We start from the raw sequence: 54,560 nt of genomic DNA on the forward strand, positions 1-54,560 counted from the left end.
TGCAGTTACACTGGAAGGATTTCTGATAAAACTAACTTTATTTGTCTTCGGGCTCCAATTAAACAAATCAATTAAATAGCAACTTGAATTAAATAAAACAATAAAGCATAACTTATTCATAAAAAGCGATTTAAAGATTATTATTATTAAAATTTGAAAAATTACTGAATTTATAATTCTAAGTTTGGAACACAAAATTATATTAAAAAAAACAGCAATGGAAAACCACTGCTGTATTAAAAAACTAATATTAAAACCCAACTATATCAATTTTATTAGCAGGCCTGTCTAGTTCAAGAGAACTTTGACAGATTTTTGGGCTCCTTCTCCCGATTTTACATTTACGATATACATTCCTTGATCCAAAGGAAAATCTATCTCTGATGTAGTTGTGAAAGATTTTATCAATTGTCCCGTAATATTGTAAACTTTTACTTCAGTTTCTGATTGTACATTTGAAACAAATACTTTTTTCCCATTTGAAAAAATATTAGTTGTTGCTTTTAATTGAAAATCATCAGTATTAAGTGTAGTGGTACCAACATTAGTACTTACTTGAATCTTCATGATATTACTTGCTTCATTTCCACCAATATATAAGTTTCCTGCTCCACCAGTATAATTTGCCGTTAAAATAAGTCTTTCACCAGAAGTTGACGATCCAATAGTTCCAACAACACTTGTTCCATCGGTTACATAAAGATTTCTATTTCCTCCACCACCAGTTCGAAACCATACTTTTACAGTACAAGCTCCAGTTACAGCAAAAAACAAGTACCGTTTTGTAGGCATTGAAAAATCTGTTGTACCGCTTTCATAGCTTGCACCGTTCAGCTTAAGTCTTTTAGTTCCTGAATAATCATCTGAAAACAAACCACTGTTGTTTGCCTCTATTGCACCAACATAATTTGTACTTGTACCGGTATTGGCAAAAAATCCCAAGTTATTTACAACTGTATTTTCAGCATATCCTGGTGATTCAGGCCATTCAGAACTATTTCCAAAATCCCAAACCGTTTGAGCATTAGCATTGGACACTGATAAGAATGTCGCAAAAATTAAAATAAGTAGTGTTTTTTTCATAATAAATAGATTAAATTATTGATTTAAAAAGTTATACAATCGATTACATAAAAGTAATTATATAATTTGAATATGCAAAAAAATAGTAGTTAATTTTTATTAAAAGTTGATTTTTAGGTATAAAAAATAATGTGATTGCTATATTTTAGGGATTTACTAGTGTGTTATCACTTTTACAGCCTTGTTTCCATCGGCAGATTGAACTGTTACAATCCAAATTCCATCAGCAATATCAATGTTGGTATCGTTTACAGTTTCGATTGATTTTATTAAAGCTCCATTAATTGCATATACGTTGATTTGAGTTTTACACAAGACATTTCGGATATAAATTGAATTTTCAACCGCAAAAACGTTCACTTCCGATACTGGATTATATACATCAACTCCCAAATCATTATTGATCAGTTCAGGAAACGGATCCCAATCGTCTGTTCCTTTCGTGAAATTAAATGGTGTAATCGATGTCCCATCATTTAAAACAGGATTTGTCAAACTTGTTGCCCAATTGGCACGAACCGCTGAATTATCAATTCCGGAGTTTTCGATTGTTCCGTATTCATACATTCCGCTTGAGGTTCCTCCCAAAGTATTTTGCCAGCCCAAAGGTAAAATCAATGAATTTCCATCATAACCCGGGAAATTTGAAGTTTCAATTGTAGTATTATAAAAAACAACTTCACTGGTGGTAGCCAACCAAGGACGACCAAAATATCCTGGTTTTGAACGGTATGCCGAAGCCGTTTCTACCAAAGGTTCGGCTGTTGTAACCGTGCATTCGTACATCAAATACCCCCTCCCCGATGCTTGTTGTGGAGCTGTTATATACGAAACGTCATTGGATTGATCGCTTGTGTTCATGCTTAATTCGGTCTTATAAAAAACGGCATTCATCCCTCCAAAAATATAATCGACAGCTCCCATGATATTTCCTTTATAAACGGCAACTCTAGCTCCAGTTCCTCCAAAAAAGGTATCTTGACGTCCTACAATTCTGCATTTATTCAGAACAACTTTTTGAACGTTATTGTTTACAGCCAAAGCCGAAGCCCTTTCTACAAATATCTTGTTTTGGACCTCTGTGTTTCCGCTATTTGTAGGCCTTGCTCCAGGACTTCCGGAAGACCAAGCCACGACAACATCCTGCGATTCTTTTGTTGAAATATATTGGTTGAATGAGTTTTCAAAAATGATATCGTCAGCTTCAAAACCATTCGCATTTACTACAACTGTGGCATTCCAAAATGATCCGTTCGTTGTTCCAGCTCCAGCATTTTGATAGGAGAAATTTCCGTTTTCAAGATTCACACTCAAGGTTTCCTGGTTCCATTTTTGGTTGGATGCCATACTGTAATAGTTGTAGCCGTGACCATAATAGGATGTCACTCTTACAGCTCCATCGGTTATAGATACACCGCTGTTTATCAAGTCAATATTTGGATTTGCAGATGCATTCTTCAAGGTTATATTAGGTTGAGTGATGACCAGCATTTCTTCGTAATTTCCTGAATCGATCATAACCGTTACCCTATCGGAACTGGTTCTTGTCATGTTTGAAATTGCCAAAAGTGCCTCGTTGATGGTTTGATATTGCTTATCAACCCCAACGGTAATTATTTCGCTGTATGCCACATTTGGAACGGTTTTTATTTCTGTAAAATAACTGGTCAGATTGGATGGACCCCCTACAGTAATTGTTACGTTTCCGGGTACAAATCCAGTATAAGCATATTCAATATTTTCTACGATTGAAGTGCTGTTGGATGCCGTAGTTATTGGCGTTCCTCCTTCTATCGAAAAATTCGCAGAATAGTAATAGGATACTACAACTTTATGATTTGGAAGTATCGGAACTTGTATTGTAGCTTCGGTTTTTGCAGTCAAATGTCCTGAACTTGTTACTGTTGAAACCTGACCTGTTAAAATCATTCCTTTGTAATAAGCCGTTGTGGTTGAACTGATTGCTTTATCATTAAACGACCAAACTGTTACTGGAATGAAGCTAATTATTTTTGAAACAGCCGAACCATTTACATTTGAATTTGAGGTCAATCCCAACTCAACAGCATGATTGTCCAATCCGCTGAAGGAAATTCCGTAAGTTCCGTTGCGTAATGCAATCGAATTCATATCCTCGAATGTATAGCTGTAGCCACTTTCGTTTAGATTTGTAAAAGTTAATTGCAAGTCGCTCAATTGATTTTCTGTGAGGCCTGTTGTTGTTATTGTTACAGGATAAACCGGTTTTGTGGTAAAGGCAATTTCGAAGGTAGTATTTTGATTGGTGACCGTTAAAGTATTTGCAATTACCTCGAAATCATTTACATTTTGAGCAGTTAGGGTATATTCTATATTCGGCTCTAATTGAACCGTATAGGTTGCATTTTCAAAATCAATAGCTGGAGATGGAGTATAAACCGAATTACTTTCTGGATCTGGAGTGAACATCAAACCAATATTTGAAATTGCAGTTCCCAAACCACTGATACTTCCCGAAACCGTAACTAAATTGACACCTGTAATTGCAATATTATGAGTAACCGAAGGCGTTGTAACTCCAGTTGTGTTGAATGCATCTCCAGTTGTGATGATGTATCCACTTGCATCTGTCAAACTTAAATTATAAGCATATCCAACCGGAACCGAAACAGTATATACACCCGAATTGATTTCTGCAGTCCAAGATTTTCCTGCTTCATTTGTAAAAATAACCGAATAACCATCAGGAATTCCGCCTGCTTGCGGAACATCAACATTTCCGGTTATTGAAGTATAAACGGCATCTTTCCTATAAACCCTATAAATACTGGCCTTGGCGGAAGCATCATAAAAAATATAGTTTCCAGCGTTTTTTGCCACGAAACTAGCTTCAGTCACACTTCCAGAAGTTGCCGTTATTGGAAAACTATCACTTTGAAGTTCCGGATTTGATTGGAAAACAAAACTCAACGATCCTGCTGTATCTCCTCTGGCAATTATTTTAACTTCATCATCTTCTTCCAAAGCCAAAGTAAAGTAGCGGGAAGTTGGCATTCCGTTTGAAAGTGGAGCAAAAGCATTGCAATATACCCTTCCGTTATGTGTAGCAACACTGGCAATATTGTTGTCATATCGTGTCAATGCTGTATTAGTTGTCCTCAATCGGTCACTTGCACCACCTGTCCACGACAATACTCCAGCCGTAAAACCTATTGGAAATGTATTGGTTGTACCGGCACTTCCTGGAGTTATGGCACTATCATACCAAGAATTAATAACGGTTTCATTCAATTGATTATTGAATAAAGTGTTGTCCAGTTGGGTTGCCCCAAAATCCCAAACATCAGTGACTTGCGATTGTACTGAAAATCCTGTCACGATAAAAAACAAAACGAGCAATTGAGTAATTTTTTGCATAATAATGTGTTTTTAAAAATTTAATAACTCCTGATTATTCTAAAGATTTTTTCCATTTGATGTATTTCTTCAAGACTTCTTTCGGCTCGTTGGTGTACCAGGCATAACCGTTTCTACGTTCGTAACCAATTTCAAACAAGGCATATTTTTTCACTCCATCCCTATCGCAAAAAAATGGTTTGTTGTCTTTCAGTTCCATAAATCTCGCCCACAAAGGCTCTGCATCCGGGCTTTCAACAACCACTCTGTCTTTTTTATCTCCTTTTCCAGTTGCTACAGATTCTATCTTAATTCCTGTAATTTTAGTAGCTTCGAACCAAGCCACAGCTCCTTCAACCGCATCAATTATTTCTTTGGATGGTTTTTCGATCGACATCAAAAGCAATACAATTTTTGAAGATTCTTTTCCACTTAAAGAAGGTAATTCATAAGCCCGAGCTTTTGCCGGTTGTAATGTTTCCTTGTCATGTTGAGCACACCAACCTGTGAGTTTTCCGTTTTGTTTGTATTGTGTTTTAATAATGCAATCGATTCCTTTATTGAAAGAAGTTTCAGCAATCTTGATGATTTCGTCCGAAACAGGAATTGAATAGTAGTCTGATTTGTTTTTTACCTCGTTGAGAATTTTCAGGACATTCACCATTGCATTGTCGTTGTAGGTAATATGAGTATAATACCCTTCCTTCAACGGATAATATTGAGGCCAACCCCCATTTTGGTATTGTGCCGTTATCAAATACATCAACCCTTTCAGAAAACCAATCTTGTATTTTTCATCAGGACTTGCCTTATATATTTTAGACAGAAAAAGCATTTCCTGACAAGTTGCTCCATTATCGATGGTACATCCTTTGGGATCCGATTTTAATTTGATGAGATTTTGTCTTTCTGATGCCGTTATTTTCTCCTGCATTTCAATATTTTTTGGCCATCCGCCAATTTCTCGCTGATACAAAAGCACATTTTCTGCATAATTTTTAGCCTCATCGGTTGCAAACCAGCTTTCATCTTCACTTTCTGTAATTTTTTTCCAAGTCATTTTCTTGTCTTGGGCAGATGAAGCAAAAGAAATTGCAATCAAAATAAGAATCAAAAAAGTCGTTATTTTTTTCATTTTTATTGTATTTTATTAAATCGAATCCAATCTATTTTTAGGTTTCCAGCATCATTGATAAAGCCTTCCCTTAATGCTACAAAGCCTAATTTTGCTCCAATCCATTTTCCTTCTTTCGCTGTAAAAGGTATTCCGATGTATTTGAAAATTTTTCCGTCTTCGCTGAAAGCAAAAGTGCAATTTCCATTTTCGGTTACTTTGACCTGAATGAAAATCACGTTGGCTTTCAGTTCCACACGTTCCATTTCCTTTTCCAACTCTTTTTTATTGGCGTTTTTACAAATCATTTGAGAAAGAAAAACTTTTCCGTTTGTTTTTTTTAGTTTCAGATAATTATAATCCAACCCCATGATGACGAATCCGGCTTCATCCCCATCAGAATAGGAATTGAATTGGAATTTCGTAGTAGCGGTAAAATTATCGTCGGGGAATTTTTGCAATAGTAAATTCGGAACATCAAATAAGTTCACAGCCTCTTTTGGTTTCGGAATACAATTGAGAGTATAAAATCCAAGTGTACTCGGAAAGCCCCAGTTCACTTTCGGATTCGCATGCCATTGCCATTGAAGCCCCAATTTTGGCTCATTAAATTCATCTGAATCGGGTGGCGAAACCATTGGAAAAGATTTACCTACATTCGGTTTTTTAAATTTTATTACAGGTTCTCCAATCCCGTCACCATTAGTATCCTTTCCCATAAAAGGCCAATCGTTTTCCCATTTCATCGGTTGCAAATGCACCACTCTTCCAAAAATGCCTTTGTCCTGAAAATGGATGAACCAATCTTCGCCATTTTGTGTTTGAACCCAAGCTCCTTGATGTGGACCGTTTATGGAAGTTTTTCCTTGATCCAATGCTTTTTTCTTTTCATAAGGACCATAAATATTTTTAGACCTCATGACAGTTTGCCAACCTGTGGCAACTCCGCCAGCTGGTGCAAAAATGTAGTAAAATCCGTTTCTCTTGTAGATTTTCGGACCTTCGATTGTTGGTTCTTCCTCATGACCGTCAATCAACAAAACATCGTCGTTGTTGGCGGATGTTCCATCTTCATTCATGGTGCAAATTGTCAATATGCTTTTAATTCCAGCACGACTTCCTGCAAAAGCATACACCAAATAAACCTTCCCGTCATCATCCCAAAGCGGTGTCGGATCTATTAGACCTTTACCTGATTTCACCATAATTGGTTCCGACCAAGGTCCTTCGGGTTTTTGAGCTTTTGTCATGTAAATTCCAAAATCGGGATCGGGAAAATAGATGTAAAATTCATTTTTATGGAACCGGATGCAGGGAGCCCAAACGCCGTTTCCGTGTTGAGCAAGATCGTAAGTTGCTTCGGGTTTTTGCTTGTTCAGGGCATATCCAATCAGTTTCCAATTTACCAAATCGTCCGATTCTAAAATGGGCAAACCGGGAATGCAATTGAAAGAAGAAGCAGTCATGTAGAATTTATTTCCAACTCGAATTGCATCAGGATCAGAATAATCGCTGTTGATGATTGGGTTGGTGTAGGTTCCATCTCCATTATCTGGATTTCGCATCCATTTATTTCCATTGCTACTTCCCTGTGCAAAAACAAAGGAAGACATCAATACAAAAATTAGATAAAAAGGGATGTTTTTCATGACTATCACTGTTCTGAATGCTATAAAAAGAAATAAAAAAAGGTTTGTCAGGGATTAATTGTTGAAGCGATCTTAAAATCTTACTTACCAATTCTTTGATTGTCGAACGACAATTAATCCCTAACAAACCCAACTAACTAATACAAACTATACTACACTGAATTAATAATTATAATCGTTAACCAATGTTCCGTTACTTCCATCTAAAAACACTTGCCAAATTGGCCAAAACTGTCTATTATCTGGATTTACACCAACCCTGTAGATTGAATTTATTTTAGAATCCGAAAGTGTTGTCCAATCATAAGATGTATAATCGGCACCTGGACTATTATGTTCTCCCCTATTCAATCCGTAGATGATTAATGATTCGTTATTTGAAGCATATTTAAAATACAAAGAAGTTGGAACATCTTCATATTCGCCAGAACGGGCTTTTAAATTGAACATTTTTTCCTTGGCAAGATCCAAATTGGTTCCCAAAAGGTTCCATCTGATTAAGGCTTGCTTACGTTCCATTTCACCTGTAAATTCAAATTTATGTTCATCGACAATAGCATTAAACATAGCAATTTTACTGGTCAAGGCATTCACATAATTATCTACTTTTTGAAGATGGTCTTCTGGTTTGAAGGCCCTCATCCTCAATTCTTTCAAATAAACAGCTGCCGCTGCCGGACCTTCTAGTTCATTTGCTGCTTCGGCCGCCATCAACAAAACTTCGGCATAACGCATGTAGATTTTATTGATACCGTCATCATTTGTAGAAGTTACAAATCGGGTCATCCATTCGTAGCGGTATTTTCCAAAATACCATCTGTTTAATGCACCCAATTGTTGTTTCGCAAAACCATTTACTGGATTTCCGTATCGGTAAGGCACACAGGTTACATCTCTTCTGGTATCTGATTTATCATAATCATAGAAAACAGTTGGCAAAGGTCCTGCCACACCTCCTCTATTGCTTCCATTATTGTGGTACTGGTCGTTACTTGCGTGGTTTACAGCAAAGGTAAACAGCATCCTTCCCCTACCTGCCGCAAAAGGAATTTCCCAAAGTGATTCTCCTCCAGCATTAATTACCTCTTGGTTGTATTTTTTCCAAAAAGTCTCAAATGAAGGCTCAAGATGAGCTTTTCCGCTCTCGATTACATCCTTGCATTCGTTTAATGCGATTGTGTACATTGCATTTACTGAAAGTTCAGGATCGTTGCTTCTTCTCACACCATCAGGATATTGCTGATAGCCACTTGCTACAAGGGCAAGACGTGCTCTGAAACCCTTAACAAAAGCCTTGTTGATTCTTTCGACACTTGAAGTTGCTGGAGTTTCATTTGGCCATGGAACTAAAGTCGCAGCTTCTTCTAAATCTTTTATAAGTCTTTTGTAAATTGTATCCCTGCTTGATTTTGGGATGTAGATTGTTTCGGATGTAATTGGTTCAAATCGGGCAGGAACATCACCCCAGGCTTTTACCAAATCTGCATAATAAATGGCCCTCAAGGTTAGTGCTTCGCCAAGAAGATACCCTAATTGAGAATCTGGAACAGGGTTGCCGTATGTTCTTAATCCTCTGATACAAAGGTTTGCACGTTCGATACCAGAAAACATCATTGCCCAAGCGTTATTGGTTGAATTCATTTCGCTGTTAGTTGGTTTGGCATCATAAACCGCTAAATCGGGCTTGTCGCTTGACGTACTTTCTGATGCGTTATACCATTCTGTATCGGTATTGAAACCATACCAAGGAAGGAAACGGCCTCTGTAGGAATTCGTTTCGCCAAATGGAATCTTGATACCGTTTACAGCACTTTCGGCCAAATCCGGTGTAGAGAAAATCACAGATTCGTCTAGGGTTGATTCGCTCTTAACATCTAAATAATCTTCTGCAAAATCATCGCAAGAAAACAACGATAGTGCAAAGATGATTAGTCCTGAAATTACTATTTTATTTTTCATTTTTTAAAGTATTTTTTTATTAAAAGTTTAAGTTCAGACCGAAAACAACTTGTCTGTTTCTTGGGTAAGGAGAATAATCTACCCCTGGTGTATAAGGTGTTGCTCTTCTGGTTGAAACTTCTGGATCCAAGCCTGAATAATTGGTCCAAACAAATACGTTTGTCATGGTTCCATACAATCTGAATCTTGAGATTCCAAGTGGTTTTAGGACTGATTCTGGCAGGCTGTATCCAAGAGTCAATGTGTTTAATCGTAAGAATGATCCGTCTTCGATGGCCCAATCGCTCATCACAAATCGTTGCATGTTTGGCGACCACATCGTTGTATTTGCGTTCAATGCTGTTAATTCTGCAGGATCTGTCACCAATTCTCCTGCCGCATTGATATTTGTCCATCTTGCACCATCTTCCATTACAGTGGTAAGGTTTCTGTATTGACCGTTTGGTGAAGATACTGTTGATGTTGTATGCTCAATTTTACTTGCGTTATACACATCGTTCCCATAGCTCCAGTTGAATGCTGCTGAAAAGTCGAAATTGTGTATTCTTCCATTTAGGGTTAGACCCCCAGTGTTTTTAGGGTTAGAATTACCGATGATAGTTCTATCATCTCCATCTACAACACCATCTCCATTACGATCTATAAGTTTCATAGATCCAGGAACAACCATACCTACAACTGATGATGCATCCGCCACGCCTTCTTTTAGTGTATAAACTCCATCTGCAAAATCAAAATCTGAAACTTCATAACGACCAGCATTTTGGTAACCGAACATCATACCTATTGGTTGACCTTGGTATACCGCAAAATCAGGACCAATAGCTGTAGAAGCCCAAGTTGAAGAAGCTTCAAAGTTGTCCATAACTCCTAAAGAATTGATTCTATTTTCATTAAATGATATATTAAATGAAACGCTCAATCCATAATTTTCCTTTCTAATTACTTCATAGTTTATGCTGGTTTCAATTCCTTTATTTTGGATTTCACCCATATTTCTGTATTGAAAATCATATCCTGAACCTGCTACAGGAAAGCGAAGTAACAAATCGTCTGTGATGTTTTTATAGAAATCAATTGAACCACTCAAACGACCTTTTGAAAAGGCATAATCCAAACCTATATTTTGTGTAGTGGTAGTTTCCCATTTCAAATCTGGGTTAGGCATTACATTGATTGGTGCTAAGTAGTTAGGCACTCCATTTATCCAACCATTGATAATTGATTGGTAAGACTGAACAGCTTGACCATCAGGAATATTATTGTTACCAACTTTACCATAACTCAATCTCATTTTAACCAGATCAATCCAGGTAGCATCTTTAAGGAAACTCTCCTCGGAAATTTTCCAAGCTGCAGCGGCTGAAGGGAAATAACCCCAACTGTTGTTGCCTAAAAACTTGCTTGAACCATCTGCACGGTAAGTTGCCGTAAAAATATATCGGTTCTTATAATCATAATTAAATCTACCGAAGAATGATAACAATTTATCATCTGGAAAGTTAAAATTATCAACAGATTGTGGTGTCCCTCGAGAAGTAAGATTTAGAGCAGTATCAAAATCGAAAAATTTAGGAAAAGCGTGAATCACATTTGTCAGCATATTGGTTTTTGAAATAATCATCTCTTCTCCTAAAAGCAATTTAATACTGTGGTCTTCGCCTAAAATTTTCTTGAAATCATAGTTAAGAGTATTGGCATTTCTAAAACGAGATTCTTCACGTTTACTAAAAATTAACGCTGGCAAGCCTTGATTTTCTGCACTTGGGATGTTGCCTACATAATAGGTAGAGCGTCCATAAAAGCGAGAATCGTCATATTGATAAGAATCTAAACCTAAATCACTTCGGAAGTGAAGATCATCCGTAATCTTCCAGTTTAAACCTCCCAACATGTTGTAATTGGTTCTTTCTTGAAGTCTGTCATTATCGGCGACGGCCACAAAGGGATTTACAAGATTTCCTGCAACCGCTTCATCAGTATCATCTGTAACCAGACCTGGAATATCGATTGGCGAATAACCAATAACATGCTTCAAACGTGAATCTGTCGAAGAAATCTCTCTTTGTTCATTTGCACCACCACCATTAATTTTAGTTTTCGAGTACCGGACTGTAAAAGATAAATCAATCTTGTCACTGGCTTTGTTTTTCAAATTTAACGAAAGGTTGTCTCTTTTAAAACTAGATCCCAACATGATCGCATCTTCATCATATCTTACATAGTTGAAATTGTAGCTGAATTTCTCCGAACCGCCACGGATTCCAAGGTTATGGTTCTGAACCATTCCTGTTCGTCCGTAAATTTCGCGCTGCCAATTGGTGTTTTGCACATTATCATACTGTCCGATTTCGCTGTAAGGTCCGAAAAATGTTTCATAAGATTCCAAGTCATCTTTAAGTAACGCAAATTCGTATTGCCACTTGGCATAATCGGCAGGATTTAAAACATCTACTGTATTGGCAATTTTTTTGAATCCTGTGAAAGTATCAAACGAAACATTTACTTTTTCACCATTTTTTCCACTTTTCGTGGTAACCAATACAACTCCATTTGCACCTCTAGAACCGTAGATTGCCGTTGAAGAAGCATCTTTCAAAACGGTAATATTTTCTATATCCGAAGGAGAAATATCATTAATATTATTCACTGGAAAACCATCAACTATATACAATGGTGATGCATCTTGCGACAACGAAGCGCCACCTCTAATCCGGATGATGATTTCAGAATCTGGAGAACCTTCAGATGAAGTTACTCGAACCCCTGCAATACGTCCTGTTAAGGCTTCGGCAACACTAGAAATTGGCTGTCGTTTTATTTCATCTCCTGAAAGCGTACCAACTGCTCCCGTAAGATCCGATTTTCTAGAAGTTCCGTAACCAATAACCACTACTTCTTCAAGGGATTGTTCGTCTTGAGCCAAGTTTACTTGTACGGTTGTCCTTCCTTGCAACGGAATTTCCTGAGGCTTATATCCCATGAAGCTGATCACAATTGTAGCATTGCTGGAGCTAACATTAATGGTATAATTTCCGTCAAAATCACTAGAAACGCCATTGGTTGTCCCTTTCTCCACAATATTAACACCCGGCAACGGAAGCCCATCTGAAGTATCTACAATGGTTCCCGATACTGCAACCGTATTTTGTGCCTGTGTTTTTTGCACTGCCAATACGGACAAAAACAAGAATAGCGTTAAAATGAATTTAAATCTATTCAAAACTAAAAAATTGAATTTCATAATGAGTTTGGTTAATTAAATGGTTGGTTATCTAGTTTGCTTTATCTATTTTTTTATTGTTGATGTAAGTGTCAATTATTTGTATGTTAGAAACATGCTTCAAGGAGAAATTTTCTTCCACCTTGTCTATCTTTACATTTTTGAATGTGACATTCTCAATAGGAGAACTCTCAATGCCATCGGCTAAAATGGCGAACTTTCCACCGTCTTTCACAGTGATATTTTCTAGAATCACATTTTTTACTTTTGGTATAAAAGTTCCCGTTTGATCGCCATAAATCGCATAGTGCAAATTGATTTTCAAAACCGCTTCCTTCACTTTTCCAACGGTTAGGTTTCGAACATAAACTCCATCTACCACACCACCTCTTCTGGAATTTGTTTTGATTCTTATGGCCCTATCCAAATTTGGACTGTCCATCGTACAATTCTCAACATAAACATTTTTCACACCAGCCGACATTTCACTTCCGATAACTACACCTCCGTGACCGTCGATCATTTTGCAATCTCTTACAATGATATTTTCGCTCATGATGGCCACTTTTCTGCCTTCATTATCTCTACCCGCCTTTATCGCAATGCAATCATCACCAGTATTGAAAGTGCAATTTTTGATGAGTACGTTTTTAGAATATTCAGGATCACAGCCGTCGTTGTTTGGACCATGGCTTTCGATATTTACACCATCGACAATTACATTCGTACATTTAATAGGATGTAAAATCCAAAAAGGAGCATTGATGATCTTCACGTCTTTAATCAGCACATTTGTGCAACCGAAAGGCTCCACAAAATTTGGTCGTAGATAATGTCCTTTGCCAAAAATCCTTTTCTCGACAGGAACGTCCGTCTGTGCCATATCCATCAAAACAGGAAGGTTCAATTTGTCTTTTTGAGAAGGCATTCCGTCCCTGTATCCATAATCATGACCTTCGGAAGTACTTCCTTTCCAAGGCCACCAATTGGTTTGATTCGCCTGACCGTTCAAGATTCCTTTTCCAGTTATTGCAATGTTTTTTTTATTGAAAGCATATATTAAAGGAGAATAGTTCATCAATTCCATTCCTTCGAAAGAAGTGTGAACCATCGGATAGTCTTCTGGATTCGTGCTGAAAAGAATTTCGGCTCCTTCTTCCAAATGTAGATTTACATTGTCTTCCAAATGGATAGCTCCTGTTAAATATTTCCCTTTTGGAACCACAACTCTTCCGCCACCGTCTTTCGAGCAAGCCAAAATGGCTTTTTTAAAACTTTCCGTGCAAAACGTTTTTCCATCCGAAACGGCTCCATAAGCTATAACGTTATAGTTTGCCGTTCTAAAAAAAGGCTCTTTTATAGCCTGTTCAATTTGTTTTAAGTTTTTCCAAGGATCCTGTTTTTGCAGGGCTTCACCGTGGTTACTCTTGGTTTTACAAGAACTTAAAAAAAGAATTCCTAACAATAGTATCGCCTTTAATTTCAATTTAATTGTAGTATATTTTTGCATTGAGGGTAAATATTTTTATGTAATCGATTACCAAAAATAATTAATCCTTTAATAATAACAAAGTTTTTTTTTATAAACTTTAAAAAAAACTTAAAAAAAATATTCATATCCCATAAACAGCCTAAAATTGGGATAAAATTGGGATAAAAAAAAGGCAATAATATTAAGGTATAATTCTATACATTTGTAAAATAAATGAAGTTATAGTAACTTGAAACTATTTGATGAAAAAGAAATTTACCATTTATGACATTGCTAACGCTCTAAACATTACTGCGGCAACGGTGTCCAGAGCTTTAAATGACAATCCCAATATTAGTAAAGCTACTAAAGAATTAGTGTTAAAAACAGCCGAGAAAATGGGCTATGAACAAAACAAACTTGCTTTAGCTCTAAAAAGCGGAAAGAGCAATAATGTTGGGGTCATTGTTCCAAGAATTGACAGTAATTTTTTCGGTTCAGTAATCAGGGGGATTGAGGAAGAGTTGAACCCGTTTGGATATCATGTCATCATCTGTCAGACCAATGGAGATGAGGCCAAAGAAATTGCAAATATTGATGCTCTTTTGAACTCTCAAGTCGATGGTATTTTCATCTCTACATCCAGTAAGGACGTGGCTTCGTTTGAAAGAATTCTTCGAAAAGATGTTCCCTTAATTTTCTTTGACAGAAAGAAAACGATGAACAATGTCAGCTCGGTTACCATCAATGATTTTGATGGAGGCTACAAGGCAACACAGCATTTAATTGATAATGGTTGTAAGCAAATTGCACATTTTTCGGGCGACTTGAACATTGAGATTTTCAATGATCGTTTTGCTGGTTATAAGCAAGCTTTGACTGATAATGGAATCGATTACATTGAAGAATATGTCGTAAAGACAAGAAGTAATGTCGAAGATGGAAAAAAAGCAGTAAAAAAACTCCTGAAACTTAAAAATCCACCCGATGCAATTTTTTCTTCGAGTGATTGGGATGCTTTGGGAGCCATTCAAGAATTGCGAACAAAAAACTATAAGATTCCAGAAGATATATCCGTAATAGGGTTTAGTAATGAGCCTTTTACCAAATTTATGGAACTATCAATCAGCACGGTAGATCAGTTTCCTTTAGAAATGGGAAAAATTACCGCCAAAGTATTTCTGGAACAAGTCAATAACTCCGAGAAAGTGAAAATTGAGAAAAAAGTAGTACTGGAACCCGAATTGATCATTAGGAAATCGACCAAAAAGACAGCCGTGAAGAAATAAAAAAAATCCGTTTAGAAGTTCTAAACGGATTTTTGCTTTTATAAAGAAACGCCTCTTTTCCAAGGAATAAAATCATCCTGCTGAAGCAAATCGGCTTTTGTAGTGGTTCGTCCGCTTGCCACTTCTATAATGTAATCGATGATGTTTTCACCAACTTCAGCAATAGTTTTGGTTCCGCTGATGACATCTCCGGCATCAACATCAATGATATCGCTCATTTTTTGCGCTAAATGGGTGTTGGAGGAAATTTTCACAACTGGTGCGATCGGATTTCCCATCGGAGTACCCAAACCTGTAGTGAACAAAACCACGGTTGCTCCAGAACCAACCAATCCTGTGGTACATTCTGCATCATTTCCTGGCGTATTCAACAAATTCAAACCCGGTTTAGAAGCATATTCTGCATAATCCAAAACATCAGAAATTGGTGCCGCACCGCCTTTTTTGGAAGCTCCAGCCGATTTCATAGCATCAGTTATCAATCCGTCCTTAATATTTCCTGGCGAAGGATTCATATCAAATCCTGAACCTGCATCCACAACCGATTTTTCAAAAGCCTTCATCAACGAAAGAAATTTGTTCGCTTTTTCTTCATCGACACAACGGTTCATCAACTCCTGCTCTACTCCGCAAAGTTCAGGAAATTCGGCTAAAATTGTCTTTCCGCCCAAAGCCACCATAATGTCTGAAACCACGCCAAGTGCTGGATTTGCAGAAATTCCTGAAAAACCATCAGAACCACCACATTCCAAACCAACAACCAATTTCGACAATGGAGCCGGTTTTCTTTCGATGGCATTTGCCTTTAAAATCGCACTGTATGAATCTTTGATGATCGTACGTAGCATGTGATCGACCGTTCCCATTTGCTGTTGTTCATAAATCAGAATCTCCTTGTTGAAATTCGGATTTATATCTTTCAAAACCTTTTTGAAAATATCAATCTGCAGATTCTGGCAACCCAAACTCAAAACCGTAGCTCCCGCCACATTCGGATTGTTTACATATCCGGCCAAAAGCTTTGCCAACACTTCTGAATCTTGACGAATGCCACCACAACCGCCAGCGTGTGTAATGAATTTTACTTCAATATTGTTTAATTCTGGTCTTCCGTCTGTTGGTTTTGGAGCTTCAACTTCGTCATTTCCCATCAACGATCTCAAAAGCATTTGATAATCGTCTTGTTTTTTTGGAAGCAATTCGTTCTCAAAAACTTCTTTCAGCTTTTCAATGTTTTTGTTTTCACAAAAAACCAGTGGAAAAAACAGCCAAACATTCGCCGTTCCAACTTGTCCGTCTTCCCTATGATAGCCCATAAAAGTTTTATCTTCCCATTTGGAAATATTCGGAGCTGTCCAAGGTAAAGTTCCTGTTTTATGCGTTACTTTTTCGCTTTGATGTCTTACGTTTAAAGTCGTCAAAACTTCGCCTTTTTGGATGAATTGAGTCGCTTTTCCAACCAAAACGCCATACATAAAAATGCTGTCGCCAATGTTCAAATCATGTTCTGAAATTTTATGTTTTGCCTTGACATCTGTGGCAAGAATCACTGTATTCCCTTCGAATTCCACTCTATCGCCTTGCACCAAATCGGTCAAAGCGACAATCACATTATCGGCTGGATTTACTTTAATTAATTTTTTCATAATCAATTTTATTAAAATTGTCTTTTAAAATTCTCGAAACCTTTTTCAATTCCATTTGCTTCAATTTCATTCAAGCCAAGAATTACGGCTTCAGTCAAGCCTTTTACCTGATTTAAATCTTGGTCCCAAAATTCGGTATTGGCTAAAATTTCCTTCGTTACTTTTTCAGCATCATTTGAACTCCAAGCTTCTTTGAAAGCATCTACAATTTCTTGGTTGTCTTTTATTGGCAATGCTTTTCCGTTCCATTCGCCTTGATAAAAACGAATCGTACAAGCCAAAGAAAATGTCAAATAAACCGGAAGTTTTTGATTCAATTCTACATATTTCAACAAACTTGGCAAGACACGAACTTTGAACTTGGAAATCGAATTCAAAGCAATGTCCGACAGCTGGTGTTTTATAAACGGATTTCTAAAACGGTCTAAAACTTCTTCGGCAAATTGCTGTAATTCAGATTCATCCATATCCAAAGTCGGATTGATTTCATCAAAAATTACCTTGTTTACAAAATCTCCAGTAAATTCATTGTCAACACTTTGCTTCACGGTTTCATTTCCATATAAAATTGAAAACGGTACCAAAGCCGTGTGAGCTCCATTTAAAATTCGCACTTTTCTAGTACGATACGGTTGCATATCCGAAACGATTTTTACATCTAAATTGGTCTTATCAAAAGGCAATTTTGCTTTCAATTTATCATCACCTTCAATTACCCAAAGGAAAAATGGTTCGGCCGTCACAATCAGATTGTCTTCATAATCGATTTTGCTGTTGTATTCCTCAATTTCATTTCTCGGATAACCCGGAACGATTCTGTCCACCAACGTGTTATGAAACGTACAGGCGTTTTCCAACCAATTTTTGAAACCTTCTTCCAAATTCCAAAGATTGGCATATTGCAACAAAATTGCTTTTAAAGTATCGGCATTATGGTTGATTAATTCACATGGAATTATGGTCAAACCTTTAGCATTATCTCCATTAAAATAACGGAAACGTTCGTATAATAAAACCGCCAATCTTGCTGGAAAAGCCTTTGGTGGCGTCATATCCATCGTATCCGAATCGATGAATTCAATTCCGGCTTCGGTCGTGTTAGAAATTATAAATTCCAGCTCTTCTTCTTTGGCCAAAGCCAAAAACTGATCAAATTCAGTATAAGGGTTGATTCCTTTTACGATGTTTTTAATGACTTCAATCTCTTGAATTTGCTCTCCTTTTTTTATACCGTTTAAAAATAAGGTATATAATCCATCTTGGTCGTTCAACATGTGAACCAATCCGTTTTCAAGCGGTTGCACAACGGCAATTCCAGCATTAAAATCTACTTTTTTGTTTAAAACTTGAAAGGCATAATCAACAAAGGCCCTTAAAAAATTCCCTTCACCAAATTGCACTACTTTTACAGGAAGTTTTACTTCTTTACCTAAATTTTCTCTGTTTAATTTTTGTTTTATATCTGTTTTCATTTCTTAATTTTTGATGATTTTATAATTTGGAACCAATGATTTCATTACTACCCAAGCGATGAGATAAGCAACAGCACATACAGAAAAAATAATCATATAGCCTTTATTGATTCCATCGACCACAACTGCTCCAGATTTTTCAAGTTCTGCAAAGAAATTTTCAGGAAGACGTTCGTTCACAAATTGAGGAAACTTCTCTAAAAACGGAACTCCATCCACAGTTGACCATGTTTTATGGGAATAATCAAACAAAACCCCTGAACTTTTATTGATCAAAAATGAACCTATTCCACCTGCCATGCCGCCAATTCCTGTGATGGTTGCAATGGCTCTTTTTGGGAACATATCGCCAACTGTCGAGAAAATATTAGCCGACCAAGCCTGATGTGCCGCTCCAGCAACTCCAATGATCAAAATAGGAATCCAATAGCTAATTTCGCCTCCAGGTTGTGCCAACAAAGCCAGCAACGGAAAAAAGGCAAAAATCAGCATCGCTCTCATTCGTCCTGCATACGGATTCATTCCTTTTTTATCTACAAAATATCTAGGCAACCAACCGCCGATAATCGCTAAAAGTGTAATCATGTATAAAACAACAAGTGGAATCGCACTTTCTGTACTGTCCATTCCATAAACCGAACTCAAGTAGGCAGGTGTCCAAAACAGATAAAACCACCAAACACCATCGGTCATGAATTTTCCGAAGATAAAAGCCCACGTTTGACGGTATTTAAAGCATTGTTTCAAGGTGAATTTCGTATCAATGCCTGTTTCTGCATTTACTACGGAATCCTCGATATCTTGTTGGATATATTCCAATTCCTCAGCATTTACTTTAGGATGCACTTCAGGTTTCTTATAGTAGAAAATCCATAGTCCCATCCAAACAAAACCTAGACCTCCAATGATGATGAAGGCCATTTCCCAACCCATTGCTTTTGCAATAAACGGAATGGTAAGCGGTGCCGCCAAAGCTCCAACTGTAGCTCCAGCATTGAAAATACTTGTGGACAATGCCCTGTCTTTTTTCGGGAAATATTCGGCAGTTGCTTTTATAGAAGCGGGGAAATTTGCAGATTCTCCAACTGCCAGAACAAATCTGGCAAAAATGAAAAGCGTCACACTCGTACTGATTACCAAGGAAGTATCGCTTATAGTACTGATAATTTCCTTTGATTCTGCAAAACCTATGAACCAATTTCCGGTCAAATAACCTGCTGTTGCAATACCGCAAAAGGCATGTAAAACAGCTCCAATCGACCAAATGAAAATGGCCCAAAGAAATCCTTTTTTGGTATCCATCCAATCCACAAATTTTCCTGCGAAAAGCATACTTACTGCGTAAAAAATTGAAAATAAAGCAGTTATATTTCCATAATCGTTATTGTTCCAATGAAATTCGGGCTGGATGTAATCTTTCCAAGTAAGCGAAAGCACTTGCCTGTCCAGATAATTTATCGTGGTGGCAATGAAGAGCAATCCACAGATGCTCCACCTGAAATTGGTTGCCTTATTGGTTGGTTGTTCCTTCATAATTTGGTTGGTTTCTTGGTTGTTTTTTGTTAACTGGGTTTATTATTTTCTAATAGATTTTATAATGTTTAAAGCATTTTGAGTTTCTGCAGTTAATTGGGCAAAATCTTGACCTGCAATTATTCTTTCACTGATGAGCTTGCTTCCCATTCCAACACAAACAACACCGGAATCAAACCATTGTTTCAAGCTTTCCTCTGTTGGTGAAACACCTCCTGTTGGCATGATTGAAGTCCAAGGTTGTGGTGCCAAAACACCTTTCACGAACTGTAGTCCATAGACATCTCCCGGAAATAATTTTACCACTTCACAACCCAATTCTTCCGCTTTTGCAATTTCGGTCAACGAACCGCAACCTGGCGACCACAGCACTTTTCGTCGATTGCAAACGATTGCGATGTCTTCCCTGAAAACAGGCGTGACGATGAAATTGGCTCCCATCTGCATATAAAATGAAGCTGCAACGGCATCTGTTACAGAACCAACTCCAAGAATCATTTCGGGCATTTCTTTGATGGAAAATTTCATCAGTTCACTAAAAACTTCGTGGGCGAAATCGCCTCTTGCTGTAAATTCAAAAAGTCGGGCACCTCCATCATAGCAAGCTTTTACAACATTTTTGCACAATTCAACATCCTGATTGTAAAACAACGGAACCAAGCCGGTTTCCTTCATTTTTTGAACTACTTCTATTCTTGTAAATTGTGCCATTCTTAATTGATTTGGTTTAATAAGTTTCCAAAAATTGTCATGCAATCTGCTTTCAAAACATCTAAATTTTGACCTTTTGTAATCTGTACAGATGCTATCGGAATCGTATTTATTTTTTTATAATTTGCTTTAAATTCATTTTTGTTTGTAGAAAGCACGAGGGCTCCATCAACACTGCCGTCATTGATCTCATCGAGATAGGTTACCTCTTTTGCCGTATTTTCAAACGATTGAAAAAACATAATTCGGTAGCCTAATTTAGAAGCCATTTTTTGGATATTGCACAACGTTTCGCTATAAAATGCATCGTTCACTTGTGGTAAAATAACTGCGATTATAAACGATTTGCTTCTTCGCAACGAGATGGCATTTTTGTTCGGAACATAATTGCTTTGGAAGGCAAATTCCTGAATGATCTTTTTGGTTTTCACATTGATGTCTTGCTTGTCGTTCAAGGCTTTGGAAACCGTTGAAACCGAAAAACCTGTCTGATGCGATATTTTCTTTAATGTTATCATACTTCTAAAAATCAATACATTATCTCGAAACTTTTCCTGAAGAATCTCCGTTTACTATATTTTCAATTTCCTGCAATGTTGCCAAATTGTAGTCGCCAACAATTGTATGCTTCAAACAACAAGCGGCAACTGCAAAATCAATGTTTCGCTGTAAATTTTCTGGTGTTGAAATAAGGCTGTAAACCAGACCTCCCATGAAGGCATCACCCGTTCCTACTCTATCCACAACTGGCGTAACCTCTTTTACAACAGCTTCATAAATAGATTTACCATCGTATAAAATCCCTCCAATTCGCTGATGCGAAGCACTTACTGAATAACGCAATGTGGTTGCGGCAATTTTTAGATTTGGACACTTTTCAAATAACTTTGAATAAAATCCTTTTAAGGCAATTTCATCTGTATAATCGGGATCCACTTTTTCCATTCCCAACATGAAATTTGCTGTATCAATATCGCCTAAAATCACGTTGCAATAGCTCAACATTTCTGGCATAACTTCACTCGGTTGCTTGCCATATTTCCATAATTTAGAACGATAATTTAAGTCGCAAGAAATTGTCAAGCCTAGTTTATGTGCCGTTTTTATGGCCATCAAACATTCTTCGGCCGCATTTTCTGAAATGGCTGCCGTGATACCGCTAAAGTGAAACCAAGTTTTTCCTTCGAAGATTTTTTCCCAGTCGAAAGTTCCTCTTTCAATGGATGCAATTGCACTATTGGCACGGTCATAAACCACATTGCTGCCGCGATTTCCAGAACCTGTTTCCAAGAAATAAATACCCAATCGGTCGCCACCAAAAATTACATTTTGAGTATTGACTTTCATTTTTCGCATTTCTTTCAAAGCACATTCTCCGATTTCATTTTCGGGCAAACGCGTTACAAACTCAGCATCAATGCCATAATTTGCAAGAGAAACCGCAACGTTGAATTCGCCACCACCATAAGTGGCAGAAAAATTCTTCGATTGCGAGAAACGCAGGTATTTTTCCGTCGAAAGACGAAGCATTATTTCTCCGAAAGTAACTACTTTACTCATTTATTTTTATGCTGTATTATTTTATAAAATCTTCTCGCATCGGACTAAAAACATCAATCAGCAACCCATCTTCCAGACAAACTACGCCATGTTCTACATTCGAAGGCACAAAAAATGAATCTCCTTTTTTTAAGATTTTCTTATCATTGCCTATAGAAACTTCAAATTTCCCTTCGGCAATATGGGTAACCTGAATGTGAACGTGATAGTGCAAATAGCCAATTCCTCCTTTTTTAAATCGGACGTTGACCATCATTACCGAATCATCAAAGCCCACAATTTGTCGGTCGATGAAATCATCTATCTTTTCCCATCCGATGGCATCATTTTCAAAGAAAATTGTTGGTTTAATTTGTATGTTTTCCATCAGAAATTAAAATTTGAAATATTCTTTTGCATTGTTATAGCTGATGTCTGCCACCATTTTTCCAATCCATTCCATATCATTCGGCAATTCGCCACGTTTGATTTCATCTCCCAAAAGATTGCACAAAACGCGTCTGAAATATTCGTGTCTTGGAAACGACAAGAAGCTTCTCGAATCCGTCAGCATTCCGATAAAACAGCTGATCAATCCCATATTCGACAAGGCATTCATTTGTTTTGTCATTCCGTCTTTTTGGTCTAAAAACCACCAACCCGAACCAAATTGTACTTTTCCTTTGATACTTCCATCATTGAAATTTCCAATCATAGTTGCCATTACCTCATTATCTGCCGGATTTAGGTTGTAAATGATCGTTTTAGTCAGTTTATCTTTTGTATCCAAAGCATTTAAAAAAGCTGATAAATTCTTGGCTTGAGAGAAATCTCCAATAGAATCCCAACCTGTATCGGGACCTAAAATACTGTTCATTCTTGCATTATTATTACGCAAAGCTCCCAAGTGAAATTGCTGTATCCAACCATATTGATAATAGGTTTCAGACAAAAACAACAAAATAGCACTTTGAAATTTTAAGGCTTCTGTTGTTGTAAGAGGTTGATTATTTCGCTTCTTTTGAAAGATGGATTTCACTTCTGTAAGTGTAAAATCTTCAAAATAAATCTGATCCAAACCGTGATCCGAAAGTTTGCAACCATTTTCGTTGAAATATTCAATTCTCTTTGAAAGTGCTTGAAGCAAATCATTATATGTATTTATTTCAATTTCAGCTACTTTTCCTAATGAATCTATATAATCATTGTATGTTTCGCTTGAAATCAAAATCGCTTTATCAGGACGGAAAGCCGTACTCACTTTTACCGAAAAATCGCTTTTTTTAAGCGCTTGATGGTATTCCAAATTATCTGTTGGATCTTCTGTCGTGCAAACCAATTCTGCATTGGCTTTTTTTAATAAATTCTGACAAGAAAACTCCGGAGTGGTTAATTTTTGAGAAGTTTCTTCGTAAATCGCTTCTGCAGATTTTTCATTTAACAGCTCATAAATATCAAAATAACGCGCCAATTCCAAGTGTGTCCAATGGTATAAGGGATTTCGCATCGTGTGTGGAACCGTTTTCCCCCATTGCAGGAATTTATCCTTGTCGGAAGCATTTCCTGTGATGAATTTTTCGTTTACACCCAAGGTTCTCATCGCTCTCCATTTGTAATGATCGCCGTTGATCCAAACATCGGTAATGTTTTTAAAGCTATAATTTTCGGCAATTAATTTCGGCGATAAATGATTGTGGTAATCTATAATTGGCTGATTTTTAGAATAGTTATGATACAGTTCTTCAGCATATTTATTTTCTAATAAAAAATTGTCGTGAATAAAAGTCGTACTCATTTTTATAGTTTTTATTCTTCGTTTGAAGGTTTTCCGATGGTGGCCAAGATTCCTCCATCTACATAAATTATTTGTCCGTTTACAAAATCGCTTGCTTTTGAAGCCAAGAAAACTGCGGTTCCAGCCAAATCTTCAGGATCGCCCCAACGTGCCGCCGGAGTTCTGCTGATGATAAATTCATTGAAAGGATGTCCGTCAACTCTGATTGGTTCTGTTTGAGAAGTTGCAAAATATCCCGGACCGATTCCGTTGACTTGAATGTTGTGCTTCGCCCATTCTGTAGCCAGATTTTTTGTGAGCATTTTCAAGCCGCCTTTTGCTGCAGCATAGGCCGAAACACTGCTTCTGCCTAGTTCGCTCATCATTGAACAAATGTTGATGATTTTGCCTTCTCTTCGTTCAATCATTTGTTTTGCAACCAATTGCGACATGATAAAGGGTCCAACTAGATCGACATCGATTACTTTTCTGAAATCTGAAACCGGCATTGTGATGGCCAATTCCCTTTTGATGATTCCAGCGTTATTGACCAAAATATGAATCTCGCCAACTTCATTGACGATTTTCTCAACGTTTTCTGCAGCCGCTTTTTCATCGGTTACGTCAAAAAGATAACCTTTAGCCTGATACCCCTTTGAAGTGTAATATGAAATTGCTTCCTCCATTTTTACAGGTGTTGTCCCTGTAATGATTAATTGTGCTCCTGCAATTGCCAAACCTTCTGCGATTGCCATTCCCAAGCCGTGGGTTCCACCAGTTATGAGGGCGTTTTTATTTTTTAAATTGAATAAATTCATAATTATCTTAGTTCATTTGGAGGACAAATGTCCATATCGCTGTAATCTAAATTTTCACCTGCCATTCCCCAAATAAAGGAATAATTTGACGTTCCCGCTCCTGAATGGATCGACCATTCTGGCGACAAAACGGCTTGGTGATTCTGCATAAAAATGTGTCTTGTATTTTGTGGTTCGCCCATGAAATGACAGATGGTTTGTCCTTCTTCCAAATCAAAATAGAAATAGGCTTCCATTCTTCTGTTATGAGTATGGGCTGGCATCGTGTTCCAGATATTTCCCGGTAAAAGTTCTGTCAGTCCCATTTGCAATTGGCACGTTGGGACAACACTGTTCACAATTAACTTGTTGATGATTCTTTTGTTGGCATATTTATCTTCACCCAAATGCACAATTTCAGCATTTTCCTTCGTTACTTTTTTGTTTGGAAAATGTGAATGTGCTGGAGCCGAATTGATGTAAAATAAAGCGGGATTCTCTTCAGAACTTGAAAAAATTACTTCTTTCGCACCACTTCCAACATACAAAGCCTCTTTCTTGCTCAATTCAAAAACTTCTCCGTCAACGCTAACAGTTCCTTTTCCTCCAACATTTATAATTCCTAATTCTCTCCTATCTAAAAAGTTTTCAGATTTTAGGTAAGGAATTGTTTCCAGTTTTAAATTCTCTTTAACTGGCATAATCCCACCAACGATGTAGCGATCATACATTGAATATATCAAGTTGATGTCTTCTGGAGTAAATAATTTTTCTATTAAAAAATTCGCTCTAATTTTCTGTGTATCGTATCCAACCACATCCGAAGGATTTGTTGCATAACGGAAACTAAAATGTATCATGATCTAAATTTATTGTAATCGATTACACAAATGTAATAATTATTTTTTACTAAACTATATTATGTATAATTTTTATAGCAAAAAAATAAAGAATCTGAAAAAAAGTAGGGAATTAAATCAATTTAAGAGAAGTAAACTAGAGTATATGCAAATCAAGCAGAGGTTACTTTACAATTCTTCATATACAAGCTAAAAAAAATCCCAAGTTAGAACTCAGGATTTATTAGTTATTCTTTATTCAGCAAATGCCTAATGACCGTTTCGGCTGCATAGAGACCAAAAAGTCCCGGCATATAGCTGTTGGTTCCGTAAAATGATTTCTTGAAATTCTTTCCATCTGTAGTTTTAAGGCTGGTTTCATCTTGGATTTCGGTTGAATAGACCACTTTCACCCCTTTATCAATTTTTACTTCCTTTAAGCGTTTTCTGATGACCCTCGCCAAGAAACAGCTTTTGGTATTGCTGATGTCGTCAACCTTTACTTTTGAGGCTTCCATCTTTCCTCCGGCTCCCATGCAACTGATGATTTTTACCTTCTTGCGTTTTGCACCAACAATAAGATTGAACTTTGGTGTAACGCTATCGATGCAGTCCATAACATAATCAAATTCATCCGAAACAATCTCGAAGGCTCTTTCTGGAGATAGAAATTCCTTTATTCTGGTAAGTTTCAATTCAGGATTGATGTCCATTAATCGGTCGCCAACTACATCAATTTTAGGCATTCCAACCGTTGAATGCAAGGCTGGTAACTGACGGTTGATGTTGGTTATATCTACCACATCACCATCCACAATGGTCATTTTTCCGACACCGGCTCGTGTAATGAATTCGGCTGCAAAAGAGCCTACTCCGCCAAGTCCGACGATTAATACATTTGCATTTTTCAATTTATCCAAACCTTCTTTCTTAAATAAAAGTTCGGCTCTTTCAGTCCATTCTGCCATTTTTAAAAACGATATTAAAATTTTGTATGATTGTATTTTTTAATTCTTCTGAATTTAGATTTTTATATTTTCCTGCCAATTCATAAACCTCCTTGATGCTTTCATTGATGGTATCGGTTTCAAGAAAAAAACGATCGTTTGGGACACTTTTAAAAACTTCTTCCAATTCAGTATTTTGAATCAGGTATTTTCCAAACGAAATATAAAATCCGTTCTCCAAAAGCTGTTTTGCCAATTGTTGGTTCTTCGAAAATCCGTGGATGACCATCGGAACTTTTATTTTTAATTTCTTTTTTATGGCAATCAATTCCTGAAACGATGCCACACAATGCAAAACAACTGGAAGCTTATATTTTTCGGCCAAAGCCAATTGCTTTTCGAAAACCTCAACTTGTAAATCAAACGGCACCTCGATTCTTTTATCCAAACCGCATTCGCCAAGTGCCAAACAATTTTCGCGTTGAATTTTATCTTCTATGATCCTTAATTCTTCGGCTACATCTTCTTCCTTTATATACCAAGGATGTATTCCTATAGAGAAATAAGGAATTGATGCATCAAACGATTTTGGATATTGATTGACCAATTCCAATACCTCATCGTCGTTCGTAAATTGATGTGTATGAAGATTGAAATACTGCATCAATCGTGGAATTTTTTCACACCCGCTTTTATCTCCACCATCAAATCGTTTTGAAGCGGTACTAACGGACAAGAATATTTTGGATTATAAGCACAATACGGATTATAGGCCTGATTGAAATCAATTAGGACGTTTTTTCCTTTTGGGACTTTCATATCAATATATCTTCCTCCGATGTAGCTTTCATTTCCAGATGTAAGATCGGAAAAAGGAAGAAACAAATAGTCCTTGAAGCCTTTCTTTTTCATCAAATCCAGGTTTTGGAACACATCTAATTTGAAATCCTTTCCGTCCAACTTAAAATGCAATTCTCCATATTTTCTATACATCGGTGTTCTATCGGTGGTGGTTTTCATCTCGAATGATTTCTCGCCTTTTGATTTTACAAAGGTTGCCACGACAGCAAATTTTTCATCAATCGGAAAAAAATCCAAACCCTTGAAGTGTTTTCTATCTTCTTCGGTCAAGGGTGATTTATCGGCTTCGAAAAATTCCTTGTCCAGGTTATTCTGAAAAGCTTCGGTGGCAGATTTATCAAATTTATCTTGAGAAAAAGCATTCGATATAATAAAAAGGAAAACAAAATGGAGCAGGATTTTCATTGAAATAATTTTTGTAAAAATAATAAAATTATAATGGATGAATTGCCGTTCAAAAAGAGATTTTTAAGAACTTTGCAACCACTTCTTTAAGATTCTTATACCAAAACAAAAATGCTTCAAGCTGGTTTTAACCGTTACATCAATAATTTTCGAGGTTTTTCGAGAGAAATCTGGATTCTGGCCATCATCACCTTTATCAACCGAGCGGGAACAATGGTTTTGCCGTTTCTGTCCAAATATTTAAAGGAGGATTTAAATTTTACCTACAGCCAAGTGGGTTGGATCATGGTTTGTTTCGGATTGGGTTCTATGCTGGGTTCTTGGCTTGGCGGAAAACTATCCGACAAGATTGGTTTCTATAAGATAATGATATTCAGTCTGTTTACCAGTGGTTTACTGTTCTTTACGATTCAATTTGTTACCTCCTATATTGGATTGTGCATTGCCATGTTTTCTATAATGACCATTGCCGATATGTTTCGTCCAGCAATGTTTGTTTCATTAGGAACGTATGCGAAGCCAGAAAACAGGGCCCGAGCCTTTACGTTAGTAAGATTGGCTGTAAATCTTGGTTTTGCGGCAGGTCCGGCTCTTGGGGGGCTTGATCATCATGGGAATTGGATACCAAGGATTGTTTTGGGTTGATGGCTCTTCGTGCATTATTTCGATTTTAATATTTGCAATGTTGGTGAAAGAGAAGAAAAAACCAATATTACAAGGAAGCGAACACCAAGAGCAAGCTGTAGTTACTTCTGTTTTTAAGGACAGCATCTTTTGGATTTTTCTCTTTGTAAGTTTTGCCACGGCGATGATTTTCTTCCAAATATTTACCACCCTTCCACTCTATCATAAAGAAATGTATGGCTTAACGGAGTTTCAAACCGGATTGCTGATGACCATGAACGGCTTGATTATCTTTTTCTTGGAAATGCCTCTCGTGAGTATCTTCGAACGAAACAGTGTCGATAAAATGAAACTTATCTTTTGGGGTTCGCTGATGATGACTTTTAGTTTTGTGGTGCTTTTGATGAATGCCTGGGTGGGCGTTTTAGTCATCAGTATGCTATTGATGACCTTCGGAGAGATCTTTATCTTTCCATTTTCCAATTCATTTGCCTTGAGTCGTGCTCCAAAAGGACATGAAGGACGTTATATGGGATTCTTTACGATGAGCTTCAGCCTGGCACATATAGGTAGTTCGAAAATTGGCATGGAAATGATTTCTAGCTTCGGCTACCAGAATAATTGGATCTTTATGGGAGGCCTCGGGGCTTTGGCAGTACTCTCCTGTGTGTATCTTCACAAACTATTAAGCAAAGAACGCCTAAAAGCAAAGTAGAACATTTAGATTAGTCTATCTAATAAATAGTAACGAGAATTTTTCGGCACGAATTGCACAAATTTTTACGAACTTATTTTGTGTGAACTCTTGTGATTATTGGCTTTTTGGAGAAATAGAATCTTCTTCAAAAAAGATAAAAACTATTTTTTTCGTTAATTAACTAGTTTTATAGTTGTGTAACTAAAAAAACAGTTGTATGTTTGTTTCAAATTAAAAACACATGCAAAAGTTAACCAATAAGGAAGAAGAGATCATGCACATTTTATGGAAGCTCGAAAAAGCATTTGTAAAAGAAGTGATGGCTGAGATTACCGAAGAGCAACCCCATTATAATACACTCTCCACCACTATTAGGAATCTGGAAGAGAAAGGTTTTGTTTCCCACAATGCTTTTGGGAACACCCACCAATACTTTCCTATTGTTAAGAAGGAAGACTACAGGAAAAAATTTATGAATACGGCAATTGATAATTATTTCAATAGCTCCTATAAGAACATGGTATCCTTTTTTGCAAAGGAAGAAAAAATTTCTGCCGATGAGCTGAGGGAAATTCTGGATATGATCGAAAAAAATAAATAACACGCTATGGAACCAATCCTTTTATACTTCATCAAATCGGGGGCATTGATCGTATTGTTCTTGTCGGCTTATTATTTTTTCTTGAGAAAAGAGACTTTTTTTAAAAGTAACCGATGGTTTTTACTATTTGGGTTAGTTATTTCAGTTGTTTTGCCTGTGGTTACTTTTAAGAAAACGATTTGGGTAGAGCCAGCACCTGTTGTAGGCTATGTTCCAGCAACTGCATCGGTTCCGCGAGTTGACTATAATTGGAATGGCCCTGCCGAAGCCGTTGTGACAGTGGTGCCGGAAAAGACTTTCGAAATAAATTGGCTATGGGTGGCAATAGGAGTTTATGCACTTGGTATTTTAGCCCTGCTGGTGAAATTTGCACTGGATTATTATGCCTTGAAGAAAGTTTTAAAAGGAAAAAAAGTCTATCAGCAGGAAGATTATAAGTTTGTGAATGTAGAGGAAAACATTGCTCCTTTCTCCTACTTTAATTATATCGTTTACAATCCGGGATTGTATAGCGAGGTGGAGATGCAAAACATCCTGGAACACGAGAAGGTGCATTGTTCCCAGAATCATACGATTGACGTATTAATCGCACGTATCTTTTGTATCGCATTTTGGTGGAATCCTTTTGTGTGGTTCTACAAAAAGGCCATCATGCAGAACCTGGAGTTTATTGCCGACAGTGATGCCTTTAAGAATATATCCGATAAGAAGGCGTATCAGTTTACGCTCTTGAAAATAACAACACACGAGAGTTGTGTTGCCATCAGTAATCATTTTTTTCAATCATTAATCAAAAAACGAATCGTTATGTTAAACAAAAATCAATCAAAGCGATGGAACTCCTGGAAGTATGCCATCATTGTTCCTGCATTGGCCGTATTCATGTGGCAGTTTCAGGTGAAAGTTGTGGCACAGGAAAAGGAAACAGAAGTATTTGCTACCTCTAATGAGGAAACCCTTTCATCTGACACGATGGCCATTATCAAAATGAGGTGGAAGAAGGACACGCCAGACGAAGAATTCGAAAGCGATGCAAAACTCTTGAAGGAACAAGGCGTTATCATGAAATTCTCTAAAATCAAAAGGAACAAAAAGGGTGAAATTATTGCCATTAAGATATCCTATAAAGACAATCTTGGCAACGAACAAGTAAAACAAGTATCAGGCAACAACCCTATTGAACCCATAGTATTTATTAGGGAAATTGATTCAAATGGTAAGGGAAGAGTTGGTTTTCAAGAAAACATAGCTACTGTTAAAATTGTGGGTGATGACGAAGAAGTTAACGAAGTGGCTTATGCTACAGCTTATAGTTACAGCAATATCACGCCACCTACCCCACCAATGCCTCCAATGCCACCGGCTGTACCTAATTATCCTTTGCCTCCAACGCCGCCAAATTTCCCTACTCCGCCAACGCCTCCAACACCTCCAACCACTCCTCAAACTGAAAGCAACAAAAAGGCATGGGACAAATTTGAAGAGGATATGAAAAAGTTTGAAGCCAAGATGAATTCTACTGAAATGAAGAAGTGGGAAAAGGAAATGGAAGAATACGCCAAGAAGATGGATGCCATGAATCCTAATACGGAAGCATTTGACAAAGATATGCAACAGTTTGAAAAAGAAATGAAAGTGTTTGAGGCAGAAATGAAGGCATTTGAAAAAAAGATGCAGGAGTTTAGCCTTCAGATAGAAAAAGAAGTTCAAACAGAAATGCACAACGGTCGCGAACTGTCAAGAGAAGAACGTGAAGAGGCAAGAAAAATAAGAGAAGAAAACAGAGCTCAAGCTCAAAAGGATAGAGAACAAGCACAAAAGGACAGAGCACAAGCCCAAAAAGATAGAGAACAAGCACAAAAGGACAGAGCACAAGCCCAAAAAGATAGAGAACAAGCCATAAAAGACCGAGCACAGGCTAAAAAAGATAGAGAAAAAAGCTTAAAAGAGAAAAAATAAATAGGAGGAACCGGTTTAATCAGCCGGTTTTTTTATCTTCGAAAACTCATAACCAAACAAGTTGAATGCAAAAAAACAATTCTATAAAACTTTAAATAATAAAGAAACCCGAAACTTTTACGTTCCGGGTTTCTTGGTTTATACTGCAATTTAAGCCTATTATCGGTTGATGTAAACCCAGCCCGTAACGCTTTCTCCTGTGTTTTTCTTGATCACATAAAAATAAGTTGCTGTTGGCAATTCATCTCCTTTATCGGTTTGGCCTTTCCACTGGTTGGTGTAATTTCTTTGATGGAATACCTCTGTTCCGTATCGGTTGTAAATCTTTATATCATCCACTCCCAAACCAGTCAGGTCAAATGAATCATTACTGTTGTCGTTGTTGGGAGAAATTCCTTTTGGTATAGTACAAAAAGCTCCATAAATGATTACATTTTCAGTTGTTGAGCAACCTGCTGTATTGGATACTGTTACCGTGTATGTTGCAGGGAATGTTATAGTGGTAACGTTCATTAAATCGGTAATATTTAAGGTCTCTTCGTTTGTTCCAACCGTAATACCTTGGCTATTTTTCCAAAGATAATTTGCTGTATTTGGATCAAAAGAATCGTTAAGCGGAAGTGCCGTAACTATAAATTCTCCCTCCACACACTTCTGATCGAAATCAATTTCAAAGGTACTAAGCATGACTTGCAATGTCAATGAAATGGCACATTGTCCTGCATTTGGAGTAAACACATAGGTCCCGTTTGCTGTGTTATCTATTGATGACGGACTCCAACTACCCGTAATTCCATTTGGAGAAGTTGTAGCTAAAGCTGGAACTGTTTGTCCGTTGCAAATTGTAAGCGTTGTTGCAAAATCTGGGGTCTCCGTTGGTGTAACCGTTACATTTAAAGTGAAATTTTCTCCACATTGTCCTGCATTTGGAGTAAATAGATAAGCTCCGCTGGTAGTATTGCTGATTACAGATGGCGACCAAGTTCCTATGATTCCGTTATTCGAAGTCGCTGGTAAAACTGGTGCCGTAGTTCCGTTGCAAAAAGTATCCGTAATTGTAAATGTCGGCGAAATTGAATTCGTAACTGTTACATTCAACGTGAAGGATGAACTACATTGTCCTGCATTTGGTGTAAACACATAGCTTCCATCGGTGGTATTACTGATTATCGCTGGCGACCAAGTTCCCGTAATTCCATTTGCAGAAGTAGCTGGCAAAAGAGGAGCCGTAGTGCCACTGCAAAGCGTATTTGAAATATTAAAAGTTGGAGTTGCGATAGGACTTACCGTTACATTCAACGTAAAAGTAGAAGCACATTGTCCTGTCGTTGGTGTAAAAATATAATTTCCGTTTGTAGTATTATTGATGGCTGTTGGCGACCAAGTTCCTGTGATTCCATTATTGGAGGTTGTTGGTAGAACTGGAACCACACTTCCGTTACAGAAATTATTAGAGATTGCAAATGTTGGAGCAACCGTAGTTGTTACTGTAACGTTCAAGGTAAAAGGAACTCCACATTGTCCTGCCGTTGGTGTAAAAACATAAGCTCCATTTGCAGTATTACTGATTACAGCTGGCGACCAAGTTCCTGTGAGTCCGTTGTTTGAAGTTGTTGGCAAAGATGGTGCAGTCGAACCGCTACATATGGTATTGGCAATTGTAAATATTGGTGTAATGCTGTTGCTGATTACTACATTTAAGGTAAAAGGAACACTGCATTGTCCTGCAGTTGGCGTAAAAGTATAGCTTCCGTTGGTTGTATTGTTAATAACGGCTGGCGACCAAGTTCCTGTAATTCCATTTGTTGAAGTGGTTGGTAAAGCGGGAGCTGTTGTTCCAGAACAAATTGCTGTTGGCAAATTGAATGTTGGTGTTGTGGTAGTTCCCACTATCACACTTAATGTGAAAGCAGTTGCACATTGTCCTGTTGCAGGTGTAAACACATAGGTTCCGTTTGCCGTATTGCTGATTGCTGTTGGCGACCACGTTCCTGTGATTCCGTTTGTAGAAGTAGGTGGCAAAGCTGGAGCTGTGGCACCATTACAAAGCGTTGTCGGCAAATTGAACGTTGGTGTGACGCTGTTTCCAACCGTTAATGTGATCGTATCGGTTATAGTCGCACCACATGTGTTGGTTGCAGTTAAGGTTAAAGTAATAACCTGTCCGGCAGCATTGGCAGGAACAGTATAAGTGCTTGACAAATTAGTGCTATTTGAAAAAGTGCCACTTGCCGCAGTCCAACTCACAGATTGCTGTCCTTGAGCGGTTCCTGCTAAATTGATTGTTGTTCCTGCACAAGGAGCAAGCGTTGCAGGTCCTGCATCTACGGAAAAAGGCTGTGTTGGAGCAGAACAACCATAATTGACATAAGTAGGTACTCCTGCAGTTGTGAACAAAACAGTATCTCCCATGGCATTTGATAGAGATGCTCTTTGATAAGTAACTGTATCATTACAACCTCCTCCAAAAGACATAATTAGAGTTCTTAAAGCAGGTGTAGCATTATAGTTACCAAAATGGCCATCTGTTTCATCAGGGTTATTCTGGAAAATGATATAAGTATTTTCATTTAATGCTCCAAATGAATTTGAAGTAGTATTCATTAAATAACTAGTTACTAGAATAACTGAAGCGTTAGCTGGAAGAACACCATTTGTAGGCTCTATCAAATTGCCACAACCTCCTGCTAAATCAATTGCCGCATTAAGTGTAGCAACTTTTGCTTGAGTTGTACTATTTTGGATAAGACCTTGCCAAGCATTAGCCACTGTTGCCCAAGTAACATTTATAGCACTTACATTTATAGCATTGGATCCAACCCTAAAGCGTACCATTTCATTATAGCCCTCGGTATTTGTGGTAGGGCTACAAGCCGCAACCAAAATACTTTCAACTTGTGGACACTGTGGAGATTGCGAAAAGGATTTTTGACAAGAAAAAAACACTAAAAAAAGTAGTACTACAATCGGGTTAATTGTAAATTTTGATTTCATTTTTTTTAATTTAAAAAGCCACGCAAGGTAGAAATTTTAATTGATTGAAATTTTTTTTTAGCATAAAAACGTTAAGTATTTGCGAAGTTATGCACTAATAGTAGGTTGAAAGTGTTATGAAAGTAACAAAATAAGCTTGTCAGAAAGTCTTAAAACCTCTTTTCATATAGCTTATAATAGAAAACTTGTAAGATATTTTTAAATTTTTGTAGTAGAATAAGCAAAAATGTATCGTGCAAAAACTTTACTCTTAGTTGAAGTTGACGCTCAATAATATGTCGGACATCCTAGACAATTACCATCAATATCAAACTGATAGATAATGGAAATTTCATAAACTCCGCCAGTCCTTCCAATCGAGGAGACATTGAAATCATAGGAATATCCAAATTTGAAATGGTCCCAATACAACCCACCATAGGCATTTACGGAAGAAACCAGATGGCCATTTGGCGTATTTTTTAATGGATTTGTGGCGGCTGTGACCCCGAAGAAAAGCCTGTTGAAGACCAATCCTCCACCAATGTCCAGTCGGTTGTATTCGCCTTGCTTCATATAATTGGCGGTAAGCAAAACCTTTGTATCAACTGGAAAAATCATAACATCCAGATAGTCGGCAAGTCGAAATTCGTGTCCAGCATTGGCCGAAAAGAACATATCTAATGGAACATTTCCGTTCTCGGTGAAGGAGATATTTGGGCTATTGAGATGCTTCAATGAGGCCCCAAACCAGCTGTTTTCGTTGTTAACAAGCATCCCGGCAGAGACATCAAAGAAATTCACCTTGCTGTTGAGCCGTATAGGATCGATGCTTATCGGATTTATCGTTCCAGCACCTATATTGATCTGATCCTCCAAGATAACATTCTGAAAGCCATAACTCTTGTTTCCAAATCCGATTTCTATTGCGGGACGAAAATACCAGCTGTCTGAAATCTGGACACGGTAGGCATAACTGAGGTTCGCCTGTGTAAAATTATAGCTGGTGTTTTTTTCGCGATGGTTCATTACACTTACCCCTATCCCACTGTTCATTTCTTCAAGCCAAGTATTTACAAAACCATAATCGGTATCTACCCTAAAATTAAGATCGGGCCATTGGGTCCTGTGCAGGACACCAATCTTTGTAGTTTCCAGAAAACCTGTAAATCCCGGATTTAAGGTTTCCGGAACCATAAAATATTGGGTAAAAATAGGGTCTTGGGCTTTTACCTTGACAGCAAAACCTAGAATGAATAGCAATGAGAGGATTCTTAGTTTCATCTGTCAAGTTTATTTTATTAATGTGAGCGTTCCGTCCTGCTTTACCTCACCTCCATAGAAGGTTGTGGCATTGACTTTGAAGAAATAGTTTCCGTTTTCGGCGGCACTCCCTTTTATGGTTCCGTCCCATCCTCGGATGCTTTCGCCTTTTTCAAAATAAATCATCTCGCCCCAGGTATCATAAACGCTCATTTCGATGCTTGTCATTCCTGTAAATACAGGTGTAAAAGTATCGTTAATGTTATCGGCATTAGGCGTGAAGCCTGTTGGCATCATAAGTTTATAACCTTGATCAATCAGCAGGGTTACGGTATAGACATAGGTGCAACCGAAAGGATAAACTGCTGTAAGCTTCACCTCATAGGTTCCTTCCCTTGTGTAGATGTGGATTGGATTTTCTTCTGAAGAAACAATACCGTCGCCAAAATCCCACACAAGCGATTCATAATCACCGGTTGAAGTATTGGTAAACTGTATCGGATCGTTGATGGAATAGCTTCCGAAAGCATTAAAGGCGAAGGAAGTCTGGGTGAAGGAAGTACTTCCAATATTTGGCACCTCAACGCTAAAGCTATACGTCGCGGTACAGCCCAAAACATCGGTTACTGAAAGGATTACCGTACCACTTTGGCTGGTTTCCATCAATTCGTTGTTGGCACCACTCACCGTCCCGCTAGACCAGTTGAGCTGATATGGTGGCACTCCTCCTGAAACCTGCGCTTCGAATAGCTGATTGATTGTTTCTGCTTCACAATCGGCAATTGTTTCGGTATCTACAGCAATTACAAGAGGGGCTTGTCGGTTCACTACATACAAGGCGTTTTGGGAACATCCCCTTGCATCGGTTACCGTTATCTGATAATTGCCTGCCGGAATATTGACCAGGTCTTCAATGGTAACACCGTTGGACCAAGTGTATGTAAAAGGTGCGGTACCACCCGAAACCAAAAGGTTAATGGCGCCGCTGTTGGCGTTATTACAATCGAAGGCATCGGTAACATTAGCGGACAAAACCAATGCTTGTGGCTCAACGATAATAAAGGTTTCGGTAATGACACACGGCTTGCTGTCGGTAATGGTTACGGTATAGGTTCCTGCCGAGAGGTTGTTTCTGACTGTTCCTGCATTGGAACCATCGCTCCAAACCAAGGTAACGGGAGCCAATCCCCCTACGAGGTTCAGGTTAATGCTTCCGTCGTTTGCACCAAAACATGAAATATTGGTTGCTACTGGATTGATGTCAAAAAGAGGAGCCTCAGGGATATTGACGGTTATTGATTTTACGCAATTGGAAGCATCCGTAATGGTAATGGTATAATCGCCAGAGGAAAGATTGTCCTGAAAAAATCCTGTTCCGAGATTGCTCCATGCAATTTGATACGGAGCATTTCCTCCCGTAACAGTCACGCTGATCGAGGCATTATTGGATCCAAAACACGCAATTTCTGTTTTTGTTGCGGTAATTATTATTTCGGTTGGCTGGTTTATCGTCACGGTCAAATTTTGATTACATCCTGAAGCATCCATCAATGTAAGATTATAAACACCGGCTGGGATGTTGTTTAAATTTTGAGTGTTACTTATAAAGCCATTAGGTCCAGTCCAGGTAAACGTATAAGCTGGAGTTCCTCCTGCAACATTCACTGAAATCGATCCAGTTGCAGCACCAAAACAAATTACGTCAACCTGATTGGCCAGTGCCAGTGTTAAAACTGGTGGCTCGGTTATGGTAAAACTAGCCGTTTTCGGACCGCAACCATTGGCATCCGATACCGAAACCTCATATACTCCAGGTCCCAAATTACTCAAGTCTTCGGTTGTCGCAAAGGGTGCTGTATCTTTTGTCCAATTGTAAGTATAGGCTCCGGTACCGCCAGAAACCGAAATAGAAATTGCCCCGTTGGCATCTCCAAAACAGGTTATATCTGTTTCGCTATCGGTTGTAATGACAATATCGGCAGGTTCAGTAATGGTAAAGCTCCCTGAAAACGGACAACCTCCCTGATCTGTTACTGAAAGTTGATAAACACCCGCTGCCAGATTGGAAATGTTTGGTGCCGATGATGTAAAACCATTTGGCCCCGACCACAAAATAACATAAGGATCTCCCGTAGGAAAAGGAACACCACCTGTGATGTTGGTTTGGATGGCGCCGCTGTTGACTCCAAAACAAGTATTGACCACCACTACCGCATTTGGATTTACCGATGGATTTACGGTTACAGTGACTGTGAAGACCGCTCCAGGACAGATTCCTGAAATTGGCGTAACGGTGTAAGTGACCGTTGCGGGTGAATTGGTGGTATTGATTAAATTTTGACTGATCGTACTCTGAGGAGTTGTTGACGCAGCGGCTCCTGTAATGGTTCCGGCGGGACTTACTACTGGTGTTGACCAAGTGTACATTGTTCCTGTTGGGACGATATCTCCAGGTGTATTTGGAACAAACGTAAACGTATTTCCACTGCAGATGACGATTGTTCCACTACTGATTTCTGGTCGTTCGTTGATAGAAACTGCGGCAATATCCGACGTTGCTTCTGTACATCCTCCATCCGAAAAAGTGATTACTACAAAATAGTACAATATTCCAACGGATGAAAAAGGAGGTGCATAACTGTCCGTATTAGCGCCTGAAATTGGTATTGCCCCAACTGTACTTTCTACTGTATTGGAATACCATTGAAAAGTAGGTGTTCCTACCCCGTTTGCATACGAAACGGATAAAAGTGTAGGTACTTGTCCCAAGCAAATAGTACTGGATGCAGGTTGTGCAACAATAGATGGTGCTGGATTCACAATTACCGCCGCCGTTGCAGAGGTTACATTACACCCTATTCCCGTCTGGGTAATGACTGCATAATAATAAGTGGTTCCTGCAGTTGCCGTAGGTGGCGTATAGTTAGGAGTTGTGGCTCCAGCAATTAGTGTTCCTGAGGTAGTGTTGTTTGCTATATTTCTGAACCACTGATAGGTAAAAATACCAATTCCTCCTGATACAGCTACACTCAAGTCTGTTGGCTGTACTCCTGCACATAGAATTTGAGAAGCCAACGGCTGGCTCGTAATTACTGGATCATTGACTACAATAATTTCCGCCACATCACTCGTTGCAGGTCCACAACCACTTCCTGAGAGGGTAACCACTACATAGTAATAAAATGTTCCAGACGTAGTAAAAACCGGTGGTGTATAAGCAGCACTGGTAGCTCCCGCAATCAAAGTTCCTCCTGTGTTGGCATTTGTTGTATTGGAATACCATTGAAAGGAAGGTGTTCCTGCTCCACCCGAATAGGCTACTGTTAAGGGATTTTCAATTGTCGCTCCTACACATAAATTTTGAGTTGAAGTTGGTTGTGTAGTGATTATGGTTCCAGGTGTAACCTCAATACTTGCAATATCCGAAGTAATGCTCGAGCATCCTCCTCCTGATGGAAAAGTGAGGGCTACAAAATAATAGGTTACACCCACCGTTACGGATGGTGGCGTAAATACTGCATTGGTTTCACCCGGAATCAATGTGGCTCCAATGGTAGAATTTACCGTATTTGAATACCATTGATAGGCAGGTACTCCTCCATTTATATAGGCAACGGATAAGTCTGGCAACGTTCCGCCTTCACAGATTGAATTAGAAATAGGCTGTGAAGTAATAACCGGTGCCGGATCTACAGTAATGGTATAATTTACAACAGCTCCAACACATCCGTCCAAGCTTGGGGTTATACTATAAGTAACCGTTCCAGAAGCTGGATTGGTCGTCACAATGGTTTGGACAGGAATAACACTGGTCGATCCTGAAGGTATAAATCCAGAAATACCTGCTGTTGCTGTTGCCGTCCAAGAAAAAGTTGTTCCAGGAACATCCGAAGTCAGGGTTATTGCAGTGGTTGGAGAGCCAGAACAAATGGTTTGTGTCAAATCGGTATTCATAATCACAGGAACTGCTTTCACCGTAAAGGTTTCTGTTGCTACAACCGAGGCCCCACAGCCGTTCGAAACCGTAAAGGAAATGGTATAATCGCCAGGAGCATTATAAGTAATGGGTCCGGGTACAGCGGCATTGGAAGTGGCAGGCAAACCTCCTGGAAAGTTCCAAGTATAGGTCAAGACTTCCGAGGCTGGTGCACAGCTATTGATTGTAGCAGTCGGGTTTAGCGTTACTGGTCCACAGACATCGGCAATAGGATCAATAGTAGCCGTAGGTGGCTGTTTAACGGTTATTATCTGAGAAGTGGTGGAACTGCTGCAGGAATTTGTTGCTGTCAATGTCAGGGTGTAAGTACCGCCACTGGCAAAAAGAAAGGAAGGATTGGCCGAAGCCGAGCTTGTTCCGTTCGTAAAAGTGTAATCGGATGCTGTACCACAATTTCCATCAGCATACGCTACAGTCCATAAGTAGTTTGGTGTTTCGCAAGCCTGAGAGATATCTGTCGTATTTGTAGCCGTAACTGCAAAAGGGATGCAACCTTCTGAACTGTTCAAGGAAAATTGCGAAGCAAGCGGACTCTCGATACAGATCGTTTTTGTAAACGGAGCGGTAGCACCACAGAAATTGGTTGCCGACAATGAAACGGTATAGGTTCCAGGTGTTGTAAAAGTATGGTTGATGTCTGGAGAAGCAGGAGGTGATAACGTTACAATCGGTGTACCATCACCAAAATTCCAAGTATAGAGGGCATTCTGGGTACAATTAGGTCCGAAACCAACACTCGTCGTATTGTCAAAAAAGATATTTGTATCCTCACAGGCAATTGCAGGAGCCGTAAATTCCGGTTCGGCTGGTTCCAAGATAATGATGTTATCAACTGTAAAGGTAGTTGAACCACAGGCGTTCGTTACTCTCAATCGTGCAACAAACTGTGTAGCCGGACAATTGGAAACGGCATAAGAATGTGGCACAGGATAATTCTGGGAAAGTGCAGGGTTTGCTGCGTTATAATAAGGCGATGCCATTAATTGGCTTTGTGTGAGTACCAACGGAGGAGTGCCATCGCCATAAGTAAGCTGATAGGTTGTTTCTGGTGAGTTCATACCCCAGTTTGAAATCATAAATTGCAAAGGAGCTGTTGGAGCACATAGGTTTTGAGTGTTTCCTGGACTGGTGAGTCCACCCGACGGATTGGTTACGTTTTTAACCAGATAGGATTGGGAAACACTGCAACCGTTTGTTCCCAAAGCTGTAATGACCATATCATAGGCTCCAAGTTGATTATAGATGTGGGATATCGGAAAAACAACATTGTTCTCTGTGTTCCCATCGCCCCAATTTATCGAATAGGAAACGATACAGGTGCTTGAAGAGCTATTCCCTACCGTTATTTCATAATCCGGACTCAGGGATGAGGCATTAAAACAATTGCTAAAAGGGTCAAACGGATTCACCTGATCCACAAAACTGATATTCGGTTGCTGTTTGACAGTCACTTGATGGCTTATTGTTGCCGAACATCCATTAGCATCGAAAATGGTAAGCAAGACCGTAAAAGTAGCTGTTCCGCAACCAAAAGAGTTAAACGTATGGGTAGGATTTTCAAGGTTTGAGGTGTTACCATCTCCAAAATCCCATTGATAGGTATAAGTAGGTGTACCGTTGCTAATTTGTGAAGTAAAAACAATAACATCTCCAGAACAGGTTGAAGCACTTGAATCAGAAGTAAAATCTACCGTGGGATTAATAATATTGATTGTAACGGAGGTTGTCTGTGACTGTGTTCCACTACTGTCTGTAACGCTGACAAGCTGATAGGTTATAGGTCCTGGAGTATTGGTCGGAACCAAAACACTGATGCTATTGTCTGAAACAGTTGTAATTTCAGGTTGCAGCACTCCATCAATAGTATAGGAAAAAGTATAAGGAGCAGTACCTCCAGCACCAATAAAAGTAACTATTGGACTAGTGCTGTCCACACAAGTCAAAAACTTATTGGCAGTGATAGTAGCGGTAGGCAAAAAGGTAAGATCTTCAAGCAGCAAGGGTGTGCTTCTTGTAGTGCTGTACAACTGATTGCCATTCAATACAATTAGTAACAGGATAAATATCTTGTACAGTTGTTTCATAAAGTAGGTTTTTAAGAAACACAAAACACCTATAGTTGCCAATGTTTTGGAAACTATTGATAAAAGTAATGTTTAGTTCATAAGCTAGATTACTCCGAAATTGTATTTTTATTTATAATAGATATTGGGTACTATAAATTTACTACAATAAAAACTAAAAATGACAAACCATCCCTCCTATTTTCAAAATTTAATTATAAAAATGTTTTTTATTAACATCTAAAAAATATACTATCTGAATATGAACCGTATAGCAAAACAGTAAAACCCCCACCCTTGCCTTTGACGCACCCTATGCTAAAAGGATAATCATTATTTTACATTTCCTAAAACATTAAAAAAGCCAACACTTTTTACCAAAATCCAATCGGTTTGCTTCGTAGTATCATCAATCCGAATCCCACAAAAAAAGGCTTCGTTCAGCACAATACCAAACGAAGCCTTTCTTCAATAAAAAAATAAATTATTTAAAACTTGCTGATATAATTCCCATACAAATCCTTAAACATAGTCCCTTCGGCATAGCGTTCCTTGCTCAATTTCTTATGTTCCACCAATCCCCATAACAAAAACTCCTTCAGGAATCTTCTATCATCCATCAGTGAGGTCGGTTGGTATTTTTCGATAAAGTTATTCAAAGGGGCAATTTCATCGATGATTGAATTATAGGTTTCCGTGCTTGAATCGTCGGTAAGTTCAAAGCCACTTTCGTTGAAAAACCAATCGGTTATTTCCTGATAAGGATCCACAGCATTCGGGTGGTTGAGCTTTTCTATCTTAGGGAAATAGTTTTCAAAAAGCGTCTTTACAGCCTGACCAATCAGGTTTTGTGCCACAAAGGCCGCTCCTTCCTGTTCGCCTTCGTAAACCAATTCCACTTTCCCTGTAATAGAAGGAATGATCCCCATAAAATCCGTCAACCTTACTGTAGTTTGTTCTTCGCCATTCATCAAGGCACGGCGTTCGGCAGTACTCAACAGATTTTCAAAAGCCGTGATGCTCATCCTGGCACTCACGCCACTTTTAGGATCGATGTATTCGCTTTCTCTGGCTTCAAAACTAATCTGCTCCAATACATCTTTCGCCAAAACTGGTACATAAACCAATTCCGACTGACGTCCGTCCAACTTGGCTTCTTGTTCCGTAATCGTTCTTGCAATGGTGATGTTCTCTGGATAATGCGTCAGGATTTGAGAACCAATTCGGTCTTTCAAAGGCGTAACGATGCTTCCTCTGTTCGTGTAATCTTCTGGATTTGCGGTAAAAACAAACTGCATGTCCAGTGGCATTCTCAACTTGAATCCTCGAATCTGGATGTCGCCTTCTTGAAGGATATTAAACAGTGCTACTTGGATTCTCGCCTGCAAATCCGGCAATTCATTTATGACAAAAATACAGCGGTTTGCCCTCGGAATCATCCCGAAGTGCAACACCCTGTCATCAGCATAGGACAGTTTCAAATTTGCCGCCTTAATCGGATCGATATCGCCAATCAAATCTGCAACGGTTACATCAGGAGTTGCTAGCTTTTCGAAGAAACGCTCGTCACGGTGCAACCATTCTATCGGAGTATCATCGCCTTTTTCGGCAAGTAAATCCTTTGCAAAACGGGATATCGGATGAAAAGGATCATCGTTGATCTCTGAACCTGCGACAAACGGAATCCATTCGTCCAACAATCCCACCATCAGCCTCGCCAGTCGTGTTTTGGCTTGACCGCGAAGTCCCAACAAATTAATGTTATGTCGCGACAAAATAGCTCTTTCCAACTCCGGAATCACCGTATTCTCAAAACCATGAATCCCTTGAAAAGCAGAAACTCCAGATTGGATGCTTTTCTTTAAATTGTCACGCAACTCATTCTTGATGCCTTTTGATTGATAACCCGACATCTTTAATTCGCCAAACGTTTTTATATTTTCTATTTTCATTTTTTTTATTTAAACCATTATTGTTTTAAGTTGCACGTTATAAGTTATAGGTTGTACGTTATAAGTTATAAGTATAAGCTGTAAGTTTAAACCATTAAGAAGTTAAGGTTCATTAAGCTTTACAAAGTCTTACTACTTAATACTTCTGTCTTAAAAATTAATACATCAATCTTAATACTATACTGCCTTACTTCATCTTGAAACTGCAAACTGCGACTGAACACTGATCACTGATCACTTATTTCACCCTCTTCTTCCTATTCGCTTCATAATCCTGAAAAATCATCTCTCCTAAACCTTTTAATCCAGTATAAAATGCTTTTCCTTGATTGGCTTCCGTGAAATTATTCACAAACCTTTGTAGATACGGGTCGTTTGCAATCATAAAAGTCGTTATGGGAATGTGTAGTTTTCTGGCTTGGGCAGCTTGAGTATAACATTTCTCTACGATGTATTCGTCCAAGCCATTGCTGTTCATATAATAGGAGCCGTCCTTTTCCCGGACACAGCTTGGCTTTCCGTCGGTAATCATAAAAATCTGCTTGTTGGTGTTTCTTTTTCTGCGTAAGATATCCATTGCTAGTTGCAAACCTGCTACCGTGTTGGTATGGTAAGGTCCTACGGTAAGGTACGGGACATCTTTTAGGGAAATAACCCATGCATCGTTTCCAAAAACAATGATGTCTAATGTATCTTTCGGATAACGTGTGGTGATCAATTCGGCAAGTGCCATTGCTACTTTTTTCGCAGGCGTAATGCGGTCTTCGCCGTATAAAATCATACTGTGGCTAATGTCAATCATTAAGACCGTACTCATTTGAGCTTTGAAATGGGCATCTTCTACAATCAGATCATTTTCGGTAATTTTAAAACCGTCCATGCCGTTGTTGATTTGGGCATTCTTCAAACTCTCGGTCAGGGAAATGGTTTCTAGGCTGTCGCCAAATTGAAACTCTCGCAACTCACCCGTAAATTCATCTCCAGCCCCACTCTGTTTCGTCTTGTGATTGCCCGAACCGCTCTTGTTTAAATTCCCAAAAATCTGATTCAGGGCTTGTTGACGGATCAAGCGTTCAGTTTTTGCCGTCAATCCTGTTCCTTGAGTGCCGTCGCCTTTTAGTTCTTCCTTGACGTAGCCTTTCTTCTTTAAATCTTCTACAAAATCATCGATGGTGTAGTTTTCATCGGTGAGTTTATATTCGGTGTCCAGTTCCCGCAACCAGTCAATTGCCTCGTCAAAATCGCCCGAAGTATGAACGATCAGCTCCTTGAAAATTTCAAAAAGCTTGTCGAATGGCGAAAGGTTTGGAGCCTGATAGGAAGTGAATTTAAACCCTTTTCTTTTGTTCGTTTTCATATCGCATAAAATTACGCCATAAGGCAAATAATGCGATGCTAACAGTTATTAATTTTTAGTTAAAGTAATTGAGAAATAAATTAAATACTTGTGGATAGCCTCTCGGTCGGATCCTAAAAAGATAAAGTCAGAACCAAAATTAAAATTCTGTTCTGACTTATTTTTAGTATGTTTTTTTTACTAATAAATTATTTACAACCTCCAGATTGTTATTTTAGTTTTATAAATCTTTCGGATAACAATAGAAGATTCTATAAAACTACTTATTGCTTGATAAACTTTTTAGTAATAAAATTTCCATCTGTATAAGCTTTTACTAGATATAACCCTGGACTAAGATTCGATACATTAACTGAATTGCTGTCAAACGTATTAAAAATATTTTTACCGCTACTATCATAAATTCCCAGACTTTCAATTTTAGTTGTTGCATTAATTGTTAGTATCGATTGTACAGGATTTGGGAACACAATAAGTGAATTGCTATCAACTTCTGACCGTGACAAAACACTATCACCATACAAGCGAACCAAAGATGAACTAATAGTACCATCAAAAACAGTAAAATGCCCTCCCAACCAAATTTTACCATCAGGTTGAATTACAATATCACTAACTGAGTTATTCGGACCGTTTCCTATATCAAAAGAAGTATCTTTAGCTCCATCCGAGTTCAATCGTACAATTCTATTTTGAGACTGTCCTTGAAAGGTTGTAAAGCTTCCTCCAACTAAAATTTTACCATCTGGTTGTGTTTCTATGGAAAATATATCTCCTTCAAATCCGGCATCTATGTCGAAAGTAGTGTCCTTACTTCCATTGCTATTTAAACGTATCAGTTTATTTTGTGGCTGTCCTTGAAATTGTGTAAACCATCCTCCAACAAGTATTTTTCCATCGGGTTGAAGAGCAACATCCCATATAACCGAGTTAAATCCAGTTCCAATATTAAAGGAATCATCAATACTGCCATCCGTATTTAATCTTAAAAGATAATCTTGATTATTTGTAAAAAAACCTCCTCCGAGTAGTATTTTACCATCTGGCTGTTGGCAAATAGCATGTACAGTTCCAAAAAACATACCCGGCAAATTAAATGAGGTATCCTTGCTTCCATCAGAATTTAATCTTATCAGATAGCCTGCCTGCTGTCCATTAAAGGACGTAAAAGCACCACCTACAATGATTTTACCATCAGTTTGACAATAAACACTAGTTATATAAGCCGGAAAGCCAGTGCCTATATTAAAAGTAGTGTCTTTCGATCCATCGGGATTTAACCTAATAAGCCTATTTTGTAGTTCACCTTGATAGGATGTAAAATAACCACCAACTATAATTTTTCCGTCTGACTGTTGATGAACAACTCTTATTTGATCATTAAAGCCTGTACCGATATCAAAGGTTGTATCTTTTGTTCCATCACTATTAAAACGAATTAATCTATTCTGTGTTTGATTTTTAAATTTAGTGAATGCTCCACCAACAATTATCTTTCCATCATTCTGATATTGAATTTTCGCAATTCTATCATTGAATCCAGGTTCAGTCTCAGCCCCCAGATTGAAAGTAGTGTCTTTAGTGCCATTATCATTTAACTTAATTAATCCTTTTCTGCTATAACCTAAATAGTCATTAAAATAACCAGCCACAAATATTTTCTGTTCGAAATAGAGTAAATCTCTAACAGACAAATAATCATCATTACCAACAAAACTATCATCCTTAACACCATCACTATTTAATCGTATAATTCCGTTTTGAGTTATTCCTTGATAGGTTGTAAAACCTCCTCCAACAACAATTTTCCCATCTTCTTGTAATGTTATAGCTCTAATAAAACTATCGAAACCCGTTCCTATATCAAAAGTCATATCTTTTGTCCCATCAGAATTTAATCTTATTAAATTATCTTGATTATTTCCTTGAGATGAAAAACTTCCTCCTAATAGTATTTTACCATTATCCTCAACACTAATAGTATAAATAGCCCCATTAAATTCACTGTTAAGGGCAAAAGAATTATCTAATGAACCATCTGGATGTAATCGAGCAATCACCTTTTGTTCCTGGGATTGAAATTGTTGGAAGGAGCCAACAACAAGGATTTTTCCATCTGCTTGAAGTTCGAGAGCAAATATCCCATCATCAAAACCAGAACCAATATCAAAAGTAGTATCTTTTGTTCCATCAGAATTGAGTCGAACAAGATTGTTCTGTGGCTGTCCATTAAATAATGTAAAATATCCTGCTACTACTATCTTCCCATCCGATTGAACCTTTATATCAAGTACTAGGTGATTAAACCCTGAACCAATATCAAAAGTAGTATCTTTTGTTCCATCAGCATTTAATCGAATTATTCTCTTTTGCTCAACTCCTTGATAGGTAGTGAAATCTCCTCCAACAAGAATTTTTCCGTCTGTTTGAACATAAATCACATTTACATAATTGTTAAAACCTGAACCAATATCAAAAGAGGTGTCTTTTGTTCCATCAGGATTTAACCGAACAAGGTAATTCTGATCTTCTCCATCCAAAGAAACAAAAGTGCCTCCTGCCAAAATTTTTCCGTCGGGTTGCCTTTCGACTGCATATACTGGTTGGTCAAAACCAGGATATTGTCCAAATGCTAAATCAACATCTGTTGCGTTTTGGGCATTTAAAATAAATACTTGAAATAATAAGAATACTATTTTTTTCATATGATAAAGTTTTACTGTAAAGTAAATAAATAATTGTTAATAGCGAACAATAAAAGAGTTTTTAAGTGTTTTTTTTTAGTTGAAAATATAAGTTTCGAGTCCGTCGCCGTGTTGAAACTCACGCAACTCGCCCAAAACTCATCACCAGCCCCACTATATTTAGTGTTGTGATTGCTCTGAATCCCTCTTGTTTAGGTTTACAAAATCTGGTTCAGGGCTTGTTGCGACAGGTTCGGAGCCTGATAGGAAGTGAATTTAAACCCTTTTCTATTGTTCGTTTTCATATCGCATAAGATTACGTCATAAGCAAATAGTTTGAAGCTAACGGTTATTAATTTTTAGTTAAAGTAAGTGTTAGACAATGAAGTTAAATATGGACTATTGAGAATAGTCGGCAGGTCAAATCTTAAAAAAATAAAGTCAGAACCAAAATTAAAATTCTGTTCTGACTTATTTTAGTTTTGTACTAATAAATTATATAAAATGCTCTGATTGTTATTTGAGTTTTATAAATCTTTCAGATAACAATGGAATATCCTATCAAACCAGTTATTGCTTGATAAACTTTTTAGTAATAAATTTTCCTTCTGTATAAGCTTTCAATAAATATAAACCTGGATTGAGATCCGATACATTAACTGAATTACTGTCAAACTTATTCAAAATGTTTTTACCACTACTATCATAAATCCCTAAACTTTCAATTTTAGTTGTTGCATTAATTGTTAGTATCGATTGCACAGGATTTGGGAACACAATAAGTGAATTGCTATCAACTTCTGACCGTGACAAAACACTATCACCATACAAGCGAACCAAGGATGAACTAACAGTACCACCAAAATTAGTAAAATACCCTCCCAACCAAATTTTACCATCAGGTTGAACTATAATACCACTAATTAGGTTATTCGGACCGTTTCCTATATCAAAAGAAGTATCTTTAGCTCCATCCGAGTTCAATCGTATAATTCTATTTTGAGACTGTCCTTGAAAGGTTGTAAAATCCCCTCCAACTAAAATCTTACCATCCTGTTGTGTAACTATGGAATATACACCATCCTGTTGTATCCCTATGGAATATAAATCTCCTTCAAATCCGGCACCTATGTCGAAAGTAGTATCCTTACTTCCATTGCTATTTAAACGTATCAGTTTATTTTGTGGCTGTCCTTGAAATTCTGTAAACCATCCTCCAACAAGTATTTTTCCATCGGTTTGAAGAGCAACATCAAGAATAGGTGCATTAAATCCTGCTCCAATATTAAAGGAATCATCAATACTGCCATCCGTATTTAATCTTAAAAGATAATCTTGAGTATTTGCAAAAAAACTTCCTCCGAGTAGTATTTTTCCATCTGGCTGTTGGCAAATGGCATATACCACTCCCAAAAACATACCTGGCAAATTAAATGAGGTATCCTTGCTTCCATCATTATTTAATCTTATCAAATAGTCTTCAGGTTGCCCATTAAAAGAAGTAAAAGCACCACTTACAATGATTTTACCATCAGGTTGACTATAAACACTACTTATATAACTCGGAAAGCCAGTACCTATATCAAAAGTAGGGTCTTTCGATCCATCGGAATTTAACCTAATAAGCCTATTTTGTACTTCACCTTGGTAGGATGTAAAAAAACCCCCAACTAAAATTTTTCCATCTGACTGTTGATGAAAATCTCTTATTTGACTATTAAAGCCTGTGCCGATATCAAAGGTTGTATCTGTAGTGCCATCAATATTAAAACGAATTAATCTATTTTGTGTTTGATTTTTAAATTTAGTGAATGAACCACCAACAATTATCTTTCCATCATTCTGATATTGAATTTTTGTTATTCTATCATTGAATCCAGGTTCACTCTCAGCCCCCAGATTGAAAGTAGTGTCTGCAATCCCACTATCGGTTAACTGAATTAATCCTCTTTTGCCATAATCAAAATAAGCAGAAAATTGAGCAGACACTAGTATTTTTTGGTCAAAATAAAATAAATCGGAAACATACAAATAATTATCACTACCAACAAAACCATTATCCTTAACACCATCACTATTTAATCGTATTATTCCGTTTTGAGTTGTTCCTTGATAGGTTGTAAAATGTCCTCCGATAACAATTTTACCATCTTCTTGGAAAACTATTGCTCTAATTATATCATTGAAACCAGTTCCTATATCAAAAGTCATATCTTGTGTTCCATTAGAATTTAATCTTATTAAATTATTTTGATCATTTCCTTGAAATGAACTAAATTCTCCTCCTGCAAATATTTTACCATTATCATCGATGTTAATAGTGTGAATAACCCCATAAAATCCTATGCCGACATCAAAAGAATTATCTAATGAACCATCTGGATGTAATCGTGCAATCACCTTTTGTTCCTGGGATTGAAATTGTTGGAAGTAACCACCAACAAGGATTTTTCCATCTGCTTGAAGTTCTAGAGCAAGTATCCGTTCATCAAAACCAGAACCAATATCAAAAGTAGTATCTTGTGTTCCATCAGAATTGAGTCGAACAAGATTGTTCTGTGGCTGTCCATTAAATAATGTAAAATATCCTGCAACTACTATCTTCCCATCCGATTGAACCTTTATATTAAGTACTGGACCATTAAACCCTGAACCAATATCAAAAGTAGTATCTTTTGTTCCATCAGCATTTAATCGAATTATTCTCTTTTGCTCAACTCCTTGATAGGTAGTGAAATCTCCTCCAACAAGAATTTTTCCGTCTGTTTGAACATAAATCACATTTACATAATTGTTAAAACCTGAACCAATATCAAAAGAGGTGTCTTTTGTTCCATCAGGATTTAACCGAACAAGGTAATTCTGATCTTCTCCATCCAAAGAAACAAAAGTGCCTCCTGCCAAAATTTTTCCGTCGGGTTGCCTTTCGACTGCATATACTGGTTGGTCAAAACCAGGATATTGTCCAAATGCTAAATCAACATCTGTTGCGTTTTGGGCATTTAAAATAAATACTTGAAATAATAAGAATACTATTTTTTTCATATGATAAAGTTTTACTGTAAAGTAAATAAATAATTGTTAATAGCGAACAATAAAAGAGTTTTTAAGTGTTTTTTTTTAGTTGAAAATATAAGTTTCGAGTCCGTCGCCGTGTTGAAACTCACGCAACTCGCCCAAAACTCATCACCAGCCCCACTATATTTAGTGTTGTGATTGCTCTGAATCCCTCTTGTTTAGGTTTACAAAAATCTGGTTCAGGGCTTGTTGCTACAGGTTTGGAGCCTGATAGGAAGTGAATTTAAACCCTTTTCTTTTGTTCGTTTTCATATCGCATAAAATTACGCCATAAGGCAAATAATGTGATGCTAACGGTTATTAATTTTTAGTTAAAGTAATACGCTCCAAAACTTCATCAAATAAAAAAATAAAATTTGCTTGGTAAAATAATTATCGTAATATTGCAATATTGAATTGATATAATCATGGGAGCCTCAAAAACAGAACATTTTACTGACCAGCAAAACCAAATTGCAACCATTGCAAAAGCATTGGGACATCCTGCAAGAATTGCCATCATCGAACATTTGATGAAGGTGAACGAATGTATCTGTGGAGACATTGTAAACGAACTCCCATTAGCACAACCCACAGTTTCACAACACTTAAAAGAGTTAAAGAATGCAGGATTAATAAAAGGAAGCATTGATGGAAACTCTATTTGCTATTGTATTGATGAGAAAACCTTTGAGATTTTGAATACCTATTTCTCGAAAATTATACAGACCGTTTCGGAAGCCAAATGTTGTTAAGCATTTTTTTAATTGACTATATCGCAATATTGCATTTAAACTATAAGAAGAATAAAAATGAAATTATCAGAAGTAAAACAGATTTTGCCAACATTAGAAAATGTTGAATTCCAGTTAGAAAACGGAACTTTTGTTCCTGAACATTTTCATGTAACCGAAGTTGGAATGATTACCAAAAATTTTATCGATTGTGGCGGTGTAATCCGTACAGAGAAAGTGGTGAATTTTCAATTGTGGAATGCCGACGATTTTGAACATCGTTTGAAACCAAACAAATTGCTGAACATCATCAAACTTTCCGAAGAAAAATTAGGCATTGAGGATTTCGAAATAGAAGTAGAATATCAGAGCAACACCATCGGCAAATATGATTTGGAATTTAACGGAAAAACATTTGTACTGCACAACAAAACAACCGCTTGTTTAGCTCAGGATGCATGCGGAATTCCATCAGAAAAAGCAAAGAAAAATCTATCAGAATTGCCTGTAAACAATACAAACTCTTGCACTCCAGGTGGTGGATGTTGCTAAAATTTAAACCCTACTATTATGTATCAAAAATTATCAAATACCATTTCGGTTTTACGAGAACAGCAAAATATTAGCGAAGAGCGAAAAGCTGTATTACAACCTCTGATTGATTATATTCAGCAAAAAGCTACCCTTAATTTGCCTATAAACATCAACTTTATTTGTACCCACAATTCTCGAAGAAGCCATCTTTCGCAAGTTTGGGCTCAGGTTGCAGCATCCTATTATGAAATTTCAAATGTGGTTTGCTATTCGGGTGGAACAGAAGAAACCGCTTTGTTCCCAAAAGTAGCTGAAACATTCACCAATCAAGGGCTTGAAGTACTTAAACTTTCAAGTGATCCAAATCCCATCTATGCCATCAAATTTGATGAGAACAGTTTGCCCATTTTTGGATTTTCAAAAAAATACGACGCCTCTTTTAATCCATCCTCTTCATTTGCTGCAGTTATGACTTGTTCACAAGCCGACGGAGGTTGTCCTTTTATTGCTGGTGCCGAAAAGCGAATTCCCATCACATTTGAAGACCCAAAAATTTCCGACAATACTCCCGAACAAACCAAAGTTTATGCAGAAAGAAGTTTGCAAATAGCTTCAGAAATGTTCTTTGTTTTCTCTCAAATCAAAAAGTAAACGATGCAACCAAAACTAAAATTCCTCGACCGCTACCTTACCCTCTGGATTTTTTTAGCCATGCTTTTGGGTATTGGTTTGGGCTACTTCATCCCTACTATTTCCAACATAACCAACTCACTTTCGGTTGGAACTACCAATATTCCATTGGCCCTTGGTTTAATTTTAATGATGTATCCGCCTCTCGCAAAAGTGGACTATTCCTTATTACCGATGGCGTTCAAGGACAAAAAAGTCATGTCGGTTTCCTTGCTGCTGAATTGGATTATCAGCCCTGTTTTAATGTTTGTCTTGGCGATTATTTTCCTAAAAGACGAACCCGATTATATGATTGGATTGATTTTGATTGGCTTGGCACGATGCATTGCTATGGTGTTGGTTTGGAACGATTTGGCCAAAGGAAACAGAGAATATGCTGCCTTATTAGTAGCCCTAAACAGTATTTTTCAGCTGGTTTTCTATAGTTTCTATGCCTGGTTGTTCATCAACGTGTTGCCACAAAAACTCGGATTGGGTAATTTTACCATAACCGTTCCGATGAAGGATGTTGCCGAAAGTGTTTTCATTTATTTGGGCATCCCATTTATTGCAGGTTTTTTGAGCCGTTATTTCTTGATTAAATCAAAAGGAAAAGAATGGTTCAACAGAAAATTTATTCCGGCCATTTCGCCCATCACATTGTATGCCTTGCTGTTCACGATAGTGCTAATGTTCAGTCTAAAAGGCGATAAAATTTTAGAACTGCCTTTTGATGTTGTGAAAGTAGCCGTTCCGTTGGTTCTTTATTTTGTGCTCACGTTTTTCATCAGCTTTTTCATCAGCAAAGCGTTGAAAGTGCCTTATGATAAAAATGCCTCCATTGCATTTACTGCAACAGGAAATAATTTTGAATTGGCAATTGCAGTATCCATAGCCGTTTTCGGCATCCATTCGCCACAAGCATTTGTTGGTGTTATTGGCCCTTTGGTTGAAGTGCCTGTTTTGATTTTGCTGGTAAGGGTGAGTTTGTGGCTGAAGAATAAATATTATTAGATAAGAATAAAATCCAATACACACATTCCTTTTTATCCGCGACAGTTAGAGTGAGTCACTCTTGTTTCAGCTAGGCTAAAGCCTCGGGTGTAAATCGTACTTTCAATTTTTTTTGGGCACGAGCATTTTGCTCGTGTCAAATGTCATGTCTTGTCCCGAAATAGGTTTACACAAAAGTATAAAAATATGAAAAGCTATGGGAGAAAAGGGATGATAGCTGTACTGGAAAGTTTCGTTAACTTCTTTGGTTATGATTTTAATGCCTCCTTCGCCATCAGGGGCTTGAGAGGTTTGATAAACACCTGTACCTACTACTAGGTTCACATCTATCGTGTTTTGCTTAAAATTCCAGTCAATTCCTGCATTATCGGTATGAAAGCCTAACTTTTTGTCGGAACGGTAGTCCAAAATCACAGGGCTGTTTTCGGTAATACTAATGAGCTTGTTGTGTTCTGGATCGAGCTCTTTATAACCCGATACAAACCATATTTTCCATAAAAGCGAAATCATCTTTTGATTGTTTTGTCCATCCACTCGATAAAGCAATCGTTCCAAAAGCGGTTTTTTGTCTCTGGTTTTTTTATGAATAAGGTTACCTAAAAACCTGAACTCGATTAATAATTTAGGCTAAAAATATTGTACAAAAAGGTAAAATTTAGTATATTTAAATCTCTGACAATTAAATATTTAAACTA

Annotated in this window: 37 protein-coding genes; 9 read left to right on the forward strand and 28 right to left on the reverse strand. The window is 37.7% G+C overall.

Going from position 1 to position 54,560, the window contains the following annotated elements; translation table 11 throughout:
* Window positions 1-288 precede the first annotated feature (288 nt).
* The 7 genes from J2X31_RS16750 to J2X31_RS16780 all read right to left on the reverse strand — a co-directional run bounded on the left by J2X31_RS16750 (window position 289) and on the right by J2X31_RS16780 (window position 13,913).
* A complete protein-coding gene (locus J2X31_RS16750) occupies window positions 289-1,083 on the reverse strand; it encodes a T9SS type A sorting domain-containing protein (RefSeq protein WP_310028420.1) in 795 nt (264 codons plus the stop codon).
* 156 nt (window positions 1,084-1,239) lie between these two features.
* Window positions 1,240-4,479 (reverse strand): pectinesterase family protein, encoded by a 3,240-nt coding sequence (locus J2X31_RS16755; protein ID WP_310028422.1) that lies wholly within the window; start codon window positions 4,477-4,479, stop codon window positions 1,240-1,242.
* Between the two features lie 34 nt (window positions 4,480-4,513).
* Window positions 4,514-5,593, reverse strand: a complete 1,080-nt coding sequence (gene pelA, locus J2X31_RS16760) for a pectate lyase (RefSeq protein ID WP_310028424.1) — start codon at window positions 5,591-5,593, stop codon at window positions 4,514-4,516.
* Window positions 5,594-5,595: 2 nt separating this feature from the next.
* Window positions 5,596-7,221 (reverse strand): glycoside hydrolase family 43 protein, encoded by a 1,626-nt coding sequence (locus J2X31_RS16765; protein WP_310028426.1) that lies wholly within the window; start codon window positions 7,219-7,221, stop codon window positions 5,596-5,598.
* Between the two features lie 162 nt (window positions 7,222-7,383).
* Window positions 7,384-9,180: a RagB/SusD family nutrient uptake outer membrane protein gene (locus J2X31_RS16770; protein WP_310028429.1), complete on the reverse strand. Its 1,797-nt coding sequence runs from the start codon at window positions 9,178-9,180 to the stop codon at window positions 7,384-7,386.
* 19 nt (window positions 9,181-9,199) lie between these two features.
* Entirely contained in the window at window positions 9,200-12,424 is a 3,225-nt protein-coding gene (locus tag J2X31_RS16775; RefSeq protein WP_310028432.1) for a SusC/RagA family TonB-linked outer membrane protein, read from the reverse strand.
* A gap of 31 nt (window positions 12,425-12,455) precedes the next feature.
* The gene (locus tag J2X31_RS16780; protein WP_310028434.1) at window positions 12,456-13,913 is read right to left on the reverse strand and encodes a glycoside hydrolase family 28 protein; all 1,458 of its coding nucleotides are present in this window, start codon (window positions 13,911-13,913) and stop codon (window positions 12,456-12,458) included.
* Between the two features lie 224 nt (window positions 13,914-14,137).
* Between J2X31_RS16780 and J2X31_RS16785 the strand changes: the two genes are divergently transcribed.
* Entirely contained in the window at window positions 14,138-15,163 is a 1,026-nt protein-coding gene (locus tag J2X31_RS16785) for a LacI family DNA-binding transcriptional regulator (RefSeq protein WP_310028435.1), read from the forward strand.
* 38 nt (window positions 15,164-15,201) lie between these two features.
* Here J2X31_RS16785 and J2X31_RS16790 read toward each other — a convergent pair whose 3' ends face one another.
* The 13 genes from J2X31_RS16790 to J2X31_RS16850 all read right to left on the reverse strand — a co-directional run bounded on the left by J2X31_RS16790 (window position 15,202) and on the right by J2X31_RS16850 (window position 27,687).
* Window positions 15,202-16,809 (reverse strand): UxaA family hydrolase, encoded by a 1,608-nt coding sequence (locus J2X31_RS16790; protein WP_310028438.1) that lies wholly within the window; start codon window positions 16,807-16,809, stop codon window positions 15,202-15,204.
* Between the two features lie 11 nt (window positions 16,810-16,820).
* Window positions 16,821-18,281: a tagaturonate reductase gene (locus tag J2X31_RS16795; protein WP_310028440.1), complete on the reverse strand. Its 1,461-nt coding sequence runs from the start codon at window positions 18,279-18,281 to the stop codon at window positions 16,821-16,823.
* Window positions 18,282-18,284: 3 nt separating this feature from the next.
* Window positions 18,285-19,814, reverse strand: coding sequence for an MFS transporter (locus tag J2X31_RS16800; protein WP_310028441.1), 1,530 nt, complete (start codon window positions 19,812-19,814; stop codon window positions 18,285-18,287).
* Between the two features lie 42 nt (window positions 19,815-19,856).
* The gene (locus J2X31_RS16805) at window positions 19,857-20,525 is read right to left on the reverse strand and encodes a bifunctional 4-hydroxy-2-oxoglutarate aldolase/2-dehydro-3-deoxy-phosphogluconate aldolase (protein ID WP_310028442.1); all 669 of its coding nucleotides are present in this window, start codon (window positions 20,523-20,525) and stop codon (window positions 19,857-19,859) included.
* A 2-nt stretch (window positions 20,526-20,527) separates the two neighbouring features.
* Window positions 20,528-21,043: a LacI family DNA-binding transcriptional regulator gene (locus J2X31_RS16810; protein WP_310028445.1), complete on the reverse strand. Its 516-nt coding sequence runs from the start codon at window positions 21,041-21,043 to the stop codon at window positions 20,528-20,530.
* Between the two features lie 19 nt (window positions 21,044-21,062).
* Entirely contained in the window at window positions 21,063-22,085 is a 1,023-nt protein-coding gene (locus tag J2X31_RS16815; RefSeq protein WP_310028448.1) for a PfkB family carbohydrate kinase, read from the reverse strand.
* Window positions 22,086-22,101: 16 nt separating this feature from the next.
* Entirely contained in the window at window positions 22,102-22,452 is a 351-nt protein-coding gene (locus tag J2X31_RS16820) for a cupin domain-containing protein (protein ID WP_310028451.1), read from the reverse strand.
* Between the two features lie 6 nt (window positions 22,453-22,458).
* The gene (gene uxaC, locus J2X31_RS16825) at window positions 22,459-23,859 is read right to left on the reverse strand and encodes a glucuronate isomerase (protein ID WP_310028454.1); all 1,401 of its coding nucleotides are present in this window, start codon (window positions 23,857-23,859) and stop codon (window positions 22,459-22,461) included.
* Between the two features lie 11 nt (window positions 23,860-23,870).
* Window positions 23,871-24,656: a gluconate 5-dehydrogenase gene (locus tag J2X31_RS16830; RefSeq protein ID WP_310028457.1), complete on the reverse strand. Its 786-nt coding sequence runs from the start codon at window positions 24,654-24,656 to the stop codon at window positions 23,871-23,873.
* A gap of 2 nt (window positions 24,657-24,658) precedes the next feature.
* A complete protein-coding gene (gene kduI, locus J2X31_RS16835; RefSeq protein ID WP_310028459.1) occupies window positions 24,659-25,495 on the reverse strand; it encodes a 5-dehydro-4-deoxy-D-glucuronate isomerase in 837 nt (278 codons plus the stop codon).
* A 227-nt stretch (window positions 25,496-25,722) separates the two neighbouring features.
* A complete protein-coding gene (locus tag J2X31_RS16840; protein WP_310028461.1) occupies window positions 25,723-26,442 on the reverse strand; it encodes a tRNA threonylcarbamoyladenosine dehydratase in 720 nt (239 codons plus the stop codon).
* A complete protein-coding gene (locus J2X31_RS16845) occupies window positions 26,426-27,085 on the reverse strand; it encodes a TatD family hydrolase (protein ID WP_310028494.1) in 660 nt (219 codons plus the stop codon). The genes J2X31_RS16840 and J2X31_RS16845 overlap by 17 nt, the downstream gene beginning before the upstream one ends.
* Window positions 27,085-27,687 (reverse strand): DUF1684 domain-containing protein, encoded by a 603-nt coding sequence (locus J2X31_RS16850; protein ID WP_310028463.1) that lies wholly within the window; start codon window positions 27,685-27,687, stop codon window positions 27,085-27,087. The genes J2X31_RS16845 and J2X31_RS16850 overlap by 1 nt, the downstream gene beginning before the upstream one ends.
* A gap of 111 nt (window positions 27,688-27,798) precedes the next feature.
* On the opposite strand from J2X31_RS16850, the gene J2X31_RS18255 reads away from it, so the two are divergent.
* The 4 genes from J2X31_RS18255 to J2X31_RS16865 all read left to right on the forward strand — a co-directional run bounded on the left by J2X31_RS18255 (window position 27,799) and on the right by J2X31_RS16865 (window position 31,568).
* Window positions 27,799-28,332: an MFS transporter gene (locus J2X31_RS18255; protein ID WP_374725231.1), complete on the forward strand. Its 534-nt coding sequence runs from the start codon at window positions 27,799-27,801 to the stop codon at window positions 28,330-28,332.
* On the forward strand, window positions 28,298-29,026 hold the full coding sequence (locus J2X31_RS18260; protein WP_374725232.1) for an MFS transporter: 729 nt from the start codon (window positions 28,298-28,300) through the stop codon (window positions 29,024-29,026). The genes J2X31_RS18255 and J2X31_RS18260 overlap by 35 nt, the downstream gene beginning before the upstream one ends.
* 223 nt (window positions 29,027-29,249) lie before the next feature.
* A complete protein-coding gene (locus tag J2X31_RS16860) occupies window positions 29,250-29,609 on the forward strand; it encodes a BlaI/MecI/CopY family transcriptional regulator (RefSeq protein WP_310028466.1) in 360 nt (119 codons plus the stop codon).
* A 6-nt stretch (window positions 29,610-29,615) separates the two neighbouring features.
* Window positions 29,616-31,568 carry a M56 family metallopeptidase gene (locus J2X31_RS16865; protein ID WP_310028470.1) on the forward strand — a complete coding sequence of 651 codons (1,953 nt, stop codon included), beginning with the start codon at window positions 29,616-29,618 and terminating at the stop codon, window positions 31,566-31,568.
* A gap of 159 nt (window positions 31,569-31,727) precedes the next feature.
* Here J2X31_RS16865 and J2X31_RS16870 read toward each other — a convergent pair whose 3' ends face one another.
* The 7 genes from J2X31_RS16870 to J2X31_RS16900 all read right to left on the reverse strand — a co-directional run bounded on the left by J2X31_RS16870 (window position 31,728) and on the right by J2X31_RS16900 (window position 50,902).
* Complete coding sequence (locus J2X31_RS16870) at window positions 31,728-34,562, reverse strand: T9SS type B sorting domain-containing protein (RefSeq protein WP_310028472.1); 2,835 nt, start codon at window positions 34,560-34,562, stop codon at window positions 31,728-31,730.
* Window positions 34,563-34,829: 267 nt separating this feature from the next.
* Entirely contained in the window at window positions 34,830-35,825 is a 996-nt protein-coding gene (locus tag J2X31_RS16875) for a PorP/SprF family type IX secretion system membrane protein (protein ID WP_310028474.1), read from the reverse strand.
* A 9-nt stretch (window positions 35,826-35,834) separates the two neighbouring features.
* Window positions 35,835-41,885, reverse strand: a complete 6,051-nt coding sequence (locus J2X31_RS16880; RefSeq protein ID WP_310028477.1) for a PKD domain-containing protein — start codon at window positions 41,883-41,885, stop codon at window positions 35,835-35,837.
* 467 nt (window positions 41,886-42,352) lie between these two features.
* The gene (locus J2X31_RS16885; RefSeq protein ID WP_310028479.1) at window positions 42,353-43,816 is read right to left on the reverse strand and encodes an AAA family ATPase; all 1,464 of its coding nucleotides are present in this window, start codon (window positions 43,814-43,816) and stop codon (window positions 42,353-42,355) included.
* A 238-nt stretch (window positions 43,817-44,054) separates the two neighbouring features.
* Window positions 44,055-45,173 carry a vWA domain-containing protein gene (locus J2X31_RS16890; RefSeq protein ID WP_310028481.1) on the reverse strand — a complete coding sequence of 373 codons (1,119 nt, stop codon included), beginning with the start codon at window positions 45,171-45,173 and terminating at the stop codon, window positions 44,055-44,057.
* A gap of 263 nt (window positions 45,174-45,436) precedes the next feature.
* Complete coding sequence (locus tag J2X31_RS16895; protein WP_310028482.1) at window positions 45,437-47,878, reverse strand: T9SS type A sorting domain-containing protein; 2,442 nt, start codon at window positions 47,876-47,878, stop codon at window positions 45,437-45,439.
* A 549-nt stretch (window positions 47,879-48,427) separates the two neighbouring features.
* Entirely contained in the window at window positions 48,428-50,902 is a 2,475-nt protein-coding gene (locus J2X31_RS16900; protein ID WP_310028483.1) for a T9SS type A sorting domain-containing protein, read from the reverse strand.
* A 440-nt stretch (window positions 50,903-51,342) separates the two neighbouring features.
* Between J2X31_RS16900 and J2X31_RS16905 the strand changes: the two genes are divergently transcribed.
* The 4 genes from J2X31_RS16905 to arsB are packed head-to-tail and all read left to right on the forward strand — an operon-like array spanning window position 51,343 to window position 53,865.
* Window positions 51,343-51,669 (forward strand): ArsR/SmtB family transcription factor, encoded by a 327-nt coding sequence (locus tag J2X31_RS16905; protein ID WP_310028485.1) that lies wholly within the window; start codon window positions 51,343-51,345, stop codon window positions 51,667-51,669.
* Between the two features lie 57 nt (window positions 51,670-51,726).
* Window positions 51,727-52,200, forward strand: a complete 474-nt coding sequence (locus J2X31_RS16910) for a DUF6428 family protein (RefSeq protein WP_310028486.1) — start codon at window positions 51,727-51,729, stop codon at window positions 52,198-52,200.
* A gap of 18 nt (window positions 52,201-52,218) precedes the next feature.
* Window positions 52,219-52,833 (forward strand): arsenate-mycothiol transferase ArsC, encoded by a 615-nt coding sequence (locus tag J2X31_RS16915; RefSeq protein ID WP_310028489.1) that lies wholly within the window; start codon window positions 52,219-52,221, stop codon window positions 52,831-52,833.
* 3 nt (window positions 52,834-52,836) lie between these two features.
* Window positions 52,837-53,865: an ACR3 family arsenite efflux transporter gene (gene arsB, locus J2X31_RS16920; protein WP_310028491.1), complete on the forward strand. Its 1,029-nt coding sequence runs from the start codon at window positions 52,837-52,839 to the stop codon at window positions 53,863-53,865.
* Between the two features lie 102 nt (window positions 53,866-53,967).
* On the opposite strand, the gene J2X31_RS16925 is transcribed toward arsB, so the two are convergent.
* On the reverse strand, window positions 53,968-54,420 hold the full coding sequence (locus tag J2X31_RS16925) for a hypothetical protein (protein ID WP_310028492.1): 453 nt from the start codon (window positions 54,418-54,420) through the stop codon (window positions 53,968-53,970).
* Window positions 54,421-54,560 lie beyond the last annotated feature (140 nt).

The organism is Flavobacterium arsenatis (assembly GCF_031456785.1).
GTDB classification, from domain to species: Bacteria; Bacteroidota; Bacteroidia; order Flavobacteriales; family Flavobacteriaceae; genus Flavobacterium; species Flavobacterium arsenatis.

Bases quoted from the DNA above. Each gene is read 5' to 3' on its own strand.
- J2X31_RS16750 (WP_310028420.1), bottom strand. From the start codon at position 1,083: ATGAAAAAAACACTACTTATTTTAATTTTTGCGACATTCTTATCAGTG.
- J2X31_RS16755 (WP_310028422.1), bottom strand. From the start codon at position 4,479: ATGCAAAAAATTACTCAATTGCTCGTTTTGTTTTTTATCGTGACAGGA.
- pelA (WP_310028424.1), bottom strand. From the start codon at position 5,593: ATGAAAAAAATAACGACTTTTTTGATTCTTATTTTGATTGCAATTTCT.
- J2X31_RS16765 (WP_310028426.1), bottom strand. From the start codon at position 7,221: ATGAAAAACATCCCTTTTTATCTAATTTTTGTATTGATGTCTTCCTTT.
- J2X31_RS16770 (WP_310028429.1), bottom strand. From the start codon at position 9,180: ATGAAAAATAAAATAGTAATTTCAGGACTAATCATCTTTGCACTATCG.
- J2X31_RS16775 (WP_310028432.1), bottom strand. From the start codon at position 12,424: ATGAAATTCAATTTTTTAGTTTTGAATAGATTTAAATTCATTTTAACG.
- J2X31_RS16780 (WP_310028434.1), bottom strand. From the start codon at position 13,913: ATGCAAAAATATACTACAATTAAATTGAAATTAAAGGCGATACTATTG.
- J2X31_RS16785 (WP_310028435.1), top strand. From the start codon at position 14,138: ATGAAAAAGAAATTTACCATTTATGACATTGCTAACGCTCTAAACATT.
- J2X31_RS16790 (WP_310028438.1), bottom strand. From the start codon at position 16,809: ATGAAAAAATTAATTAAAGTAAATCCAGCCGATAATGTGATTGTCGCT.
- J2X31_RS16795 (WP_310028440.1), bottom strand. From the start codon at position 18,281: ATGAAAACAGATATAAAACAAAAATTAAACAGAGAAAATTTAGGTAAA.
- J2X31_RS16800 (WP_310028441.1), bottom strand. From the start codon at position 19,814: ATGAAGGAACAACCAACCAATAAGGCAACCAATTTCAGGTGGAGCATC.
- J2X31_RS16805 (WP_310028442.1), bottom strand. From the start codon at position 20,525: ATGGCACAATTTACAAGAATAGAAGTAGTTCAAAAAATGAAGGAAACC.
- J2X31_RS16810 (WP_310028445.1), bottom strand. From the start codon at position 21,043: ATGATAACATTAAAGAAAATATCGCATCAGACAGGTTTTTCGGTTTCA.
- J2X31_RS16815 (WP_310028448.1), bottom strand. From the start codon at position 22,085: ATGAGTAAAGTAGTTACTTTCGGAGAAATAATGCTTCGTCTTTCGACG.
- J2X31_RS16820 (WP_310028451.1), bottom strand. From the start codon at position 22,452: ATGGAAAACATACAAATTAAACCAACAATTTTCTTTGAAAATGATGCC.
- uxaC (WP_310028454.1), bottom strand. From the start codon at position 23,859: ATGAGTACGACTTTTATTCACGACAATTTTTTATTAGAAAATAAATAT.
- J2X31_RS16830 (WP_310028457.1), bottom strand. From the start codon at position 24,656: ATGAATTTATTCAATTTAAAAAATAAAAACGCCCTCATAACTGGTGGA.
- kduI (WP_310028459.1), bottom strand. From the start codon at position 25,495: ATGATACATTTTAGTTTCCGTTATGCAACAAATCCTTCGGATGTGGTT.
- J2X31_RS16840 (WP_310028461.1), bottom strand. From the start codon at position 26,442: ATGGCAGAATGGACTGAAAGAGCCGAACTTTTATTTAAGAAAGAAGGT.
- J2X31_RS16845 (WP_310028494.1), bottom strand. From the start codon at position 27,085: ATGCAGTATTTCAATCTTCATACACATCAATTTACGAACGACGATGAG.
- J2X31_RS16850 (WP_310028463.1), bottom strand. From the start codon at position 27,687: ATGAAAATCCTGCTCCATTTTGTTTTCCTTTTTATTATATCGAATGCT.
- J2X31_RS18255 (WP_374725231.1), top strand. From the start codon at position 27,799: ATGCTTCAAGCTGGTTTTAACCGTTACATCAATAATTTTCGAGGTTTT.
- J2X31_RS18260 (WP_374725232.1), top strand. From the start codon at position 28,298: ATGGGAATTGGATACCAAGGATTGTTTTGGGTTGATGGCTCTTCGTGC.
- J2X31_RS16860 (WP_310028466.1), top strand. From the start codon at position 29,250: ATGCAAAAGTTAACCAATAAGGAAGAAGAGATCATGCACATTTTATGG.
- J2X31_RS16865 (WP_310028470.1), top strand. From the start codon at position 29,616: ATGGAACCAATCCTTTTATACTTCATCAAATCGGGGGCATTGATCGTA.
- J2X31_RS16870 (WP_310028472.1), bottom strand. From the start codon at position 34,562: ATGAAATCAAAATTTACAATTAACCCGATTGTAGTACTACTTTTTTTA.
- J2X31_RS16875 (WP_310028474.1), bottom strand. From the start codon at position 35,825: ATGAAACTAAGAATCCTCTCATTGCTATTCATTCTAGGTTTTGCTGTC.
- J2X31_RS16880 (WP_310028477.1), bottom strand. From the start codon at position 41,885: ATGAAACAACTGTACAAGATATTTATCCTGTTACTAATTGTATTGAAT.
- J2X31_RS16885 (WP_310028479.1), bottom strand. From the start codon at position 43,816: ATGAAAATAGAAAATATAAAAACGTTTGGCGAATTAAAGATGTCGGGT.
- J2X31_RS16890 (WP_310028481.1), bottom strand. From the start codon at position 45,173: ATGAAAACGAACAAAAGAAAAGGGTTTAAATTCACTTCCTATCAGGCT.
- J2X31_RS16895 (WP_310028482.1), bottom strand. From the start codon at position 47,878: ATGAAAAAAATAGTATTCTTATTATTTCAAGTATTTATTTTAAATGCC.
- J2X31_RS16900 (WP_310028483.1), bottom strand. From the start codon at position 50,902: ATGAAAAAAATAGTATTCTTATTATTTCAAGTATTTATTTTAAATGCC.
- J2X31_RS16905 (WP_310028485.1), top strand. From the start codon at position 51,343: ATGGGAGCCTCAAAAACAGAACATTTTACTGACCAGCAAAACCAAATT.
- J2X31_RS16910 (WP_310028486.1), top strand. From the start codon at position 51,727: ATGAAATTATCAGAAGTAAAACAGATTTTGCCAACATTAGAAAATGTT.
- J2X31_RS16915 (WP_310028489.1), top strand. From the start codon at position 52,219: ATGTATCAAAAATTATCAAATACCATTTCGGTTTTACGAGAACAGCAA.
- arsB (WP_310028491.1), top strand. From the start codon at position 52,837: ATGCAACCAAAACTAAAATTCCTCGACCGCTACCTTACCCTCTGGATT.